Below are 57,671 nucleotides of genomic sequence, written 5' to 3'. Positions count from 1 at the left end.
GTTCCTGCTCAGCAACGGCTTGTTTGATATGTTCGGCGATACCGGTGCGATAGTTATTCGCATCCAGGTTACCTTTTTTGAACTCCAGGCGCAGGCCACGGATTTCCGTGGTTTGTGGGAATGAACCGATGGTCGTTGTCGGCCACGCTGGCAGATTAAAGCGCTGACGCTGTGCCACGGCGCGAACGGTATAGTCATTCTGGCGCTGGCTGTCTTGCGCCGTAATGGTCGCCAGACGTTTGCCAACCGCCGCATTATGGACGCGCTGTGAATGGCGACGAGCCTGAATTGGCGCACTCCATTCAGCCAGTTTTTCAGTGTTGCCACTTTTCAGGGCTTCGGTCAGCAAAGACAGTTCGGCACATTTTTGCAGCGCGAAGGCAAACCAGCTCTTAACTTCAGCATCAAGACGGGTTTCAACGCTCAGGTCGATTGGGCTGTGCAGCAGAGAACAGGAAGAAGCGACCCACAGATCACGTTTACCGACGATCGCCTGCAATTGTTGATATTTTTCGCTCAAATCAGCACGCCAGACGTTACGGCCATTAATCACACCGGCCGATAACAGCCAGTTGGCTGGAAGTTGCTGATGCAGCGCGTTGATATCGTCTTTACCATGGACGAAATCGACGTGCAGACCCTGAACCGGCAGCGCCGTAATGGTGTTCAGGTTTGGCGTCACGCCTTCAAAATAAGTGGTCAGCAACAGTTTAACGTTACCAGCCAGCGCGTCGTAAGCCGGTTTGAACGCATCGAGCCATTCTTGCGGTAACTCCAGCACCAGAGCAGGCTCGTCGATCTGCACCCACTCAATGCCACGCTTTGCCAGTTCCGCCAGCACCTGCTGGTAAACCGGCAGAATATCTTGCAGCAGGCTCAGGCGGTCAAACGGCTCACCTTTCACTTTGCCAAGCCACAGGTAAGTCACTGGCCCAAGCAGCACAGGTTTCACGTTGTGGCCAAGCGCCAGTGCTTCATCTACTTCATCCAGCAGTTGTGTCCAGGTCAGTTTGAACTGCTGGCCTTTAGTGAACTCCGGCACCATGTAGTGGTAATTAGTGTTGAACCATTTGGTCATTTCAGCGGCTGCGGCTGGCTCACCAGTGGGTGCCCGGCCACGGCCCAGGCGGAATAAGGTGTCGATATCGACGCTGCCGTCCGCGTTCTGATGACGAGCCGGCACGTTGCCAAGTAGCAAGCTTGTTGTCAGAACGTGGTCGTACCAGGCGAAATCGCCCACGGGCAGCAATTCGACGCCAGCCTGTTTTTGTTGGTCCCAGTGGCGGGTACGCAGTTCGCGGCCTACCGCCAGTAATTCTTCCTGGGTGGAGCTGCCCGCCCAGTAACTTTCTTGTGCTTTTTTCAGTTCGCGACGCAGGCCGACACGAGGGAAGCCGAGGGTGTGATTTTTTATCGTCATGTTCTTTCCTCAATATTCATTATTCGACGCATTTAGCCGTCCAGATGTTTACACATCTATAATCAACAGGTACTGTATATTCCTCAAGCGCAATTTGCTCATGCCGAATTGAAGGACTTTCATGATCGAGATTAAACATCTGCGGACGCTACAGGCGTTACGAAATTGCGGCTCTTTAGCCGCTGCGGCTGCCGCGTTGCATCAAACCCAATCGGCCCTCTCCCATCAATTCAGCGATCTGGAGCAGCGCCTGGGTTTCCGCCTGTTTGTCCGTAAAAGTCAGCCACTGCGGTTTACGCCTCAGGGCGAGGTGCTATTGCAACTGGCTGAACAAGTGTTGCCGCAGATTAGCCGTGCGCTGCAGGCTTGCAACGAACCGCACCAGACCCAGCTTCGCATCGCCATCGAATGCCATAGCTGTATTCAGTGGCTGACGCCCGCGCTGGAAAACTTCCACAAAACCTGGCCGCAGGTGGATCTGGATTTCAAATCTGGCGTGACGTTCGACCCGCAGCCTGCACTGCAACAGAGTGAGCTGGATATCGTATTAACGTCTGACATCCTGCCGCGCAGCGGTCTGCATTATTCGCCAATGTTTGATTATGAAGTGCGCCTGGTGCTGGCAACGGATCACCCGCTGGCAAGCAAAACGCGTATTGAACCGGAAGATTTGAGCAGCGAAACGTTGTTGATTTACCCGGTGCAGCGCCAACGACTCGATATCTGGCGCCATTTCCTGCAACCCGCAGGCGTCAGCCCATCGCTGAAAAGTGTCGATAACACGCTGCTGCTGATTCAGATGGTGTCAGCCCGCATGGGGATTGCTGCGCTGCCACATTGGGTAGTGGAAAATGTTGAGCGCCAGGGTCTGGTCATAACCAAAACCCTGGGCGAAGGACTGTGGAGCCGGTTGTACGCCGCCGTGCGCGATGGCGAACAGCGCCAACCGGTGACGGATGCGTTTATTCGCTCGACGCGTTCACACGCTTGCGAGCATCTGCCGTTTGTGAAGAACGCGGAGCGACCCAATGGCGATGCACCCATAGCGAGGCCATTATCACCGTCCCACCAATAATAAAACTCGGCCAGTGCGGCTGTTCTTGCCAGATGGCAAGGTTAACCAGCAGCCCCGCCGGAACATGCACGTTGTTCATGATACCAAGCGTGCCCGCATCCACCTGCGTGGCGCCATAGTTCCACATAAAGTAGCCCAACCCGGAAGCCACCACACCAAGCCACACCAGAATGCCCCATTGCAGATGCGTGGTCGGCAGTTTGTGCGGATTCCCCAGCGCAAACCAGGCTGTTACAGCCACGACTGCCGCCCCGAGGTAGAACCACGAAAATGCGCAACGTTGCGGCATCGGACGCGTTTCCATCAGCCGTTTGTAGCCCACCATACCGATGGCGAAGCAGATGTTTGCCGCCTGGACCAGCATCAGACCAATCCAGAAGTGATCGCTCACTTTGTCGTAGCGAATAATCGCCGCACCAATCACCGCAAGCCCGGCACTCAATGCGTAGCCCCAACGTAGCTTGTTGCCGCTGATCAAGTCATAAATCAGCGTAACGTAAAGCGGCGTCATTACCGTAAACAGCAGGAATTCTGAAACGGTGAGGTAGAGATACGCCTGGAAGCTAAACAGGTACATCACGCCGAGTTGCAGTGCGCCCACCAGCATATACAGCAGCAATGTTTTCGCGCTGTATCCTTTAAAGCGCAGGAATGGCAGGAACACTATCGCCGCCAGCCCGACGCGCATCAGTACTGAAAAGTAGCTGTCGACATGCCCGGCAAGGTACTCGCCAATCAGGCTAAAAGAGAAGGCCCACAGAATAGTGGTGATGATCAGTAACGGCACGATGAAGTCTCTACTACGGGAGATTAATGCTTCATTGTAGCGAAGGGAATGTGCAGAAGTTGAACTATTTGGTTGACGAGTGGTGATTAGTTCACCACTCGTTTATCACGAATCAGTCTTTGCCGAGGAACATCTTGCGCAGGTAATGCGGAACCGCGTTATCACCGTTGGTGCCGATGACTTCAAGCTCTGGCAGTAAGTCTTTCAGGCGCTGGTGAGCGTTGCCCATGATGCAGCCTTTACCCGCCATGCTCAGCATTTCCGCGTCATTCATGCCGTCACCAAAGGAAATGCAGTCTTTCAGGCCGTAGCCCATCGCTTTGGATACCGCTTCCAGCGCGTGACCTTTCGACACGCCACCCGCCATCACTTCCAGGCAAGTCAGCGTCGAGAAACTCACATTCACGCGGTCGCCCCAGCGAGCGAGCAACGCTTGCTCAAGCGGCAGGAGTTTTTCATGTGAATCACAGGTGAAGAACACTTTGCTGACGCCATCGGCTTCCAGCAAACCTGGTTCAAACAGGGTGTAATTGAACACCGCTTCTTTGAAATATTTCATCTCTTCCGGGCGGTGACGGTTCATAAACCACTGGTCGCCACGGTAGACGTTGGTCACGATATCTTGATTGGTATGCACCACACCAAACAGATCCTGGGCGATGTCATGGTCGAGATCGTGGCTGAACACCAGGTTACCGTCAGTATCATGCACACGCGCACCGTTTGAGGTGATCATGTAGGCTTTGATTTCGAGGTTATCGCGGATTTGCCCCACGTCGATATGGTGGCGACCCGTTGCGAAGACGAAATGAACACCTTCAGCGGTGAGCAATTTCAGCGTTTCTTTAGCATACGGGGAGAGAGTGTGATCAGGGGACAGCAACGTGCCATCTAAGTCAGACGCAACGACATGGTACATAGGATTTGGAACCTCTGGTGTTAAATTCAGATTAATTGTGCCTGTCAAAAAACGCGATGACGGCATTCAGCGCTTCGGTTCGCATATCGTCCTTTTCGAACAGGATCTCATGATACGCACCGTTTATGACGTAAGGTGTTTCCCCCTCACAAGGGTGGCCCGCCGCGGCGCGAATCTCACAGAATTGGTCATGCGCTCGGTTATCTACGACGCGCTCCTCTTCTGCCTGCAGGATAAAAATCGGCGTGGTGATAGCAGTGGCTCCTGCTAAAACCTGTTCTCCTGCGAGTATCCCTTCTCTTACCCAGTGATTCGTTGGCCCACCCAATCGCAATGCTGGCTCATCAGCATAAAAACGCAGGTTGCGGCGGTAACGTTCACGGCTATGGGTCAGGACATTAACGCTAAATGGTAATGCACGCCAGCGGCCTGTTCCGATTGCATAACCCTCACGAATACGCTGATGGCCTTCCGCCCAATCAAGAATATGGCGCACCATCCAGTCAGGCCAGCGCAAGGCAATACCAAACATCGGTGCACACAGCGCAACTGCATCAAAGCATTGTGAGTTTTTCTCAAGCCACAGCGTAATTATCGCGCCGCCCATGGAATGCGCTAACGCATAGCGTTTTCTCCAGGGGCCGTTGGCGACTTCGTGCTGATAAAAGCGGTCAAAGTCGTCGACATAGTCGCTAAATTTCGCCACATGGCCGCGATGTGAGTCCGAAAGCATGCGCCCCGAACGCCCTTGCCCGCGGTGGTCGATGATTAAAATATCGAACCCGCAATGGAAAAGGTCATAAGCCAGTTCAGCATATTTGACGTAGCTTTCGATGCGCCCTGGGCAAACGACAATGACCCTGTCGTGATCCTGCGCGCGAAAGCGTACGTAGCGTACCGGCACTTCGTCGACGCCTGAAAATTCACACTCTTCGCGCTGCCGCCAGAAGTCCATCAGAGGACCGGTGGTGAAAGCCGCAAAGGCGTTTTCCCTGTTTGACCATCCATTTTTATGCTGAGTCATATCGCTTTTTTGTGATTCGTAGCACGCTCATCAACAATAGCGTATTGTGGCATAAAAGTGTTCGATCAGGGAATTTCACATGAGTGTTGAGTGGTGGTTAACCTATCTCGTAACCACAATAATTCTGAGTCTGTCACCCGGTTCCGGGGCAATTAATACCATGACCACCGCCATTAGCCACAGCTATCGGGGAGCTGCCGCGTCGATTGCCGGGCTGCAAACGGGGCTTGCGATTCATATCGTGCTGGTTGGGATTGGCCTGGGTGCGCTGTTCTCACACTCATTACTGGCTTTTGAAATTTTGAAATGGGCGGGTGCCGCTTATCTTGTCTGGCTTGGTATTCAGCAATGGCGTGCCGCGGGTGCGCTGGACTTAAATACCCTGGCGACCACCCAACCACGCAGCCGTCTGTTTAAGCGCGCGATTTTTGTGAACCTGACGAACCCAAAAAGCATCGTCTTTCTCGCTGCACTTTTCCCGCAATTTATCTCACCGCACCAGCCACAGGCGGTGCAGTATTTAGTGCTCGGTGTAACCACCGTAGTGGTCGATATTATTGTGATGATTGGCTATGCGACGCTAGCAACACGTATTGCAGGCTGGATTAAAGGGCCAAAGCAGATGAAAGCGTTGAACCGCGTATTTGGTTCGCTGTTTATGTTGGTTGGCGCGCTGCTTGCTACAGCACGCCAGGCTTGATTAGCGGGAGATGATCAGGTGGATGCCGAATCCGGTAAACAAAGCGCCGGCAACACCATCAATCCATTTCGCAAGGCGCTGGTAACCCCGGCGCATTTGCGGCAATGCGAACAGGCTGGCAACCACGGTAAACCAGACGAAGGTTTCCAGAGCAATCATGACGAATAATCCCCAACGTTCGGCGCTGCCAACATCATTACTGACAAACAGTGAAAACACGCTGCCGAAATAAATGATAGCTTTTGGATTCGAGAGATTGGTCAACAGGCCCTTCAGGAAGCTGCGTCCGCTGCGAGCCAGCTCAACACTGACCTCTTCAGTCGGCTTAACCGTTTCTTTTTTCAATGCACTGCGCAGCATCTGATAACCCATCCAGCACAGATACAAGCCACCGCCGACCATAATAATGCTGTGTAGCCACGCCATTTTTTCGAGGATCAGGTTAAGGCCGAGCAGCGCCACGCCAGACCAGACCATCACGCCGCCGGTAATACCCAGCACGCCCATCATGGCTTCTTTTCGGGAACGGCTAACGGCGGTCTGCGAAACGAAGAAGAAGTCAGGGCCGGGAGTAACCAACGCAACGATATGCAATACCGCTACGGTCAGAAAAAGCGTCAACATAGGAAATAACTCGCTGGATAATTAATTAGAGAATAACTATACCCTAAATAATTCGAGTTGCAGGTAGGCGGCCAGGGAACTTATCCCCAGGAGCTTACTTGAGTAAGTGACTGGGGTAAGTGAGTGCAGCCAACACCCCTGCAGCTTGAAGAATGACGGGTACTGGCTACTACTCATCTTCGCCATCGACATGGCTGCGAATAAGTGCCATAAACTCGCGCCCAAAGCGTTCCAGCTTACGCGTACCCACACCGTTAACCCCTAGCATTTCACTCGGCGTAATCGGCATTTGTTCGGCCATTTCGATAAGCGTCGCATCGTTAAACACCACATACGGCGGGATATTCTCTTCGTCGGCAATGGCTTTACGCAGTTTGCGCAATTTGGCGAACAGCTTGCGGTCGTAGTTTCCGACGAATACTTTCGGGCTGGATTTTGATTTGATTGCCACAATTCGCGGCACGGCGAGCATGAGCGGCTCTTCACCACGCAAGAACGGGCGAGCGGCTTCGGTGAGTTGCAATGCAGAGTGCTGAGCAATATTTTGTGTCACCACGCCGAGGTGAATCAACTGGCGGATAACGCTCACCCAGTGCTCGTGGGTCTGGTCACGGCCAATGCCATAAACCGGTAATTTGTCGTGCTGTAATTCGCGGATACGCTGGTTATTGGCACCACGCAGCACTTCCACGACATAGCCCATACCAAAGCGTTGGTTGACGCGATAAATACACGACAGCGCTTTTTGCGCATCCACCAGCCCGTCGTAGCGGCGCGGTGGATCGAGGCACACATCGCAGTTGCCACAAGATTGCTGGCGACCTTCACCGAAGTAATTCAACAACACCAGGCGGCGACAGGTCTGCGCTTCGGCAAACGCGCCCATTGCATTGAGTTTATGGCGCTCAATATCCTGTAATTGCCCGACCGGTTTTTCCTCGAGGCATTTACGCAACCACGCCATATCGGCCGGATCGTAAAATAGCATCGCTTCCGCAGGCAGGCCATCACGCCCGGCACGGCCCGTTTCCTGGTAATAGGATTCGATATTGCGCGGGATGTCGAAGTGCGCGACAAAACGAACGTTGGGTTTGTTGATGCCCATACCGAACGCGACAGTCGCCACGACGATTTGCAGGTCATCACGCTGGAATTTTTCCTGCACTTCACCGCGAACCTGGTGCTCAAGCCCGGCGTGATATGCACCCGCGCTGATACCTTTACTTTGCAGACGAGCAGCAGTGTCTTCAACTTTCGCGCGGCTGTTGCAGTAAATAATGCCGGATTTGCCGCGTTGCTCTTGCACGTAGCGCATCAGCTGATCGAGAGGTTTAAACTTCTCCATCAGCATGTAGCGGATATTCGGGCGGTCAAAACTGCTGATTTGAATCAGCGGGTCGTGCAGACCAAGCAGACGAACAATGTCTGCACGCGTGGTGTCATCAGCCGTAGCCGTCAGAGCGATGAACGGCACCGTCGGCAGGCGTTGGCGCAGTTGGCCTAATGCGGCATATTCCGGGCGGAAATCGTGGCCCCACTGAGAAATACAGTGCGCCTCATCAACCGCGATCATCGACAAATGCCACTGGCTGATTTGGTCGATGAAGTTATCCATCATCAGCCGTTCCGGCGCGATGTATAACAGGCGAATCTGCCCGGTACGGCAGCCCGCCATCACTTCTTGTTGCTGTTCGCGATTTTGGGTGGAGTTAAGGCTCGCGGCGGCAACGCCGTTTGCCAGCAACTGATCGACCTGGTCTTTCATCAGGGAAATCAGCGGGGAAACCACGACAGTCAGCCCGCCAAACACCAGCGCCGGGATTTGATAGCACAGTGATTTGCCACCGCCTGTCGGCATGACAACCAGGCAATCGCGCCCTTCCAGCACCGTTTCGATGATGGTTTCCTGACCTGGGCGGAACTGTTGATAGCCAAAGGTATCTTGCAAAACCTGTCTGGCCAGCACTGCCTGATTAATTACTTCCGCCTGTGTCACGCTTTCCCCACCACAAAAACCGCCAATTTCTTAGAACAGATCGTTAAGCATAACGCCGACACCGAAGCGTGTCTGGTTAAAGTTGTAATCAATTAATGACTCACCGTAACCGCTGTAAAGCTGGGTATAAAGACGCACGTGCTTAGTGACCGGATAACTAAAGCCTAATTCGCCGCCGCCGTAACCGGTATTCCAGTTGTACTGCCCTTTCATACTCAGAATCGCATCGCCAAACTGGTAGCCAACACGCAGCTGATAGTAGCCCAGGTATTTGGTGATATCCGGGTTATCGTCGGTATCACCAATTACATACCACGGCTTCACTTCAACCAACCAGTTGCCTTGCTCTGCCATCAGACGCGTGTATAAACGGTTCCAGCTGCGAGACGTTGGGTCTGAACGACCATTGGAATCGTGGTTATAACCCACCTCAACGTCGCGTAATGTCCAGCCAGCAAACGATTCATCGGTAGCAAAGCCCAGAAACACTTGTGGCTCGTAGTTTGTTTCACGGAAAGGTGAAGATTCGCCACTATTAGACAGCTGCCACCAGGATTTCTGAGTATACGAAGCACCCAAGACTGAGTTTGGCCCCAGAATGCCGCGCCAGATAGGGAACGCGAGGCTAAGCTGGAATTTTACTTCGTCTTTGCGGGCATTATCAGACCAGTTATAACTGCGAATCGCTTCTTTGTTCAGGTCATCCGTCACCGTATAAATCAGGTAGTTGGTTTCATACGGGTAAAGTGTGAATGGATTGTCATGTTCCAGAAGCATATTCGCAATGATGCTGCCACGCACAGCCGGTTTATCATGCACTTGCTTTATGGTCGCTTCAGCTGCGTTAGCCATAGAAGGAAGCAGGCATGCCGCCATCAGCCATCCTAGATACTTGCGCATCAATGGTGTTCTCCTGAAAGAAAAGGTTTCAAATTATTATCAGGGACACATTCTACATAGTTCTTAATCTGGACGCTCGGTCTACAGTTCTTAAAGTAGCAATCAACGATTGTGAAGCATAAAATACACAATTAATTAACATTGTGATTTTATTTTGGTCGAGGAACGATCCATGTCTACCCCATTTTTGACCCCGGAAGCCGCTTTACAACTGGTCGGTGAAATTTTTGTCTATCACATGCCATTTAACCGTGCGCTGGGGCTGGAGCTTATCCGTTACGAGAAAGATTACGCCGAGCTTTGTTTTAATAACCAGCCGATGATGGTGGGGAACTGGGCGCAGAGTATTTTGCATGGCGGTGTCATCGCCTCATCGCTGGATGTGGCGGCAGGCCTGGTTTGTGTGGGCAGTACGCTCACCCGCCACGATAGCATTAGCGAAGAAGAACTGCGCCAACGTCTCTCGAAAATGGGAACTATCGATTTACGCGTCGATTACCTGCGCCCAGGGCGTGGCCAACGTTTCACTGCCAGCAGCACTCTTCTGCGTGCAGGCCGCAAAGTGGCTGTAGCACGCGTGGAATTACACAACGAAGATCAATTGCATATCGCCAGTGCGACCGCCACCTACATGGTGGGGTGATGTAATTATTGCTGATACAATTAGGACACTATTCATCAACGAGTTCTTTTCATGGATGCGAAACAAACCCGCCAGGGCGTATTACTAGCACTGGCGGCGTACTTTATGTGGGGCATCGCGCCTGCTTACTTCAAATTAATCCACTATGTTCCGGCTGATGAAATCCTGACGCATCGCGTGATTTGGTCGTTCTTCTTTATGTTGGTGTTAATTAGCCTTAGTCGCCAGTGGCCTCAGGTGAAGAAATCCTGTCAGAACCGCAAAAAGGTATTCGCCATGGCGCTCTCCGCAGTGCTCATCGGCGGTAACTGGCTGCTCTTCATCTGGGCGGTGAATAATAATCACATGCTGGAGGCAAGCCTCGGCTACTTCATCAACCCGCTGGTTAACGTGCTTTTGGGGATGATTTTCCTCGGTGAGCGCTTCCGCACAATGCAGTGGGTAGCCGTGGGCCTCGCCGCTTGTGGTGTTCTGGTTCAGCTTTGGACATTCGGTTCGCTGCCAATCATCGCTCTTGGCCTTGCATTTAGCTTTGCGTTTTACGGGCTGGTGCGTAAGAAAATCGCCGTTGATGCACAAACCGGCATGCTGGTTGAAACGCTGTGGCTATTGCCAATTGCGGCTATCTATTTGTTTGGCATCGCGGACAGTTCAACCAGTCATATGGGGCAAAACTCGATATCGCTGAATTTACTGCTGATTGCGGCGGGCGTGGTCACAACGATTCCATTACTGTGTTTCACCGCAGCAGCAACGCGCCTGCGCCTCTCAACGCTGGGTTTCTTCCAATACATTGGCCCGACGTTGATGTTCCTGCTAGCAGTGACGTTCTACGGTGAAGTGATCGGTAAAGATAAGTTGCTGACGTTTGGCTTTATCTGGGCAGCGCTGGCATTGTTTATTCTGGATGCGGTTTATACGCAGCGGAACTCACGGATTGCGGCGCGCGCGGTCGCGCAGAAGTAAAAAGGGAGCCAATCGGCTCCCTTCTCATTTTCATCTTACAACCAGTTTTTGCGCTTGAAGTAGAGATACGGCGCCAGGCCCGCGAGGATCATGACGATAATCGCTGCCGGGTAACCAAAGCTCAGTTTCAACTCTGGCATAAACTCAAAGTTCATCCCGTAGCTGGATGCCACAAGCGTTGGCGGCAGGAACACCACCGATACCACCGAGAAGATCTTGATGATGCGGTTCTGCTCGATGTTGATAAAGCCCATCGCCGCTTGCATCAGGAAGTTGACCTTCTGGAACAACGATTCGTTGTGCGGCAACAGGGATTCGATATCGCGCAGGATCTCACGCGCCTGCTCAAGCTGACCGCTCGGCAAACGCGCTTTACGCACCAGGAAGTTCAGGGCGCGTTGGGTATCCATCAAACACAAACGGACTTTCCAGCCGATATCTTCCAGCTCAGCGAGTGTGGAAAGTGCGGCGTCATATTCATCGCCCTGATGTCCTTCCATAATGACACGGCTGAGTTTTTCGAGATCGCTATAGATGTTTTCGATTTCATCTGCCAGCTGTTCGATTTTAGTTTCAAACAGGTCGAGCAGTAATTCGTACGCATTGCCGTCCACCATGTTCTGGCTGCGGGCACGCATGCGATAAAGGCGAAATGCAGGTAATTCACGCTCACGCAGCGTAAACAGGCGGCCTTCACGTATGGTAAATGCCACGGTGCTGTTGCCCGCGTGATCGTCAGCATCTTCGTAAAAGAAGAATGAGTGGATGTGCAAACCGTCTTCGTCTTCAAAGAAACGCGCGGATGCTTCGATGTCTTCCAGTTCCGGGCGGGTTGCCAGACTTTGACCAAGTTCCGTTTGCACGCGCTGACGCTCGCTCTCTTCAGGCTCGACCAAATCAACCCAAACAGAATTGCTCAGGTTATCGGTCTCATCTAATTCAAGACGGGACAGACGATTGTTTTCCAGTTGAAATGCGCTCAGCATGACCGGTACTCCCAATGCAAAAAATATCAGGGACAGTTCGGTTGGCACACAGACAGAAACTAACTAGGTTTCAGACCATTAAAAAGTCTGACTCATTGCGACGGGATATACGAGATATGAGGTCGCCGACAACCACTAAGGCTATCAGCATTCGAGGATAGCCTTAGAAGTTGTACCTGGATGACAGGTAATTGAGCCAGTATTTACTGGGTGTGTCCAAGGCGAGTGTCCTCTTAGCGTAATCGTGCGCGCATGTTACGCCACCATAAATATGGCGTCAACACGCAACGGGAAACCATGGACTAATAAACCAGGGTGGTATTTATAAGGTAGCAAAAGCGTGAAAAACGATGAGTTGTTTCGCTAACTTACACCGTTTCCAGCCGCGCATAAGCCGCGACTAACCACTTAATTCCTTGTCCAGGGAATGCCACCTGAACCCGGCTATGTTCACCGCTTCCTTCCAGATTAACGACCGTACCTTCGCCAAATTTTTCATGGCGCACTCGCTGCCCGAGGGTAAAGCCAGAATCATTCTCAGAAATGGGTGTGCCCATACGTTTATGGCTGACCGGGCGGCTGATGCTGGCGCGCAGACGAACCTCTTCCACACAGTTTTCAGGCAGTTCGCCAATAAAGCGCGATGGACGGTGGTAAACCTCTTTGCCATACAGACGGCGTGTTTCAGCGTAGGTCAGTGTGAGTTTTTGCATCGCACGCGTTACTCCAACGTACGCCAGGCGGCGTTCTTCTTCCAGGCGGCCACCTTCATCGAGCGACATCTGGCTTGGGAACATGCCCTCTTCCATGCCAACGATAAACACTTGTGGGAACTCCAGACCTTTCGCCGAGTGCAGCGTCATCAATTGCACCGCATCTTGCCAGGTATCGGCCTGCCCCTCACCGGCTTCAAGCGCCGCATGAGACAAGAATGCCTGCAGCGGCATCAGGTCTTCGTCTTCATCCTGATAGCTGAACTGGCGCGTTGCCGTGACCAGTTCTTCTAAGTTTTCAATACGCGTCTGGCCCTTCTCGCCCTTTTCCTGCTCGTACATCATCATCAGACCTGAATCTTTGATAACCCGGTCAGTTTGTACGTACAGCGGCATGTCGATGGTTTCATGTGCCAGTGCGTCGATAAGTTCCATAAAGCGTTGCAGCGCAGAAGCGGCGCGGCCTGCTAACGCTTTTTCCTGAAGCAACAAGCGGCAGGCTTGCCACATTGTCAGTTGCTGGTCACGCGATGTCTGGCGCACCACATCTAATGTGCGATCGCCGATACCCCGCGTTGGTGTGTTAACCACGCGCTCAAATGCCGCGTCGTCATTACGGTTGGCAATCAGGCGCAGATACGAGAGTGCATCTTTGATTTCCTGGCGTTCGAAGAAGCGCATGCCGCCGTAAATGCGGTATGGCATACCAACCTGCAATAAGGCTTCTTCCAGCACGCGTGATTGGGCGTTGCTGCGATAGAGAATCGCGCATTGCTCAAGCGCACCGCCATTTTCCTGCCAGGTTTTGATGCGGTTTACCACGAAACGCGCTTCGTCTAATTCGTTAAAGGCGCAATACAGTGAAATAGGCTCGCCATCGCTGCCGTCGGTCCATAACTCTTTACCCAGACGGCCTGAGTTGTTAGCAATCAGGGCGTTGGCGGCATTCAGAATGTTGTTGGTCGAACGGTAGTTTTGCTCAAGGCGAATGGTTTGTGCGCCTGGGAAATCGGTCAGGAAGCGTTGGATATTCTCAACTTGCGCACCGCGCCAGCCATAGATTGACTGGTCATCATCGCCAACAATCATCACTTTACCGGTATCGCCCGCTAGCATGCGAATCCACGCGTACTGGATGCTGTTGGTATCCTGGAATTCGTCCACCAGAATGTTGGTAAAACGTTCACGATAGTGATTAAGAATGTGTGGTTTGTTCAGCCACAACTCGTGAGCACGCAGCAGCAGTTCGGCAAAATCCAGCAGCCCGGCGCGATCGCAGGCTTCCTGATACGCCTGATACACTTTCTGCCAGGTTTGCTCGACCGGGTTGCCATAGCTTTCAATGTGATGCGGGCGTAAGCCTTCATCTTTCTTGCCGTTGATAAACCACATTGCCTGGCGGGCAGGCCACTGTTTATCATCGAGATTCATGGCTTTAATCAGGCGTTTTAACAAGCGCAGCTGATCTTCACTGTCCAGTATCTGGAAATCCTGCGGCAAGTTAGCGTCCATGTGATGCGCGCGCAGCAAGCGGTGTGCAAGGCCGTGGAACGTGCCGACCCACATCCCACCCTGGCTGGTGCCCATCAACTGGCCGATACGGTGGCGCATTTCTGCCGCCGCTTTGTTGGTAAACGTCACTGCCATAATGGAGTACGGCGAGCAGTTTTCTACGCTAATCAACCACGCAATGCGGTGCACCAATACGCGCGTCTTACCACTGCCAGCCCCTGCCAGTACCAGCATATTGCTGCGCGTGGCCGCGACGGCTTCGCGCTGTTTATCGTTGAGGCTGTCGAGCAGGTAAGAAACGTCCATTGGCACCGCCGTTGAGGAGATAAATATACTGGAATTTTATACAGAGTTCTGACGATTATATCAGCGCGGTGAGGGATGCCAACTGCGAAATTTCCAGATGGGGTAATAAACGGCTGTCATCAATTTGCATCAGGTCGCCATCACGCAGGTTTATCCAGCACGCCTGCATTCCGCTGCGAATAGCTCCGGCAACGTCAGTGGTCAGATCATCGCCTACATGCAGAATCTGGCTAAGTGGCACATCGAGCTTTTCGGCAGCCAGCAGATACATGTCGTTGAATGGCTTGGAACGCCCATGTGGACCGGCACGCAGCACAAATTTAAAGTACTGATCGAGGCCGAAAAGATGTGGCTCGGCGTTGCCGTTAGTAATCGCCACCAGCGGCCATTTTTCGGCGAGTTTCGCTAATGTGTCGTGCGTTTCTTGCGGCACGTCGATTTGGCTGCGCCAGTGGGCAAAATTCGCCATCGAAGCCTCCGCGCCAGCGGCAGCTTCTTGCGCTGACAAGCCCACATCTAACATGGCTTGTTCAACGGCACGACGACGCCATTCGGTGACATCGTGGTAAATATCCGGTTCTGCGAGGCGCAACGCATGGCGAATGAGCAAAAAATCGGGGCGTTGCAGGTGGTTGAGTTTCGGATGGTAATTCTGCACAAAACTCATTGATTCGCGTTCGGTGCGCGTAATCACTTCGCGGTTGTCGTACAGGGTGTCGTCAAGATCGAAAGTGAGCGCGGCAATAGGCCCAAGTGGACGGTAAAAATGCATTACGATTTCCCTCGTTTAGCGCGTGGATGCGCAGCATCATACACTGAGGCTAAGTGTTGGAAGTCGAGATGGGTATAGATTTGCGTCGTCGAAAGGTTGGCGTGGCCGAGTAATTCCTGCACACCGCGCAAATCCCCGCTGGACTCCAGCATATGCGTGGCAAATGAATGGCGCAGTTTATGAGGGTGCACATGACTATTCAGCCCCTGTTTTATCCCCCACTCGCTAAAACGCTTTTGAACGTTGCGCGCCGATATTCGTTTCCCCTGTTTTGAGAGAAACAGTGCGTCGTCGTCCGGGCCAAAAAGCTCGCGCAAGTCCAGCCAATGCTCAACCCAGAGGACCGCAGATTTCCCCACCGGCACGCGGCGTTCTTTGCTACCTTTACCCATCACCCAGACTTCACCGGTTGTCAGGTCGATGTGGCGACAATCCATATTAACCAGTTCGGAAAGACGCAACCCCGCACCGTACATCACTTCCAGCATCGCGCGATCACGCACGGCAAGTGGATCATTGATATCGATATCCAACAGGCGATTAACGTCATCAACGTCGATATTTTTCGGCAGGTGGCGGCCAGCTTTTGGGGTGGTGATGCCTTTTGCGGGATTCGCTTTGAGTTCGCCCTGGCTGACACACCAGTCGAAGAAACTACGGAGCGCGGAAAGACGCAATGCCAGGCTCGATGGCCCAAGACCCGCCTTGCGGCTGCGAACCGTGATTGAACGAACGGATGCAGCGTCACACTGCTGCCAGGTCGCCATTTTCATCTCGCCCGCCAGGTCGATTATTGCGCTCAACTGACGGCCATAATTGAGCAACGTCAGCGGGCTTAACTGGCGCTCAACTTTCAGGTAGCGCAGGAAGCCATCTACCGAAGATTGCAGCGGGGAGGTCGTCATACGCGTTCGACCCAACGCTCCAGAAGGTCGGGAAGCATCAGTGCCAGCTCGTGCAGTAATTGTGTGCCTTGCTCTTCCTGGTAATGTTGCGGGTCGCGGCTACTGAATACCAGCACACCTAAATCGGCATCACTGCCCATCAAAGAAACGGCTACTGAACCAATCGCTTTCGCTTGCGGTAAAACGACAAGCAATTCAGGCCCGTTTAGCGGCCCCAAATAATGTTGCCTGTCACCCAGACGTTGAATGCGCAACGGCTCGAAAGCCTGTCGATTCAATGCCAGGTGGGTAAAATCTGAAGGTGCGCCAATGCGCCAGCGATCGGCAAAAAGACGCACATTCGCGCCAGCAAGGCCCATTTCGCGTGCCCAACGGTGCAGGCGGTTTAGCATTTCCTGCAAACTGGTGGCTGAAGCCAGGCGGCCTTGCAGCTTCAATAAACGATAGAACAGCCCTTCGTTGGCACTCGCCTGCTCCATCAGCAGAGACATGTTTTCTTCAAGAAAATTGATGTGGTTACGGCTACGTGCCATATGCCATTCAACCAACGACACCGTACCGCGCACCGGGTGTGGCACCTGCATCTGTTCCACATGCTGGGCATTTCTAATAAAGAAATCGGGGTGGCGTAGCAGATACTCCGCCACCATACGGTCATCCAGTTCCAGTACGGCTTCTTGCTGTTCCTCGGCGTTCTTCATAGATGTATAAATCCATCATAGACATGGGCCGCCGGGCCGGTCATAAACAACGGCGTTCCCGGCCCTTTCCAGGCGATATCAAGGCGGCCACCCGGTAGCTCAACGCGAACCTGTTCCGCCAGTATTCCCTGCAAGATACCTACGGCAACTGCGCCACAAGCGCCACTGCCACAAGCTTGAGTTTCTCCGGCTCCACGCTCAAAAACGCGCAGACGGATGTGTTCTTTGGTCATGACCTGCATAAAGCCGATATTCGCGCGCTCAGGGAAACGCTCATGGTTTTCCATGACTGGACCCAGCGTTTCCACCGCGGCGGTCGCCACATCATCAACCTGAATAACGCAATGCGGGTTACCCATCGACACGACGCCACACATAATGGTTTGTTCAGCGGCACGCATAATATAGGTCTTTTCCGCTTTGTTTGCGCGGAACGGCACGGCAGAGGGCTCGAAATTCGGCTCACCCATATTCACGCACACCAGCTCATCTTCCGTTACGCTGAGCACCATGCGGCCATTGGCTGTGCTGACGCGGATATCACGTTTGTTCGTCAGCCCTTTCAGGCGCACAAAACGGGCAAAACAGCGTGCGCCATTGCCACATTGTGAGACTTCGCTGCCATCAGCATTGAAAATACGGTAATGGAAGTCGAGGTCAGGATCGTATGGTGGTTCAACCACCAGCAATTGATCAAAACCCACACCCAGATGCCTGTCGGCCAGGCGGCGGATAAGTTCAGGTGAGAAATAAACGTTTTGAGTCACCGCGTCGACGACCATAAAGTCATTGCCAAGGCCATGCATCTTCGAAAACTGCATCTTCTGCTCCATATACGCGGCTACTTATTGATAATTTGCTAGTAGACAACCTGAGTCGGTGCGTTATCAGTACCACGATTATTACGATCAGGCGTGGTTGATTGCGGCTGTTTCGCAGGGGTTACCTGGGACGCAGGTTTGGTTTTACCGTCAGCAGGAGGGAAATACAGAGGCCCTTTAAGGCCGCAACCAGAAAGGCTAAAAAGTGCCAGCATGAGAGCTAATGGGCAGAAAATTTTCTTCATTATTGAGATGCCTGTAATCCAATATTCTGCCTTCTATCATCGCAGGTGATCCCCGAAAAGCAATACTCTTTTCTATCCACGACTATTGGTATACTGCTCTTAAGACGAACAATTAGGAAAAAGACATGAACGACAGTGAATTTCATCGCTTAGCTGACGGCCTGTGGTCAACAATCGAAGAACGCCTGGATGACTGGGATGGTGATAGCGATATTGACTGCGAAATTAATGGTGGCGTACTGACCCTTAGTTTTGAGAACCGCAGCAAGATTATTATCAATCGCCAGGAGCCTCTCCATCAGGTATGGCTGGCCACCAAAAGTGGCGGTTACCATTTTAACCTGAAAGACGACAAGTGGGTTTGCGACCGCAGCGGTGCCGAGTTCTGGGCATTACTGGAAGAAGCCTGCACGCAGCAAGCGGGTGAACCGGTTAGCTTTAGCTAGCTGTTGCTGTACTGCTGAAGCAGCGGTGTTGAACTATCGTCATGGTTAGCCGATGTCGCTGCTGTAATAGTCTGGGTGCGGAACGGAATCACCTGCGAGCGCCCATCGACTTTCACAATCTGGTAGAACTGCGGCAAGTTGAAGTTGATGAAACTTGAGCCGTAGGTGAAACGGTCGTGCGAAGACGAGTAGAAACGGCTGACATCACGCACTAAATCTTCTTTGCTGCCTTCGCAGTGGTGGTACACCTCTGCGCGGTTAGTCTCATCAAGAATATAGATATTGAAACCGTGGTCTTCACTCGCTTCTTCAAAGAAGAACTGAATGATCCCTTCACTGGCAAAACCATCTACCACTGGCGGCAACTGAACCTGCTGGTTAGTTTCAACCTGCACCGACAAACCATGCAGTTTGTTATGCGAAATCGCCCCGTAGAACTCAACCGCATTCTCCAGTTTTTGCACTGAAACGCTCAGGCGTTCGAAGAACAGCCCCCACGTCTGGCCAGAAATTCGCAGCGCTTTAAAGCGACCAGGTTCCTGACGCGTGCTCGACAAGCGGAAGTCGATACATTCAGAAACCAGTTGCTGAACGCGCGTGCGGATAAGCCCACGCAGATGCTGGCTGTAACAGAACACTTCCACGCTATCAGGCGGTGCGGCATCCTGGTGCATTTTGCCCAGAATGGTTTTCAGCGCCTCAATCATCGATTGTTCGCCGTTGAAATGTAGGGTACGCACTTCATTCCAGGAGTTGCGATAAAGCAGATCAACGCTTCCCACCAGACACTGCTGTTGCTGCCCGAAACTGAATACATCCAGCTTACGGAAATCGAAATGAACGACCTGATTGCGGAATGCAGCAGTCGGGTCATATTCAAGGTTAACGATGATAGCCAGATGGCGAATTTCACATGGGCTATACAACGCTTTCGCGGTTGGCGCAGGCAAACGCAGCGGGAAGTGGTGCGAAACGTCAGCCACCATCTCCTGCAATTTTGGCAAATCACAAATCCCGTTGCCCTTAATAAACAGGCGGGTGCGCGAGGTCAGCAGGCCGTTGAAGTAGGCCCATGCCACCAGCTTATTAAGATAACGGTTATATTCCAGCGGTTGATGGCTGACAATAGATTCCATGTTTGGCGCACGGTTGTAGAGATACCAGCCTGAACGGTTGGCACGGCCCGGCGGCACATGAATGAAGGTCAGATTGGGTTCTGATAAATCAGGGGAAATCTGCGGGTTAACCAGTGTGACTTTACCCGGCAGTGCTTCAAATGCGGCATACAATTTACGGGTCAACACACCGATATCTTGCGGGCTTGCACTGACACTCAGGTTGTTGCGGCGAGCGAAGCGAATCAGGTTGCGATAGCTTTGCATCATCGCATCAAGGAGTTCGTTGTGCGCGTCGCGAACCTGGTCGATTTTCCAGTTAGCTCGGTTATCAAGCATCGCCAGACGTGGCTCGTCCCAGCCCCAGTCTTTGACCAGCTGGCTTAAGACTTCACGACGCCAGCCTACGCAAGCACGCTCACGGGAAAGTTTTTCGCACACTTTGAGATAGAAGCAGCGGCGCACTAAATCCAGGCGCGCAGTGTCTTCGATTTGCGTGAGATAGTGCGTCACACGCTCGAGCATCATGCAGTACGGATCAAGCCCAAAAGAGACTATCTCGCCATCATGCAAGCGCTGCTTAATGTCTTTTGCCAGTAAACGGGTATTCGGGTATTCCCAGGAATAGGCTTCCAGCAGCAGCGTTTTCAGCACAGCTTTATAAGGCGAATCGATACTCTTATAGAGCTGCCATAGGCTGGCGCCAAAATACTCTTCTGCCGACAGGGTACTTAAACCACCGAGATCCAGCCATTCGTTTGGCGTGAGCACACCCTGCGAGTAGAGGCTCATCACGTAATCGTCGTAATGATCTTCTTCGTCACCCGGCACCATACTCCACAGAATACGTTTACCGGCCAGGCGCACTGCGGTGCGGTAGAATTCGTCGAGCAACAAGATGTGTTGTGTTGAACCACAGTCTTCGCCACCCAGACTGCCACTTTCGTTGTGACGGAAGCGGTTTTCGTCAATCAGGAAGAAGCTGACTTCAACACCTAAAGAGGCGGCCCAGCTTTCCAGCACGCTACATTTACGTTGCAGCAACTGGCGCTCGTCATTATCGAGCCATGACTGGTGACAAACCCAAATATCCAGATCGGATGAACAACTCTGCCCAACGGACGATGTGCTGCCCATGGTATAGAGGCCCGTGATAGGCAATTCACCGGATTCTGTTTTCTGCGGCGGCATGCCGCGCATCAATTCGAGTTCGTTAAGGTAGTGGCGTTGGGTTTCATCAGGCGTGTAGATGCAAATGCCATGTGGAACGTTACCCTCAAGGTAACCTGGCATCAGCGGGTGATGATAATGTAACAATGTTGGCAGAAGACTGTAGACCTGTTGAAAAGCAGGGCCCATTGCAGCAAGTGCGCGATCTACACGCAGTTGGTTGATGGCATCCAGTCTCTGTTTAAGAGTCTCAATATAGAGGTACAAGACATATCGCCTGATGGTTTCAGTATTACGAAAAAACCCGTTTCCCGGTTGTTGCCTCTATTATAAACGACAAGGCAAAGAATTGCTGGAAACGTGATCAATTTAACACCTTGCTGGTTGACCGTAAAGAAAGATGCGCTACTCGCCAACTTCCGCTACGCCTACCAGCTTTATCTTCCATAATACGAAACATGTCCTTCTTTTCCGCAAAACCGTTGAAACTGACAGCCTTCCGTGAAGAGTGGTAGGATGGTCAGGGACGATAAATACGGTAACAAGCAATGTTAGACAATGTATTAAGAATTGCCACTCGTCAAAGTCCATTAGCACTTTGGCAAGCACATTATGTCAAACAACGCCTGGAGGCGTGCCATCCCCAGCTCACGGTTGAACTGGTGCCGATGGTTACGCGTGGCGACATCATTCTTGATACACCGCTGGCGAAAGTCGGTGGCAAGGGATTGTTTGTCAAAGAGTTAGAACTTGCACTTCTCGAAGGGCGGGCGGATATCGCAGTCCATTCAATGAAAGATGTGCCAGTAGAATTTCCTGAAGGCTTAGGGTTGGTGACAATTTGCGAACGTGATGATCCGCGTGACGCATTTGTTTCCAATCATTTCGCCGGTCTTGATGATTTGCCCGCAGGCAGCGTAGTAGGCACTTCGAGCCTCCGCCGTCAGTGTCAGATTGCTGAGCGCCGCCCGGACCTGGTCATTCGCTCATTGCGCGGTAACGTTGGCACCCGGTTGGGTAAACTCGACAATGGTGATTACGACGCGATTATTCTGGCGGTAGCCGGACTTAATCGCCTTGGTTTGCAATCACGCATTCGCTACGCATTACCGGCAGAAATCTCTCTGCCCGCGGTAGGCCAGGGCGCGGTGGGAATCGAATGTCGTCTTGATGACGAACACACTCAAGCATTGCTCGCGTCACTTAATCATGAAGAGACTGCGATTCGAGTCCGTGCTGAACGCGCCATGAACATGCGTCTTGAAGGCGGATGCCAGGTGCCGATTGGCAGTTATGCCGAGCTTAATAATGGTGAGTTATGGCTGCGCGCATTAGTGGGCGCACCTGATGGTTCGGTTCTGGTTCGTGGTGAACGCCGCGGCAACCCGCAAGATGCCGAAGAAATGGGCATATCCCTTGCGGAAGAACTTCTCGATAAAGGGGCGCGCGAAATTCTGGCCGCTGTTTATGACGGAGATGCTCCGGCATGACAATACTGGTCACCCGCCCTTCCCCCGCTGGGGACGAATTAGTGAGCAGACTGCGCGCTCTGGGGCAGGTGGCGTATAGCTTCCCACTGATCGAGTTTTCCCCAGGCCGGCAATTGGACAAGCTGCCGGGCATGCTGGCAAGCCTGAACGAAGGCGACTTGGTGTTCGTGTTATCGCAGCACGTCATACATTATACCCATCCACACTTAAGCCAAAACCGCATCACCTGGCCTGCCAATCTTTCCTGGTTTGCCATTGGGCGTACGACTGCATTAGCGTTTCACACTGTCAGCCATTTGCCGATTCGTTATCCACAAGATCGGGAAACGACTGAAGTCTTGCTACAATTACCTGAATTACAAAATGTTGCCGGAAAACGGGCGCTTATTTTGCGTGGGAACGGTGGGCGTGAACTGTTAGCTGAAACACTGACGGAACGCGGTGCAGAAGTCACATTCTGCGAATGCTACCAAAGAAGTGCCAGGATTTATGACGGAGCGGAAGAAGCCTTTCGTTGGCGCGAACGTGGTGTTTCAACGCTGGTCGTGACAAGCGGTGAAATGCTCCAACAACTTTATGCGCTCATTCCGGAATGGTATCGCAAAAACTGGTTACTACACTGCCGACTGTTAGTTGTCAGTGAGCGTCTGGCGATCCTTGCCCGGGATTTGGGCTGGCAGGATATTCGGGTCGCCGATAACGCAGACAATGATGCGCTGCTTCGCGCATTACAATAAACCTAAAATATTATAATGGGACGCCACAATGACGGAACAACATAATACCTCCGCCATGGTTGAAGAAACCAAACCGGCGGTGGAAAGCACGCCACTTCCAGAACAACCACCGCAAAAAAATCGTAGTGGGATTGCCGGAATTGCGCTGGGTGCTATCGCCATTGCTATTGCACTTGCGTTAGGTGGCGGTCTTTACAGTTATGGTAAGCATCAGGCAGCGGCGCAAAATGCCAACACTGATGCCCTGGCAACGCAGCTCACCGCCTTACAAAAGCAACAAGAACAGCAGCAATCTTCTCTGGAAACGACCATTAAGCAGCAAGCAACTGCACTTCAGGAGTCAGATCGCCAGCAGGCAAACCTGGCTCGCGAGCTTGATGAAGTGCAGCAAAAAGTCGCCACGATTTCCGGCAGCGATGCAAAAACCTGGTTGTTAGCACAATCCGACTTCCTGGTGAAACTGGCCGGGCGGAAATTGTGGAGCGATCAGGATGTCACCACAGCGGCTGCACTGTTGAAAAGTGCCGATGCCAGCCTTGCGGATATGAATGACCCGAGCTTACTCGCGGTACGCCGTGCGCTGACAGACGATATTTCCGCACTATCGGCAATTACTCAGGTCGACTACGACGGGATTATCCTCAAACTTAATCAGCTTTCTAATCAAGTCGATAACCTGCGTCTGGCGGATAACAATTCTGACGATACACCAATGGACTCCGACGGTAACGAATTGTCCGGCACGGTGACTGAATGGCGTCAAAACCTGGCTAAAAGCTGGCATAGCTTTATGGATAGTTTCATTACTATCCGCCGTCGTGATGAAACTGCCGTTCCGCTTCTGGCACCAAACCAGGATGTTTACCTGCGTGAAAATATCCGCTCGCGTTTGTTAGTTGCGGCACAAGCGGTGCCTCGCCACCAGGACGAAACCTATAAGCAGTCGCTGGAGAATGTTTCCACATGGGTTCGTGCTTATTACGACACCAACGACAGCGTGACAAAATCCTTCCTTGATGAGCTGGATTCTCTCAGCCAGCAAAGCATCAACATGGATGTGCCGCAGACGCTGGAAAGCCAGCCTCTACTGGAAAAGCTGATGCAGACCCGGGTGCGTAATTTGCTTGCCCAGCCTGCCGCGAGCGCAACTGCTCCTGCCGAACAACCTGCCGCGCCTGAACAAGCGCCTGCGCCAACTCAAGGAGAATAAGCATGATTAAAGTCTTATTGCTCTTTCTGTTGTTGATCGCCGGGATCGTGCTTGGGCCAATGCTTGCCGGGCATCAGGGCTATGTGTTGATCCAGACCGATAATTACAACGTGGAAACCAGCGTCACTGGCCTGGTGATCATTTTGATCCTGACCATGGTCGTGTTGTTTGCCATCGAATGGGTTCTGCGCCGCGTATTCCGTACTGGCGCTCGTACTCGTGGCTGGTTTGTCGGGCGCAAAAGCAGCCGTGCGCGTAAGCAAACCAAAGCGGCATTGCTGAAACTTGCTGAAGGTGATTATCAGCAAGTTGAGAAGCTGATGCTGAAAAATGCCGATCATGCCGAACAGCCAGTCGTAAACTATTTACTGGCAGCAGAAGCCGCACAACAGCGTGGCGATGAAATTCGTGCCAATCAGCATCTGGAACGCGCAGCCGAACTGGCAGATAACGACCAACTGCCGGTTGAGATTACCCGTGTGCGTCTGCAATTGACTCGCAATGAAAACCACGCGGCACGTCATGGCGTAGATAAGCTGCTGGAGATTTCTCCGCGCCACCCGGAAGTACTGCGTCTTGCGGAAATGGCCTATGTGCGCACCGGAGCATGGGGATCGCTACTCGATATTTTGCCCGCCATGGACAAAGCCCAGATTGGCGATGAAGCCCACCGCCTGGCACTTCAACAGCAGGCCTGGATTGGCTTGATGGATCAAGCAATGGCGGAACAAGGTAACGATGGGCTGAAAACCTGGTGGAAGAACCAAAGTCGTAAGACTCGTCATGAAACCGTGCTACAGGTTGCGATGGCGGAGCATCTTATTGAATGCGACGATCATGATGCCGCTCAGGAAATCATTCTTGATGGCCTGAAACGCCAGTATGACGAACGCTTGATATTACTGATGCCGCGCCTGAAATCAGGAAACCCGGAACAGCTGGAGAAAGCTCTCCGTCAGCAGATTAAGACGCAAGGCGATCGCCCGTTGCTCTACAGCACGCTGGGCCAGTTGCTGATGAAACATGGCGAATGGCAACAAGCGTGTGAGGCTTTCCGCGAGGCTATCAAACAGCGCCCTGATGCTTTTGATTATGCATGGCTGGCAGATTGCCTGGACAAACTACATAACCCGGAAGAAGCGGCTCTGATGCGCCGTGATGGTTTGTTACTCACCCTGCAAAACAATCCTAATTCGTAATACCCCAGGGCGATGACATTCGCCCTTTTCCCCTCCCCCGAGACAAAAAAAAACACCTGCCAATCGGCAGGTGTCAAAACAGGTCTTTAAGACAACTAAGTGGTGCTTCACTCAACGTTATGTCCATGGTGTTGGATGAGGTCTGAAAGACGACATCTGTCGGTGGACGATAAGCACCGTAATCGGCTCTGCGTCATTCCTGGGTTTATGAAGCCTGAGCAAACATAAGAAGTGGAATGAGCATCTACAGATATATTATTGCACGATGCATGCCAGGTTTGAATTCATAAATACCATCAACCTGGAATCATTTTATATTCATGATGTTATCTCAGAAGACATGCACACCACGTTGGCTATTCCAGTCCCTGCAAAACCCGACAAGAGCGTCTCCTTTTAGAGACACTTAAACCGGGAATTATCGTTATTCATTTATATCAATAAGTTAAGAGTCACCAAACGGCGACAATAAATATCGTGATGTCGTGATTTAGAGACTGGGGATTGGGATTCGGGGTTGTGCGATGCGGATTTTCCAGGCGAGCCAGGCACAGCACCATCCTTTCCTACAACCCCATAAACTACAGACGTAAAAAAGCCCAACCTTGCGGTTGGGCTTTCTTGAAATTGGTCGGCGAGAGAGGATTCGAACCTCCGACCCACTGGTCCCAAACCAGTTGCGCTACCAAGCTGCGCTACTCGCCGAAATACTGCATTCACATCTTACTGCTTAACTTAGAGATGGTGCGAAGAGAGGGACTTGAACCCTCACGTCCGTAAGAACACTAACACCTGAAGCTAGCGCGTCTACCAATTCCGCCACCTTCGCAATATCACTAAATTAAATGGGGTGGCTAATGGGACTCGAACCCACGACAACTGGAATCACAATCCAGGGCTCTACCAACTGAGCTATAGCCACCACTGTAAATCTTTTCGCGCGGACTATCTTCTTGCGAAGAGTACCGCCGCAGCTCCAGCGCCATTCAACTAATGGTGCGCCCGACAGGATTCGAACCTGAGACCTCTGCCTCCGGAGGGCAGCGCTCTATCCAGCTGAGCTACGGGCGCATAGCGCCGTTGCGGGGTCGGATATTACGGCCTTCATGCTCACCTGTCTAGTGCTTATTTAAATAAAATGCGCATTTGGTTATGCTTTGCACATTCTGATGATTATCCAGCCAAATTAAGCCCTGAAACTCACTTTACCGCTGCAGTTAGTGACGTTTTACAATCGCCCGGTGTAGTGCCAGGCCAGATAACGCAGCAACTTTATTTGGCGTGTAATGCGGCTCGGTTGCGACAATAAGCGATATAACCACTCAAGACCCAGGTTTTGCCATACCTTTGGTGCGCGTTTCACGTGCCCAGTAAAGACATCGTACGTCCCGCCCACGCCCATATACAGCGCATCAGGGTAAACCTTGCGGCAATCGCGCATAAACAGCTCCTGACGCGGTGAACCCATTGCTACCGTGACAATTGCCGCACCGCTTTCACCAATACGCTCAAACAACGCATGCTGCTGCTCAGACTTGAAGTATCCATCCTGGCTGCCAACAATATTGACGTTCCACTGCTTTCGCAGTTTGGCTTCGGTCTGTGCCAGTATTTCGGGTTTCCCACCAATCAGGAAAACAGGTGTACCCTCTTTACCTGCACGTTCCATCAGGGCTTCCCAGAGATCAGCGCCAGGAACTCGCGACACAACCGCACCAGGAAACTTTTTCCGAATCGAACGCACCACGCTAATGCCATCGGCATATTTGTATTCCGCATTCTCAATGAGCGTGCGAACTTCCTGGTCGCGTTCTGCCGTCAGGATTTTCTCGGCATTAATCGCCACCAGCGTGCCGCTACGCAGCGAACCCTCGGCATAGAGGTAATCCAGAGCATGCTGCATATCGCGCCAACCAAGGAGGCTCAGACCGCGAATAGCATAGGATGGGGCGGTAGTGAGTGGAGTCATGATATTCCTTGTGACGTGTTTTGAGTGGCTGGCACAACACGCGGCGATGGCCGTAAGCGTTGATGTACCAACCCTGCACTATCAAATAACCAATAAAGTAGTTTCGCAAACAGCAAGCAGGCGCCAAACACCACAATGAAAAACACCACGCGGGACACAAACGAATCCAGTCCCTCACGCGCCAGCACAATCATGTTAAAGATCGCCCCAAAACAGAAGCTATGCAAAATGGCGGCTTTATATTTGTTGGTTTCCCGATTGCCGAGGTCGTATAACCAGTCGAACCATTTAATGATTAGCCCAACCACAACCGCGCCGAGCGGAATAAACCACACGCCACCCATCACCACCAGCGATCCGATTAAGGTCGGTGAAATCGCCAGCCCGGAATGATTGTTGAGGATTTCCCAGGTAAAGTAGTTCGCACTGTTAAGCACGATGCCCGGTCGCGTTGGCCATAACCAGGTTGGAATAAAGACATAAAAATCACGCACAATGGGCGCCAGGCCCTGGAACTCGATTTTGTCGTAATTTTGTAGCAGCAACCCAAGATTTTCCCACGGGGAGAAGGTATCGCGCGTCAGGTAGAGGAAGGTATAAAACGCCTCTTCGCCATTGACATTCAGCCCGTAGCGTTTCAACGCCAGCCAGAACATACCTACGATGCCAAACACACCCGCCACCGCCAGCATCCACAGTGAAATCCAGCCGCGGATAATGCCGATGAACAAGAAGATGGCGAAGGCGATAATAATGTTGGCGCGAGTCCCCCCCACAATCATGTAGGTCAGCAAACCAAACGCAATGGTACTGACCAGGAAAAACATCCAGGCGCGGCCATCTTGCTTAAGGAAATAGACCACCAGCATCGCGGGAATGAAGAAGTAGAAGAAGCGTTTTAACGCAACGCCTGATACTTCGCTGGAGAAAATCTGGCTGTAAGAGTGCAGCTTAAACAGCAAAAAGCCGTTATGCATAAAGAAGATGCTGACGCTCACCAGTGCTACAACCGCCAGCATTACCCACGTCAAATGCGTTTCAACACGGTTCATGGTGAAGAGTGGCCGCCGGACCGCTGACTCTCGCTTCTCACGCAGCCGCGTTTTATAGGCAACGTAATAAATGCCATAGAAACACGCAGCAGCGAGCTGTGCTTGCAATAACACATCTGCAGGAACCACCGAGACTCCGAAGCGGAACACCAGGGTACAGGTAAACGGGAAGCCAAAGAAAAATGTCAGCAGATAAAGCAGTGAGAAGAACACGTTAAAATTGAAACGTACCCGACGAAATTCCTGGTACGTTAAGGTTCCAATGAACATCACTGATAAGAACCAGACCACAAACAAACCGCCAAATTGCAGCATACTCATGCGGTTTCTCCTGATGCAATATCCAGCGCGCGTTTCCAGCCATCAATGTAATTTGGGCTAAAGAAAGCGATCTGTTGCTTATCCAGTAAGCGTAGTTGACGCTGCGCTTCGCGAACGATCTGCTCGTTTAGCGTATCGCCGGCAAAAAGCACCGGGATATGCTGTTCAGTCATATCCTGCCAGAACGGATTTTTCCGGCTCAACACGCAAGGAATACCCGCCTGAATCAGCAAGCACAGCGTGCCGATCCCCTGCTGACGGTCAAAAATGAAATAGCCGAGATCACACTGGCGTAAAAGCGCGAGGTAATCATCGAAGTCTATTTTCTCCGTCAGGATTTGCAGGTTATCTTTACTGAATAGCGCACTACCCGCCTGCTGCACTTCATTGATATACGCGTCGTTGTTAGCTGGATACCCCATTGGCACCACCACTCGAACCCGATCACCAAACTGATCATGAATCGCTTTTAGCGCAGCAATGTGTTGATTACTGTTGTCACCGGAGTTGCCCACCAGCAGCGTCAGTTTGCCAGCCGTTTTCTCCTCACAGACCATGCTATTGAGCGCAGGGTCCATTCTCGTTGGGAAATAAATCAGCTCCCCAGGCACGCGTGGGTGGCGTTCGTGGAAGTAGCTCAAGTCGCCACGCGTGGCAAAGACTTTCCCCACTCGCCCCTGCGCAATGCGGCGCAGCAGGTAAAACGCGCGAAACTTGAGGCTGTTAGACGCTTCATAAAGGTCAGCGCCCCAGATATGCCAGTTCATCTGGCGAGGCTTCAAACCACCCGTCAGCAACGCAATCCACAACGCGCTATTAAACTGCCCATGGAAGAAAAAGTTTTGCTGCCGGTTGGCTCGTGCTTTTTCCACAACGGCTTTCGCCAGCGCTTTTTTGGTTAGATAGCGTGTAATAGTGAGCGCGGGGAAAGCGGACAACAATGAGTCGTCCTTTGAAACCACCATAAACTGGCGGGCGTGAGGATTTGCGGCCGCCAGCGCGTCATTGAAGAAGCGCAGCACCGTTTGGTTATGATGCGGGATATCCGATCCCAAAACGTGAATCAGTGTCGTCATGCTCGTCTACGATAAATGAGAAAAACGCTGCAACAGAGCGTGAAATAAATGATGTACGTTGCCATATAAGCCTGCGCGGCTCCCAAAGCGCCGTGAGCAGGTATAAGCCAATGTGAAAAACCGGTCAACAAAGCGAACTGGCTAATTTCAGTCAAAATATAGAAGCGTAGCGACGCCTTTGCTATCACCAGATAGCCAAACACGTATGAGCCCACTTTCAGTACATCCCCAACCAACTGCCAGGCGAAAAGATCGCGCATCGCTATAAATTTATGCGAGAAAAGCAGCCAGATGGCAAAGTCACGTAACAGCCAGACGGTAAAACTCGCCAGAGCAACCGCAGGCAACACGAACTTCAGGGAACGAACAATTTCACGGCTGATATCGTGTTTGTTGGTTAGGCGCGAAAGCGTTGGCAGCAGATAAACGCTAAACGAGGCGGTAATAAATTGCAGGTAAGCATCTGAAATACTGCTCACACCCTGCCATATCCCCACGTCATCCCAGCTGTAATGGGCCGCCAGAAGGTTTCGCATCATCACGTAAGCCACCGGTAATGTCACCGAGGTGATTAACGCCATGATGGTAAATTTGCCAAGGCTGCTGGCGTAGACTTTATCCCACTGCGGTTTCAGATAGCTTAACGGCACGTGTTCGCGGCGAACCAGCATGATGCCCGCTGGAATGAGTACCAGCGCAGGCACTAATGCCAACCCTAACAACGCACCTTGATAGCCGCCGAGGCGATAACAAAGGTAATAGGCAATCACGCCAATAATACTGCCGCCAATCAGCGCCAGTGCATTACCGGCCGCATCACGGAACCCTTTCATGATAGCCAGCGATAAGTTCGCCCAGGCGATGCCCATTTGTACCAGCGCGACCAGACGCACTAAATCCTGGTAATCTTCATGCCCAAATAACCCAAGGCTGATGGGTTTTGCCGCGACGACAAAGATGATGGCTAAAAGGGTAGAGAAGCCCAGAACCATCGCCGAGGATGTGCCGATGACTTTGCGGAGTTGTTCAGGTTGATCGTGATACTGCGCGACGTATTTTGTCACGCCGTTGAAAATCCCCGCTCCAGCGAGCACACCTAATACGGTGACCATCTGGCGGAAGTTCCCTGCCTGCCCGACCCCACTCGGCCCATATGCGACCGCAAGCAACTTCACCACCAGTAAACCGGCAGCAATTTTTACCAGTGTGGACCCTGCGGTCCACACTGAGGCTTTTGCGAGTGACATATCAGGAGAAGAAGCTTAACAGCGTATTGATAACTGTTCGCTGGTTTGCCGGAGACAAGTTATAGAACAGTGGCAAGCGCAACAGGCGTTCGCTCTCTTGAGTGGTGAAACGATCTTCGCCGTGGAAATAGCCAAACTTTTCCCCTGCCGGGCAAGCATGCAATGGGATGTAGTGGAAAACCGCCAGAATCTCGGCTTCTTTCAGGTACGCGATCAGCGCGCTGCGGTCTTCGATATCACGCAATTTGATATAAAACATATGCGCATTCTGCACACAGTCTTTTGGAACCGATGGCAGTTCAATACGCCCGGCCTTCGCCAACGGAGCCAGCGCATCGTGATAGGTATGCCACAGCTTCAGACGCTGCTGGTTAATCTTTTCTGCCGCTTCCAGTTGCGCCCAAAGATAAGCGGCCTGGAGGTCAGCCATCAGATAGCTCGAACCAATATCACGCCAGGTGTATTTGTCCACCTGACCGCGGAAGAACTGGCTACGATTGGTGCCTTTCTCGCGAATGATTTCCGCACGTTCGATAAGCGATGCGTCGTTAATCAGTGTTGCACCGCCTTCACCACCCGCGGTGTAGTTTTTGGTTTCATGGAAGCTGAAGCAACCGATGTGGCCAATGGTCCCTAATGCGCGACCTTTGTAGGTCGACATCACACCCTGCGCGGCATCTTCTACCACAAACAGATTATGCTTGTTCGCAATCGCCATGATGGTGTCCATTTCACAGGCAACACCTGCGTAATGAACCGGAACAATCGCCCGCGTTTTCTCGGTGATGGCGGCTTCAATCAGCTTCTCGTCGATATTCATCGTGTCCGGGCGAATATCAACAAAGACAACTTTTGCACCACGCAGAACAAAGGCATTCGCTGTCGAAACAAAAGTATAGCTTGGCATGATCACTTCATCGCCAGGCTGAATATTTAGCAGCAGCGCCGCCATTTCCAACGATGCGGTACAGGACGGTGTTAACAGGACTTTCTTGCTGCCAAAACGGTGCTCCATCCACTGTTGGCAACGACGCGTGAAGCCGCCGTCACCACAGAGTTTGCCGCTGCCCATTGCAGCCTGCATGTATTCGATTTCCGTGCCTACAACTGGCGGAGCATTAAATGGAATCATTTTTTCACCTGTATAACCAGAAGGCGGTGCTTTCTATAGTGGCACCGCTTTGAATATAACGTCGCAAAGCTGCGGTATTGCTGATTTGTGTTGCCACGCGGAGTATTTGTAGCCCACGCAGTTGACACCAAAAACGCGCGGCGTCCATGAGCTGAGCACCAACGCCTCGTCCCGCCAGTAAGCCAATCCGCGCTTCACGTTCATTAAGTTGGCGCATGCTCACAAAGCCTTGTATCACCCCTGCGTCTTTTAACAACAGACACTCGTGATCAAAACTACCTAGCACCGCATTCTCAACCCATTGGGCGTAAAAACGGCCACTGTCGCCAGGTTGATACCAGGGGGTTCGAAACCGGCTTTGTGTAAAAATTTTAGCGGCTAAATCCCGTAAAACAGGGATATCCACACTTGTTGCCAACTGTACAGAAGGTGCAGCATTTTGCATGCCAACTGTCATCGCAAGATCGACTTCCCCTTCAACCAACTTAAAGCCGAACAGCTGTAAGCCATCGAGCAAGGCGGTTTGTTGGGTGGGGATTTTCGCCTGAATGCGGGAGTAAGGATCGAGATGTTGCTCGGCCAGCAAGGGAGCGCCGTCGTCGAAACGCAGGATTCCACTGTTCACGGCAAAGAATTGATTCTCCCAGTTAAGAGATTCAATTCTTGCGTGAACAGGAATAGAGCAAATTGTCATCGGCTTCACCAACCCCGGGTAGAACCTAGCGCCAGACCCCTTTGGTATCCACAATCCAGCTTTGTTGGACTTGTGAACCTGGAATGGCTTTGAAGGCATGGTGGTCAACCAACATTACCAATACATCAGCCTGTTGAAGAGCGTCATCGATGGTGGCTAACTCACAGCTGCCGACCAGTTTTTTCGGCAACTGGTGAATGTTTGGCTCAACAGCCAACGTTTTGCCGCTATGCCAGGTGCTGAGAAGCTCAGCGATTTCCATGGCAGGGCTTTCACGCAGGTCGTCAATATTGGGTTTAAACGCAAGGCCAAAGCAAGCAATCGTAATGTCACTGGCACGTTTGCCGGTTTCTGCGAGGCAATCGGCAACAGCAGCCTTCACCTGGTTAACGACCCAGTGCGGTTTGCCATCGTTAACTTCGCGCGCCGTACGAATCAGCTGTGCCTGTTCAGGGTTTTGAGCAACGATGAACCACGGATCAACAGCGATACAATGCCCACCCACGCCCGGTCCTGGCTGCAAGATATTGACGCGCGGGTGGCGATTAGCCAGACGAATCAATTCCCAGACGTTGATCTCTTGATCGGCACAAATCAGGGATAGCTCATTTGCGAAGGCAATATTCACATCGCGGAAGCTATTTTCCGTCAGCTTGCACATTTCAGCGGTGCGGGAGTTGGTCACCACACATTCGCCTTCAAGGAAAATTTTGTAGAGTTCGCTGGCACGCGCCGAGCAAACTGGCGTCATACCACCAATGACACGATCGTTTTTGATAAGCTCAACCATCACCTGGCCCGGCAGTACGCGTTCCGGGCAGTAGGCGACATTAATATCTGCCGCTTCACCAGCCTGCTGTGGGAATGTCAGGTCAGGACGAAGCTCTGCTAACCAACCCGCCATTTGCTCGGTAGAACCGACTGGCGAGGTGGACTCAAGAATCACCATCGCACCTTTCTTAAGTACCGGAGCGATGGATTCCGCCGCTGCTTTGACAAAAACCATGTCGGGTTGGTGATCGCCTTTGAAGGGCGTTGGTACTGCAATTAAATAAGCATCTGCTTCAACCGGTTGGGTGCTAGCGCGCAAGAACCCGCCTTCCACTGCCGCTTTAACCACCTTATCCAGATCTGGCTCAACAATGTGAATCGCACCACGATTAATGGTGTCTACCGCATGCTGGTTGATATCAATACCGACGACATTTTGCTGTTTAGACGCAAATGCTGCCGCGGTTGGCAATCCGATATAACCCAGACCAATCACAGAGATGGTTGCAAAACTCATTGTTGTGTCACCTGATTTTTCTTCAATGCAGCCAAAATTTGCTCACAAGCCTTCCCGCCACCATAAGGGTTATGGGCACGACTCATGACTTGATATTCATCTTCGTCTTTCAACAGACGAGTCACCTGGCGAACAATTTCTTGTGTATCCGTACCGACCAGACGAACGGTTCCTGCATCAACCGCTTCCGGGCGCTCTGTCGTATCACGCATCACCAGCACAGGTTTACCCAGTGATGGAGCTTCTTCCTGGATGCCACCAGAGTCGGTAAGAATCAGGTATGCATGATTCATCAAATAGACAAACGGTAAGTATTCTTGCGGGTCTATCAGCACCACATTTTTGACATCCCCCAGAATGCGCGTCACAGGTTCGCTGACATTCGGGTTCAGGTGCACAGGATAAACAATCTGGACATCACTGTTTTCTTTGGCAATCTGCGCCAGTGCATGGCAAATGCGCTCAAAGCCATTACCAAAACTTTCACGGCGGTGCCCCGTAACCAGGATCAGTTTCTTACTGCTGTCCAGGAATGGATGACATTCGGCCAGAGAACGACGCAAGCTGTCATCAGCAAATACACGGTCACGGACAGAAATCAGCGCATCAATCACGGTGTTGCCGGTGACGAATATTTTATTGTCGCTGATATTTTCGCGTAATAAGTTTTGTCGGGAGTTTTCTGTCGGCGCAAAGTGATACATCGCCAGATGACCGGTGAGGGTTCTGTTTGCTTCTTCAGGCCACGGAGAATAGAGATCCCCGGTACGCAAACCCGCTTCAACATGGCCGACAGGTATACGTTGATAAAATGCCGCAAGGCTTGTGGCAACTGTGGTCGTAGTATCACCGTGAACCAGCACAACATCAGGTTTAAAGGACTCAAGTATCGGCTTTAACCCCTCGAGGATGCGGCAGGTAATTTCCGTCAGTCCTTGCCCCGGTTTCATGATGTTTAAATCATAATCCGGCTCGATGGAAAATAAATTCAGCACCTGGTCCAACATCTCACGATGCTGTGCTGTCACGCATACTTTGGCGTCAAAAAACGCGTCTTTTGCCAATGCGTCAACCAGAGGAGCCATTTTAATAGCCTCCGGGCGCGTGCCAAATACAGTTAACACTTTCACGGTAATTCTCTTTTGTTAAAAAAGGTGAAGGCCGTCCATCGAGCCTTCACCGGGTAAGGGCGTTACAAAAATTTTGGACGGCGGGCTAATGCCACACCCGCACCAATCAGGGCCCCAACCATACCCCACATGATCAGCAAGAATACCCGGCGCGGACTATCACGCTTCACAGGCTCTTCAGGGGTACGTAAATATCGGTAGGTCTGGAAGCGAGCGTCAAGCGTTGGCCCGACATTCAGCGTCGACAACATGGCGCGATTCTGGTCGTAGTCGATGTCATAGTTTGGCCCTACGGCTTGCAGGCTTTCAAGGCGCGCTTGCAGCATAGGACGACCTAACATAAACATTTCAGAATCTGGCAACTCGTCGGCAGGAACTTCAGTTTCACTCTTAGCAATATTTTGCTGTTGAGCAATTTTCAGCGCTTGTTCAATGCTGTGCAATTTGCGGGAGAAGATAGCTTGTGCAACCGCTTCCTGACGTTTTACTTGCGCTTTCATCTGGATAGTTCGGGCCGCCCATGCGCCACTCAGCTCTTCATTGAGGTGACTTGCTGCGCGCTGGCTGGCAAAAGCAACGTACTGGCGCAGGAGGTTATTCGCATCTGCCGCCGTTTCTGCTATCAATTTCACGCTATCGCTGGTGTTACGCGTCACGTCGCCTGCGGTAAACTGAATATTATCAACCAGCTCATCTAACAGTGCGGCATCAACCTTACTGTTGCCGACCTGGCGTTGTTTGTAATAGTCAGTCTGTAGCCAAAAATCACGACGCGTGTCATAAGCAGACAGCTGCATGACGAATTCTTTGTAAGCTTCATCCATCACCGAAGGTTGATCCACCGGCTGCATATTGGCTTTGAAATCAAGGTTACGCAGGAACTGCTGCTGCGAATAATAGCCCCCCAACATGTTGACTGTCGGGCGATCGGTTATCGCGTTAGCACTCCACTCCTGCTTCGCAAAAAAGGTGTAGACCAGTGCGACGGCAGCAAACAAAACTGCCATCCCAATAATCCAGAACTTTCCTCGCCACAGTGTCCGGAACAAACCACGAATGTCCAACTCGTTGTCTACCATTCCCGGGTTATTTCCTGGCACGTTTTGTTTCATCACTTCCCCAATTACATTCAGAATTAAGAAATGCTGCTGTTGCGACGCTGACGGCGCTTATGGCGTCTTATAAAACGAGCCACTTTCCAGGCGCGTTTAATGCAATAATCATAGAGGACAAATGCAAGCAAGAATAATGCCAACATTACCCACTCAGGAATGAAATGTATGTATTCAGCTGCCACACCAATTGATGCGAGCAATGCCGCTGCTGTGGTAATGAGCACAAACGCCTGACGGGAAGTAAACCCGGCGCGCATGATCAAATGATGAATATGCTGACGGTCTGGGGAGAAAGGACTCATACCTTTGCGTAACCGGCGGTACATGATGGCAATCATGTCCATCAACGGAATAGCAATAATCCACAGTGCTGTGACGGGGCTAATAGGGTGAGTTTGACCTTGCGTAGTTTCCAGCAATACCCAGATAACAGTGAAACCAATCAGAGTACTTCCCGCATCCCCCATGAACACTTTATAGCGACGGCCAAGTATGCCGAGGTTTAAAAGGATATAAGGCAGGATGGCGGCAATCATTGCAAAACACCACATCGCCAGGCTCAGTTGCCCATCGAAATAGAGGATGATCCCCATTGCTGCGAAAGAGACACAGGAAAGCCCACCTAGCAGGCCATCAATACCATCAACCATATTGAAAGCATTGATTGCGGCCCAAACTGCAAACAGTGTTAAAAAATAACCAAATGGGCCGAGCACCATTTCCCAGGAACCAAAAATATACCCAAGGCTAAGCAGGTATAATTTCCCGACGAACATCATCACAATGCCGATAAGAGCCTGAATCGACGCCCTGATTTTTACACTGATATCAAAACGATCGTCCAGTGCACCGACAAACACCAGCACACCTGCACAGGACAAATAAAGCCATGCATGAGGGATATAATAATTGGCAATCAGGAAGGTAAAGCAGATCCCGGCATAAACAGAGATGCCTCCGACCAAAGGAATAAGCCCCTGGTGGCGTTTACGGAAGTTTGGCTTATCAACCAGGCCGATTCTTTTCGCTACCTTGCGCGCAAAAAAAAGAAAAACCGTCGTGAATATAAAAATACAAACCAGGTCAGTTCCAGCGGTGATTAAATTCACAATGCAAGCTCTCTGCAAAATAAAGGTCAGGGTAAACTGATTCGAAGTCTACGCCGTCCAATGGTTATATACATCTTATCCTTGAACAGACTGATTATTATTTAAACAGCGCAGTCCTCGCGCTGTGACTAATAACATCATAGCGTCATGGCATCCCTTACCGCGGTTAGTGTTTAACCGTGATAGTTGAATCTATATCGTATATACCAGTAAAGAAAAACGCCACGACTATGCGTGGCGTTCCCCGAGTTTTTTGTTGCTTACGAGCGCTTCATCATATCGAAGAAGTCTTCGTTGGTTTTCGTCATCGCTAACTTGTTGATGAGGAATTCCATTGCATCAATCTCACCCATTGGGTGGATGATTTTACGCAGGATCCACATTTTCTGCAGTTCTTCCTGGGTAGTAAGCAACTCTTCTTTACGTGTACCTGAACGGTTGTAGTCAATAGCAGGGAACACACGCTTCTCAGCGATTTTACGCGCCAGATGCAGTTCCATGTTGCCGGTACCTTTAAATTCTTCGTAGATAACTTCATCCATTTTAGAACCGGTATCAACCAGAGCCGTTGCGATGATAGTCAGGCTACCACCCTCTTCCACGTTACGTGCAGCACCGAAGAAGCGTTTCGGACGATGCAATGCGTTAGCATCCACACCACCTGTCAACACTTTACCGGATGCCGGTACAACGGTGTTGTAGGCACGCGCCAGACGAGTGATGGAGTCGAGCAGAATGATAACGTCTTTTTTATGCTCAACCAGACGCTTCGCCTTCTCGATAACCATTTCGGCAACCTGGACGTGTCGGGATGCAGGCTCATCAAAGGTTGAAGCAACAACTTCACCTTTAACCAGACGCTGCATCTCGGTCACTTCTTCCGGACGTTCGTCGATAAGAAGAACCATCAACACACAATCTGGGTGGTTGTAAGCAATGCTGGTTGCGATATTTTGCAGCAGCATAGTTTTACCCGCTTTCGGCGGAGCCACAATCAGGCCACGCTGGCCGCGACCGATTGGCGATGCCAGATCCAGTACACGTGCAGTTAAGTCTTCGGTAGAACCGTTACCACGTTCCATGCGTAAACGAGAGTTAGCATGCAGCGGGGTTAAGTTTTCAAACAGGATTTTGCTACGCGCGTTTTCCGGTTTGTCATAGTTGACTTCGTTAACTTTCAACAGTGCAAAGTAACGCTCACCTTCTTTCGGCGGGCGAATCTTACCGGAGATGGTATCCCCTGTGCGGAGGTTGAAACGGCGGATTTGGCTGGGAGAAACGTAGATATCATCAGGACCGGCGAGGTAGGAGCTGTCTGCAGAGCGGAGGAAACCAAATCCATCCTGCAATATCTCCAGTACACCGTCACCAAAGATATCTTCACCACTCTTAGCATGTTGCTTCAGGATGGAGAAAATAATGTCCTGCTTGCGCATACGGGCTTGGTTTTCCAGCCCCATATTTTCGCCGAGAGTAATCAGCTCAGAAACCGGCGTATTCTTTAATTCGGTAAGATTCATAATGGTGGGTTCTTAAACTCGGGGTAAATCTCGAACATGTATCGTGAATGGTATGGCAGGATCATCCATGCCTGTTTAATGGCCACCACCACATGTCTTATCGCTGCCTGGTCATAGGAAAAACGCAGAACTGAAACGACACGACGGAATGGGTGATACGCCCGAAATCGATTATGCGACCGTATGTTCACTGTAAAACAGCGTCTTAGTGAAGGGAAACTGGAAGCATTGGGTATTACAAAGATTCAAACTACAAGACAAGTTCTAAATGCAGTAAAAGTAACTTAGCATGACTGACGCCGGGCGTCCAGCAGCTCACAAAAAATTGCGAACTACGCACGCACCGGCTGAGATTCCATTATGCCAGATTAGCGTCGAGGAACTCTTTTAACTGGCCTTTGGACAGCGCGCCAACTTTGGTCGCAGCCACTTCACCGTTCTTGAACAGCAACAGAGTTGGGATACCACGGATACCATATTTTGGTGCAGTGCCCGGGTTCTGATCGATATTCAGTTTAGCAATGGTCAGATTGCCCTGATATTCATCAGCGATTTCATCAAGAATCGGGGCGATCATCTTGCATGGACCACACCACTCTGCCCAGAAATCAACCAGGATCAGCCCATCAGCTTTTAGCACGTCCGTGTCGAAACTGTCGTCAGTCAGGTGAATAATTTTATCGCTCATGTTCTACTCCGCAGGATTATGTCTACCTTGTTGGTGTAGCATTAACCAACTTAAGGTTGACTTTATTTCACCGGATACGCTTTCGTAAAGCAATAGTTAGCTGATATTCTACCACACTATGAGCAAAACACATTTGACCGAACAGAAGTTTTCCGACTTCGCACTGCACCCTAAGGTGATTGAAGCCCTTGAAAATAAAGGGTTCCATAACTGCACCCCTATTCAGGCACTGGCACTACCGCTGACACTGGCGAATCGTGACGTTGCAGGGCAGGCGCAAACCGGTACTGGCAAAACGATGGCGTTTTTAACGTCAACGTTCCATTATTTACTCTCTCACCCGGTTCCAGAGAATCGCCAGGTGAACCAGCCGCGTGCCTTAATTATGGCGCCGACTCGTGAACTGGCAGTCCAAATTCACTCTGATGCAGAGCCACTAGCACAATCGACCGGCCTTAAACTCGGCCTTGCGTACGGTGGCGACGGCTACGATAAACAGCTTAAAGTGCTGGAAAGCGGTGTTGATATTCTTATCGGCACAACTGGTCGTTTGATTGATTATGCCAAGCAAAACCACATTAACTTAGGCGCAATTCAGGTTGTGGTGCTGGATGAAGCCGATCGCATGTACGATCTGGGCTTTATTAAAGATATTCGCTGGTTGTTCCGCCGTATGCCGCCAGTCACTCAACGCCTGAACATGCTGTTCTCCGCCACACTTTCTTACCGTGTGCGTGAACTGGCATTCGAGCAAATGAACAATGCGGAATACGTGGAAGTCGAGCCGGAGCAAAAAACCGGTCACCGTATTCAGGAAGAGCTGTTCTACCCTTCTAACGAAGAGAAAATGCGTTTGCTGCAGACTCTCATCGAAGAAGAGTGGCCAGATCGCGCCATCATCTTTGCCAACACGAAACACCGTTGTGAAGATATCTGGGGTCACCTTGCAGCCGATGGGCACCGTGTTGGTTTGCTAACCGGCGATGTTGCTCAGAAAAAACGTCTGCGCATCCTTGAAGAATTCACCCGTGGCGATCTGGATATTCTGGTTGCAACCGATGTTGCCGCTCGCGGTCTGCATATCCCGTTAGTGACACACGTTTTCAACTACGATCTCCCGGATGACTGTGAAGATTACGTTCACCGTATTGGCCGTACCGGCCGTGCTGGCGAAAGTGGTCATTCCATTAGTCTTGCGTGTGAAGACTATGCGTTGAACCTGTCTGCAATTGAAACTTATATTGGTCACTCAATTCCGGTCAGCAAGTACAAAACTGAAGCACTGTTAAGCGAACTTCCTCCACCGAAGCGTCTGACTCGAGCCCGTCCGGGTAACGGTCCTCGTCGTAATGGTGGCGCTCCCCGTGGTAATCGCCGTCGCACAGGTTAAAAATTTATGCTCAGCTCCACCTCACTGTATGCTGCAATAGATTTAGGCTCTAATAGCTTTCATATGTTGGTTGTACGTGAGGTGGCAGGGAGCATACAAACCCTTGCACGGATTAAGCGAAAAGTACGCCTTGCTGCAGGTTTAAGCAGTGATAACACGCTTTCACGTGATGCGATGGAGCGCGGGTGGCAATGCCTGCGCTTATTCGCTGAACGCCTTCAGGATATCCCTCAGACCCAAATTCGTGTTGTCGCAACTGCGACACTCCGCCTTGCCACCAATGCCAGTGAATTCATCCAGCAGGCTGAAAAAATCCTTGGCTGTCCGGTGCAAATTATCCATGGTGAAGAAGAAGCACGCCTGATTTATCAGGGTGTTGCCCATACCACGGGTGGAGCCGACCAACGCCTTGTCGTTGATATCGGTGGCGCCAGCACGGAACTGGTTACCGGCTCAGGGGCACAAACCACCGCACTCTTTAGCTTATCAATGGGTTGCGTGACCTGGCTTGAGCGTTTTTTCAGCGACAGGAATCTTGCCAAAGAAAACTTTGATGCCGCTGAAACCGCAGCCAAAGACGTTCTCAGACCGATTTGCGACCCGTTAAAACACCACGGTTGGAAAGTATGCGTCGGCGCATCAGGGACCGTGCAAGCACTGCAAGAAATCATGATGGCGCAAGGCATGGATGAACGCATTACGCTCGCAAAACTTCAACAACTGAAGCAACGAGCCATTCAATGTGGGCGTCTTGAAGAACTGGAAATTGAAGGTCTAACCTTAGAAAGAGCGCTGGTATTTCCAAGCGGGCTCGCCATTTTGATTGCGATATTCGAAGAGTTATCAATTGACTGCATGACTCTTGCCGGCGGAGCTTTGCGTGAAGGACTGGTTTACGGAATGCTGCATTTGTCCGTTAATCAAGAGATAAGAAGCCGCACAGTACGTAACATCCAGCGTCGTTTTATGGTGGATATCGGCCAGGCGGATCGCGTGCAGCAATTAGCTCAGGCCTTCACCACTCAGGTGAAAGATGAGTGGAACTTGACGCCACTCAGCATAGAAATGCTCAACAGCGCGGCGTTACTTCATGAAGTGGGGCTGAGTGTTGATTTCAAACAGGCGCCACAGCATGCTGCCTATCTGGTGAAGAATCTTGATCTTCCTGGGTACACGCCCGCACAGAAAAAACTGCTGGCGACGTTAATGCTCAACCAGACAAACCCAGTCGATCTCTCTTCGCTCCACCAGCAAAATGCCGTACCACCGCGTATTGCAGAACATCTTTGCCGCTTATTAAGGTTGGCGATTATTTTTGCCAGCCGTCGTCGGGATGACATCCTGCCGGAAATTGCGCTGAACGTTGAAGGTGAGACACTGAGTCTTGAACTGCCGGAAAAGTGGCTTGAGTGCCACCCTCTCGGCGCAGAATTGCTGGAACAAGAAAGCCTCTGGCAAAGTTATGTTCACTGGCCTTTAATCATTAAGTAATTTAACTTTTACGCGCTTTTGCCAGCATTTCGCGGATGTTGGCGACATTACTCTGCCCTTTTGTCATCCGTTCTTCCGCAGAAACCACTTTGCGTTCAGTCTCCCATTGCAAGTCATCCTGCGGTAACTCAAGCAAGAAACGGCTCGGTTCCGGGCGAATCAGTTCGCCATACTGACGGCGTTCTTTGCAAAGCGTAAAGGTCAGCTCTTTCTGCGCACGGGTAATCCCGACATACGCCAGCCGGCGCTCTTCATCGATATTATCTTCATCAATGCTGCTCTGATGCGGAAGCAGGCCTTCCTCCATTCCCACTAAAAACACGTACGGGAATTCCAACCCTTTCGAGGCGTGCAGAGTCATCAACTGTACCTGGTCAGTATCTTCATCGCTCTCGCCGCGCTCCATCATATCGCGCAAAGTGAAGCGAGTGACAACCTGAGTCAGCGTCATCGGCTCTTCCATTTCTGAGCCTTCAAGCATTTCCGTCATCCAACTAAAAAGCAGGTTAACGTTCTTCATGCGCATTTCAGCAGCTTTTTGGCTGGGCGATGTTTCATACAGCCAGCTTTCATAGTCAATGCCATGAATCAAATCACGCACCGCAGCAATCGGTTCACGTTCCGCAAGCGTTGCCACATCGCGTAACCAATGAGTAAAGCGTTGTAGCGACTCAAGGCCACGACCATTCAACGTCTGACTCAGACCCATATCAAAGCTTGCATTGAACAGACCTTTATTACGCTGCATCGCCCATGCACCGAGCTTTTGCAACGTCACTGGGCCGATTTCACGTTTTGGTGTATTCACGACTCGCATGAATGCGCTGTCATCATCCGGGTTGGTCAGAACGCGCAGATAAGCCAGTAGATCTTTGATTTCCGGGCGTGAGAAGAACGACGTGCCACCGGAAATACGGTATGGAATCCGGTTCTGCATCAGCATTTTTTCAAACACCCGCGACTGGAAATTGCCGCGATACAGAATGGCGTAATCTTTGTAGTTGGTCTTATTAATAAAGTGATGAGCGATGAGCTCACCGGTCACACGTTCGGCTTCATGATCTTCACTATTCGCCGTCACGACTTTTAATTCCGTACCGTAACCCAGTTCAGAAAAAAGTCGCTTTTCGAACACGTGCGGGTTATTGGCAATCAAAATGTTTGCCGCTTTCAAAATGCGCCCGGAAGAACGGTAATTCTGCTCGAGCTTAATGACCTGTAGCGCCGGGAAATCCTGGCTTAGCAAAACGAGGTTTTGTGGTCTTGCACCACGCCAGGAATAGATTGACTGATCATCGTCACCCACCACGGTAAAACGTGCTCGCGCCCCCACCAGCAGCTTAACCAGTTCATACTGGCTGGTATTGGTGTCCTGGTATTCATCCACCAGCAAATAGCGGATGCGGTTTTGCCAACGTTCGCGCACTTCTTCATTGCGCTGTAAAAGCAGCGTTGGCAGCAAAATCAGATCGTCAAAATCCAGCACGTTGCAGGATTTCAGGTGCGTATCGTAAAGCTCATAGCAATGAGCAAAGATTCGGTCACGTTCACCTTTTGCCTGAGCCGCTGCCTGCGACGGCGTCATCAGATCGTTTTTCCAGTTTGAGATCGTTGAGATCAATTGCTGCAACAACGTTTTATCGTCTTCGAGCAAACCTTCCGTCAGTTCTTTCAGCAACGCGGTCTGGTCAGTGTCATCAAATAGCGAAAAGTTAGACTTCATGCCAAGTGCAGCAAACTCACGTTTGATTATCTCAAGCCCTAACGTGTGGAACGTGGAGATCAGCAGACCGCGTGATTCTTTGCGCCCGAGCGTTTGCGCCACACGTTCTTTCATCTCACGCGCCGCTTTATTGGTAAAGGTCACGGCAGCGATATGGCGAGCCTGATAACCGCATTCGCGGATCAGATACGCCATTTTATTGGTGATAACACGCGTTTTGCCGGAACCCGCGCCCGCCAGGACCAGGCAAGGTCCTGTGACAAATTCGACGGCTTGTTGTTGGCCAGGGTTTAAACGCATAAAGGTCACTCAATGAAGTCAGGATAAAAACGAAGGTATCCCCGCAGTAACTGGAGGTACGAAGGGGAAAAACAGCGTGGTAGTATAGCGAGCGTAATCAATTTCACTCAAGGCACTATCATGGCAAAAACCGCGGCAGCATTGCATATCCTTGTTAAGGAAGAAAAACTGGCTCAGGAAATTTTGGCGCAGCTTCAAGCTGGCGGCGACTTTGAGAAACTGGCTAAAAAGCATTCCACCTGCCCATCAGGCAAAAAAGGTGGTCACTTAGGTGAATTCCGTCAGGGCCAGATGGTTCCTGCGTTCGATAAAGTGGTGTTTTCCTGCCCGCTGCTGGAGCCATATGGCCCGCTGCACACGCAGTTCGGATACCACATCATCAAAGTGTTATATCGCAACTAAAAAAAGCCCGGTAGCGTTAAGCTTACCGGGCCTGTATCAATGCTATACCCCTATGGATTTCGATTTGCAGCAAGGCGGCAAGTGAGTACAGCCCCGGGAGCATAGACAACTATGTGACTGGGGTGTACGAGCGCCGCCAACACAGCGGCGAATCGAAAGACGACGGGGTATTAACCTGCTACTGCAATACGCTTCATATCTTTCATGTAGCCACGCAGTTTCTTGCCTACGGTTTCGATTTCGTGGTTACGAATCGCTTCGTTAACATCACGCAGTTGCGCGTTATCAACCGCACCGGCTGGGATTTCTTTACCCAGATCCCCTGTCTGCAGCGTGGTCATGAACTCTTTGAGCAATGGCACTGCTGCGTAAGAGAACAGGTAGTTGCCGTATTCAGCTGTGTCAGAGATAACCACGTTCATTTCGTACAAGCGCTTACGAGCGATGGTGTTCGCAATCAGCGGCAGTTCGTGCAGAGATTCGTAGTAAGCAGACTCTTCGATGATACCCGCATCAACCATGGTTTCGAATGCCAGCTCAACGCCTGCTTTCACCATCGCGATCATCAGAACGCCTTTATCGAAGTATTCCTGCTCGGAAATTTTACCGTCAAACTGCACCGCGGTTTCGAAGGCAGTTTTGCCGGTCTCTTCACGCCAGGTCAGCAGGTTCTTATCGTCATTTGCCCAGTCAGCCATCATGCCGGATGAGAACTCGCCGGAGATGATGTCGTCCATGTGTTTCTGGAACAATGGAGCCATGATGGTTTTCAGTTGTTCAGACAGCGCATAAGCACGGACTTTCGCCGGGTTAGACAAGCGGTCCATCATCAACGTGATGCCACCTTGTTTCAGCGCTTCGGTGATGGTTTCCCAGCCGAACTGAATCAGTTTTTCTGCATATGTAGGGTCAGTGCCTTCTTCCACCAGCTTATCGAAGCACAGCAGAGAACCGGCCTGCAACATGCCACACAGAATGGTTTGCTCACCCATCAGGTCAGATTTAACTTCTGCCACGAAGGAAGACTCCAGAACGCCCGCACGGTGGCCGCCAGTTGCCGCAGCCCAGGCTTTAGCGATGGCCATGCCTTCGCCTTTTGGATCGTTTTCCGGGTGAACCGCAATCAGAGTCGGTACACCGAAACCACGTTTGTATTCTTCACGAACTTCAGTACCCGGGCATTTTGGCGCAACCATCACCACGGTGATGTCCTTACGGATTTGCTCGCCCACTTCAACCACGTTAAAACCGTGGGAGTAACCCAATGCTGCACCGTCTTTCATCATTGGCTGAACAGCCTTAACAACCGCAGAGTGCTGTTTGTCTGGCGTCAGGTTAACAACCAGATCCGCTTGTGGGATCAGTTCTTCGTAAGTGCCAACTTTAAAACCGTTTTCGGTCGCTTTACGCCATGAAGCGCGTTTTTCAGCAATAGCTTCAGCACGCAGAGCATAAGCAACATCCAGACCAGAGTCGCGCATGTTCAGACCCTGGTTCAGGCCTTGTGCGCCACAACCGACGATGACGACTTTTTTGCCTTTGAGGTAGCTTGCTTCATCAGCGAATTCTGCACGCGCCATGAAACGACATTTACCCAGTTGCGCCAACTGCTGACGCAGGTTCAAAGTGTTGAAATAATTAGCCATCGTGGTGGTACTCCGTAGTCGTTGTGTTGTGCTTTTATAAGGTTCGCCAGCCGTGTCTTGCTTGCGATAATGAACTCACTATATGACAGGAAATGCGTTGCTTAAATTGATATATTAACAACGTGACGTTGCAATTTATGCAACGTAGGAACAAGGGCTGATGACCATGGATTTACGCGACCTGAAAATATTTATCCACCTTGCTGAAAGTCGCCATTTCGGCAGGAGCGCACGCGCGATGCACGTCAGCCCGTCGACGCTTTCGCGCCAGATCCAGCGCCTCGAAGAGGATTTAGGTCAACCCTTGTTTTTACGCGATAACCGCACCGTTACACTGACCGAGGCCGGAGAGCAACTTAAACAGTTCGCCCAGCACACGCTTTTGCAGTATCAGCAAATGCGCCACACCATCGGCCAGGAAGGGCCATCGCTTTCCGGCGAGCTACATCTTTTTTGCTCCGTCACCGCCGCGTATAGTCATTTACCACCCATTCTCGATAGATTCCGTGCGGAACATCCAAATGTGGAGATCAAACTGACCACAGGCGATGCCGCCGATGCGGTAGAGAAAGTGGATTCCGACGAAGCCGATCTTGCGATTGCCGGTAAGCCGGAAACATTGCCACCAGGCGTCGCATTCTCGATTCTGGACCATTTATCGGTTGCACTGATCGCACCAGCACTGCCCTGCCCAGTTCGTGCGCAGGTGAATCAACCAGACCCGGACTGGGCAAAAGTGCCATTTATTCTGCCAGATCAGGGGCCAGTGCGCCGCCGCATTGAGTTGTGGTTCCGCCGTCAAAAGATCAGTAACCCGTTTATTTATGCGACGGTTGCAGGCCATGAGGCGATGGTTTCGATGGTGGCGCTCGGCTGCGGCGTAGCATTGATACCTGAAATCGTGTTGGAAAATAGCCCGGAACCGGTGCGCAACCGCGTGCAGGTGCTGGAACGAAACGATGAAGCCGAGCCGTTTGAGCTGGGCGTTTGCGTACAAAAAAAGCGGCTCAATGAGCCGCTTGTGCATGCGTTCTGGAAATTACTGCCCGGCAACCACTAACCCGCAAGGAAGAAGCGGAACGCCGGATTACTGGTTTCATCGTGGCAATCGTAGCCCAGCTCATTGAGTCGGGTTTCAAAATCCGGCTCATTGTCGCCCAGCTCGAACGCCGCCAGTACGCGACCATAATCCGTGCCGTGGCTGCGATAATGGAACAACGAAATATTCCAGTGCGTGCCGAGCGTTTGCAGGAATTTCAGCAAAGCGCCCGGTGACTCCGGAAATTCGAAGCTATAAAGCCGTTCACGCAGTGGTTTAGACGGGCGCCCGCCCACCATGTAGCGCACGTGCAGTTTCGCCATTTCGTCATCAGACAAATCGACAACACCGTAACCACCTTCGTTAAGTAGCTCGATGATTTCGCGGCGTTCTTCCAAACCACGAGTCAAACGGACACCGACGAAGATACAGGCTTCCGCCGAGCTGGAATAACGGTAATTAAACTCAGTGACCGAACGCCCACCGAGTACCTGGCAAAATTTCAGGAAGCTGCCTTGCTGCTCAGGAATGGTGACCGCCAGCAGTGCTTCACGTTGTTCGCCCAGTTCGCAGCGCTCAGAAACGTAGCGCAGGCCGTGGAAGTTAACGTTCGCACCAGAAAGAACATGTGCAAGGCGCTCACCACGAATCTGGTGCTGCTGGATATATTTTTTCATCCCCGCAAGCGCCAGAGCGCCAGACGGTTCAGCGACCGCGCGAACATCTTCGAATAAATCTTTCATCGCAGCACAGATAGCATCGCTATCAACCGTGATGATGTCGTCGAGATATTCCTGACACAAACGGAATGTTTCATCGCCGATACGCTTAACCGCAACACCTTCAGCAAACAAACCGACGCGCGCCAAATCAACCGGCTTGCCCGCATCGAGTGCCGCTTTCAAACAGGCAGAATCTTCCGCTTCAACGGCGATCACTTTGATTTGCGGCATCAGCTGTTTGATAAGCACCGCCACACCCGCTGCCAGACCACCGCCACCGACCGGAACAAAAATGCGGTCGATATGCGCATCTTGCTGCAGCAGTTCCAGCGCCAGCGTGCCCTGCCCGGCAATGACTGCCGGGTGGTCGAACGGAGGCACATAGGTGAACCCCTGTTGCTGCGAAAGCTCGATGGCACGACCTTTCGCCTCATCAAAGTTCGCGCCGTACAGCAATACTTCACCACCAAACGCGCGGACCGCATCCACTTTGATATCCGCCGTAGTCACGGGCATGACAATCAGAGACTTGATGCCTAAACGTGTTGAGGAAAGCGCAACACCCTGAGCATGGTTTCCCGCAGAAGCGGTAATCACACCACTGGCTTTTTGTTCGCTGTTCAGCCCGGCAATCATCGCGTATGCGCCACGCAGTTTGAAACTGTGCACGGGCTGGCGGTCTTCACGTTTCACCAGAATGACGTTATCCAGACGTGACGACAGTTTTTCCATCTTCTGCAATGGGGTAACTTGCGCGACTTCGTAAACCGGAGCGCGCAGAACGGCTCTCAGATATTCCGCCCCACAAGGGGCGTCAGGTAGCGGTTGTGACTCGGCCATCATTAGCCTCCAAGCTTACTTTTATCGCGCACCGCGCCCTTATCGGCACTGGTGGCAAGCATTGCGTAAGCGCGCAGAGCGAAGGAGACCTGGCGTTCACGCGCACGTGGCGTCCAGGCTTTGTCACCGCGAGCTTCTTGCGCTTCACGACGAGCGGCCATTTCCTGATCGCTCAGTTGCAGTTGGATCCCACGGTTCGGGATATCAATCGCAATCATGTCGCCATCTTCAATCAGCGCGATATTGCCACCGCTTGCTGCTTCCGGAGAAACGTGGCCGATAGAAAGACCGGAAGTACCGCCGGAGAAGCGCCCATCGGTAACCAGGGCACACGCTTTGCCCAGCCCCATAGATTTCAGGAAGGTTGTTGGGTAAAGCATTTCCTGCATGCCCGGCCCGCCTTTTGGCCCTTCGTAACGAATAACAACGACGTCGCCCGCTACCACTTTGCCACCAAGGATTGCCTCAACCGCATCATCCTGGCTTTCGTAAACTTTTGCAGGCCCGCGGAACACGAGACTTTCATCGTCTACACCAGCCGTTTTCACGATACAGCCGTTTTCGGCGAAGTTACCGTACAGAACAGCTAAACCACCTTCCTGGCTGTATGCATGTTCCTTCGAGCGGATACAACCGTTTTGACGGTCAACATCCAGAGAATCCCAGCGGCAAGATTGCGAGAATGCTTTCGTGGTACGAATACCGGCCGGGCCCGCGGAGAACATGCTTTTCACGCTTTCGTCTTTGGTCAGCATGACATCGTACTGTTCCAGCGTTTGCGTCAGGTTCAGACCCAGAACGTTTTTCACATTGCGATGCAGTAAACCACCGCGATCCAGCTCGCCCAAAATACCGATTACACCACCCGCACGGTGCACATCTTCCATATGGTATTTCTGGGTACTCGGTGCGACTTTACACAGCTGTGGGACTTTACGAGACAACTGGTCGATATCGGTCATGGTGAAATCAAGTTCTGCTTCCTGAGCCGCTGCCAGTAAGTGCAGAACTGTGTTTGTTGAACCGCCCATCGCGACATCCAGCGTCATGGCGTTCTCAAACGCTTCTTTGCTGGCGATGCTACGTGGCAGAGCACTTTCGTCATCCTGCTCGTAATAACGTTTGGTCAGGGCGACGATGCGTTTACCGGCATTCAGAAACAGCTCTTTACGATCGGAGTGCGTTGCCAGCAGAGAACCGTTACCCGGCTGGGATAAGCCCAGCGCTTCGGTCAGGCAGTTCATGGAGTTAGCCGTGAACATACCGGAGCAGGAGCCGCAAGTTGGGCAAGCGGAACGTTCTACCTGCTCGCTTTGCTCGTCACTCACTTTCGGGTCAGCGCCCTGAATCATCGCATCAACCAGGTCGAGTTTGATGATTTGGTCTGAGAGTTTGGTTTTCCCGGCTTCCATCGGGCCACCGGAAACAAAAATAACCGGAATGTTCAGGCGCAAAGAGGCCATCAACATCCCTGGGGTGATTTTGTCGCAGTTGGAGATACAAACCATCGCGTCGGCGCAGTGCGCGTTCACCATGTATTCAACGGAGTCAGCGATAAGCTCGCGTGACGGCAGAGAATAAAGCATGCCGCCGTGGCCCATGGCGATACCATCATCCACCGCGATGGTGTTGAACTCTTTCGCCACACCGCCAGATGCTTCGATTTGTTCGGCAACCAGTTTACCCAAATCGCGCAGGTGAACGTGGCCTGGCACGAACTGAGTAAAGGAGTTAACTACCGCAATAATTGGCTTGCCGAAATCATCATCGGTCATCCCGGTTGCGCGCCACAATGCGCGGGCACCCGCCATATTACGGCCATGGGTGGTAGTGGCTGAACGGTACTTAGGCATGCTTATTTACTCCAGTCTGTCTGTCGAGGGGACGGTCATCACCATCCACCTGGTTATTTTTTTACTTAGGGTTGACCTGATCTAACCAGCCCCATTTGTCTTCGGTTTCGCCAGTGAACAGGCCAAAGAATGCCTGTTGAATGCGTTTGGTGATCGGGCCACAGCGGCCTTCGCCTACCTGAATGCGGTCTACGCTACGAACTGGTGTGATTTCGGCGGCGGTACCCGACATAAATACTTCGTCCGCCAGGTAGAGCGATTCGCGAGACAACACTTGCTCACGCACTTCGATACCCAGGTCTTTAGCCAGAGTGATAATGGCATCACGGGTAATGCCCGGCAGCGCGGAAGAGGTAAACGGAGGGGTAAACAGAATGCCATCTTTCACTTCAAAGAGGTTTTCGCCCGCACCTTCTGACAAGTAACCGTTCACATCCAGCGCGATACCTTCCTGATAACCGTGGCGACGCGCTTCGCTGCCAACCAGCAAAGAAGAAAGGTAGTTACCACCGGCTTTCGCTGCAGTTGGAATGGTATTTGGTGCCACACGGTTCCATGAGGAAACCATTGCGTCGATCCCTTGATCCAGCGCTTCTGCGCCGAGGTATGCACCCCATGGGAAGGCTGCGATGATCACATCAGTGGTGTAACCGTCTGGCGGATTCACGCCCATACCGACGTCACCCACAAATACCAGCGGGCGGATATATGCGCTGGTCAGGTTGTTTTTACGGATAACAGAACGGCAAGCTTCCATCAGCTCATCAACACTTTGTGATACAGGGAAACGATAGATTTTTGCTGAATCACGCAAACGCTGCATGTGTTCACGATGGCGGAACACCACTGGACCAATGTGAGATTCATAGCAACGGATGCCTTCGAATACCGATGTGCCGTAATGCAGCGCATGGGACATTACATGGACCTTTGCTTCGCCCCACGGCGTCATCTCACCATTGAACCAGATGTAATCAGCTTTCTTCGTTGTCATTGTTCTCTTCCTTCTGCGCTCAGGCGCGGATTTGTTGTGTTGTTTGTTGCTGGATTTCGACGCGACCAACGTCAACCAGTTTGCTTAATTGACTAAACAGTAATTCGACTGGGCGCAGGCTGGCAACGGTCAATTCAATATTAATATCGTCGGTATTCCCCAGCGTGACCATGTTCATAGAACACACCTGAAAACCGCGATGGCGAACGACGCGTAACACGCGCTCCAGTGTCTCAGGGCGAAAACGGGCCGTTACTGCCAGCTGATGTTGCATCATGATAATTTCTCCAGCATTTGTGAGTTACTGGCACCAGGTGGCACCAACGGCCAGACGTTTTCGTACTCATCTATCGAGACGTGAAGCATGTATGGGCCATCGCTATTGAGCATCGTGTCGATGGCGGCTTCTACCTGGTCTTTACGAGTGATGTGTTGGCCTGGGATACCGAAGGCACTGGCCAGCATGAGGAAATCGGGATTATCGGAGAGGTTGGTTTCGCTATAACGTTCTGAGAAAAACATCTGCTGCCACTGGCGTACCATTCCTAAACGTTGGTTATCCAGTAAAACGATTTTGAGCGGCAGCTGTTTTCGTTTTACGGTGCCCAACTCCTGAACGTTCATCATGAATGAGCCGTCACCCGAAATACAGATAACCGTATCGTTCGGCCTGGCTACCTGTGCGCCTACGGCTGCGGGCAGACCAAAGCCCATCGTTCCCAGGCCACTGGAAGTGATAAAATTTTCCGGGCGGGTAAATGACATATGCTGGGCTGTCCACATCTGATGCTGGCCGACATCGGTAGTCACCACACATTCCTGCGGCTTACGGTCAGAGATTTGTTTCAGCAATAACGGGGCAAAAATGGCTTCGCCGGGATGATCATAGCGCCATGGGTTTGCTGCCCGTAAAGTGGCAACTTCTTGCTGCCATTCAGCAATATCCAGCGGTTGTTGCAGCGCCTGTAATAATTGGGCTAAATCCCCCTGCAACCCAACATGGGCCTGACGCAATTTACCCAGCTCTGCCGGGTCGATATCCATATGGATCACTTTCGCGTGTGGGGCAAAGGTATTCAGCTTGCCGGTAACACGGTCGTCAAAGCGTGCACCGACGGCAATCAGCAAGTCGCACTCTTGCACCGCAAGGTTAGCCGCTTTTGTGCCGTGCATTCCCAACATGCCGGTATAAAACGGGTTTTCCGCCGGAACAGCGCCCAGGCCCTTCAGCGTGACAGTAGAAGGCATATTGGTGACAGCGATAAACTCACGCAATGCCGGAACCGCCTGAGCCATGCCCACTCCGCCACCGACATACAACATCGGTTTGCGGGCATTCGCTATCATTTCGCGTGCCTGCTGCAGCTCGGCGTGCGGCATTTCAAAATCATCTTCAACAGTCGATAACCACGGCTCCAGATCGCCTTGTGCTAATTGAATATCCTTAGGGATATCCACCAACACGGGACCCGGACGGCCAGAGTTTGCAATTTCAAACGCTTCTGCAAGGACGCGAGGTAAATCATCGAATGATTCAACAAGGAAACTGTGCTTGGTACATGCGAGGGACAAACCTAAAACATCCACTTCCTGGAATGCGTCAGTGCCAATCAGCGGAGCGGCTACCTGGCCTGTGATTGCAACAACGGGAACGGAATCTAACAGCGCATCGGCAAGGCCTGTTATCAAGTTGGTTGCACCCGGCCCGGAAGTCGCGATGCAAACGCCTGTTTTTCCCGTAGAACGAGCATAACCAATGGCTGCCATTGCTGCGCCTTGCTCATGGCGGCAGAGCAAATGTTCGACCCCACCGTCATACAATGCATCGTAGACTGGCATGATTGCGCCGCCCGGATAGCCGAAAACTGTCTCTACACCCTGCGCTCGCAACGCATGTACCACCCACTGTGCACCATTCATAGTTAGTTCCCCGTCGCATTATCGGAGAAACAGCATTTTATTCTGTAACGCATCATCTGTTTCTCTCCGAGTTTCTTTGCCCAACAAAAAACCCCCGGACCTTTCGGTGCGGGGGTTCTTTTCGATTCAGGCTTGATTTTTAAGCCTTTCTTTCTCCAAGTGCAGCCCCGCACGGTGGGATAATAATCACCACCACGCTAATCACGACCAGGCTAATCACTCGTAGAAGGGCTTTCATGTTTGTTTATTCTGTCTACTTGTTCGAAGTAATACCTACAGAGTTATCACAGAGTCAGTTAAAAGCACAAGAATTTTTTATATTGAAACAGAGGCTGAAAAATTGGCTGGGGGAAAAAGTATTTGTTTTCAGTAAATAACGAGATAGTGAAAATATTTCATATAGAGCGATTTCTTATCTCTATTGCCAAAAACTCTTCCAGAAATAAATCTTTTGCGAAGCTCATCGCAGAATTATTTTCAAAAAAGAAATCTCACCCAAAAGTCTGGAAGGCATTACGAGGAACATTATTTCTCCTCTTTATGCAGCATTAGCAAGCTGACAGGATAAAAGTTCACCCAAGAGGAAAGAGCGATGTCACTGGCAGTTGTTAATACAAGGGCAGCATTAGGCATTACAGCCCCATTGGTCACCGTAGAGGTTCATATCAGCCAGGGGTTACCAGGTTTAACCCTTGTGGGTTTACCCGAAACCACTGTCCGTGAAGCTCGGGACAGAGTGCGTAGTGCCATCATCAACAGTGGTTACACTTTCCCGGCTCGTAAAATTACGATAAATCTCGCCCCAGCGGATCTTCCTAAAGATGGAGGCAGATATGACTTACCCATCGCTCTTGCGTTACTGGCCGCCTCTGAGCAACTTTCAATGGATAAGTTGGATCAATATGAGTTTGTAGGTGAACTTGCACTTACTGGGGCATTACGTGGCGTACCAGGTGCTATATCCTCCGCGATGGAAGCCTTGAAGTCGGGGAAGCAGATCATTATTGCAGATGAAAACGCCGCCGAGCTTGGGTTAATCGAGCAAGCCGGTTGCCTTATCGCAAATCATCTCACTGAAGTATGTGCATTTCTGGAAGGCCTAGGGGAATTACAGTCCCCGGAAAAGCTGCAGCAAGAGCAGGTGGAATATAGTCAGGATCTCAATGAAATATTTGGCCAGGCACAAGGTAAACGAGCATTAGAGATCACAGCAGCAGGTGGTCATAACCTCTTGTTGATAGGACCACCTGGCACAGGTAAAACTATGTTGGTCAGCCGTTTGAATACGTTACTCCCCTCGTTAAGCGACGCGGAAGCTCTGGAGAGTGCTGCCATCAGGAGCCTGGTCAATCCACATTCGCTACAGCAAGAGTGGCGTCAGCGTCCATTCAGAGCGCCTCATCATAGTGCATCATTGAGTGCTATGGTTGGCGGAGGTTCAATTCCCAGGCCAGGAGAGATTTCACTGGCACACAATGGTGTGCTTTTTCTTGATGAGCTTCCTGAATTTGAACGCCGGGTATTGGATGCATTACGTGAACCCATCGAATCGGGTGAAATTCATATATCCCGTACTCGCGCCAAAATTAGCTACCCAGCAAAATTTCAACTTTTGGCAGCCATGAACCCTAGCCCAACAGGGCACTACCAGGGTAAGCATAATCGCTGCACCCCGGAACAGACTTTACGTTATCTCAGTCGGCTCTCAGGGCCCTTTCTTGATCGCTTTGATTTGTCTGTAGAGATCCCCTTACCGCCAGCCGGTATGCTAAGCAACCCTGCTGCCAGTAGTGAAAGTAGTGCTGAGGTAAGAGCACGGGTAATCACCACCCAGGAGCGCCAGTGGAATCGCCAGAACAAGCTCAATGCGAGGCTCGAAAATCATGAAATCAAAAAATTTTGTGCCATCGAACAAAATGATGCCGTCTGGCTTGAAGAGACGCTGATTAAATTGGGTTTGTCGATACGCGCGTGGCACCGTTTACTGAAGGTCGCACGGACCATTGCAGATATTCAGGGATTTGAACAGATAAAGCGGGAACATCTTCTGGAGGCACTGAGCTACCGTGCAATTGATCGTTTGTTAGCTCACTTACAGCAGTTAACAGGATAAAAAAATGGGGCTTTCGCCCCATTCTTATTAATCATCACTCTCGGTGTAATCTTCAACAGCATCTGCTTGTGGCTTGCCACCGGACAGGGTGTGGAAACGTTTAGGACGCTTGATTCGCGTCATATACTTACTCCACACACGCTCTGCATCTGTAACGGGCTCACGCTCGCCACGGCACACAGCTACAAACAGAACTTCTTCTTCGGTACCAGGTTCGCGCTTGCCGAGATCCAGCTCATTGAACGCATAACCATGACGTTCTAACAACTGGGCTTCTTTGATGGTGAAATCACCATGGCGAGCGAACCCGCGAGGATAATGTTTATTGTCGAAAAACCGATTAGTCGTCGTAAAGCTTTCCGCCATCCTGCACGCTCCTAATTCTCTTGGTCGAGCTATTTATGGCGCGGAGTATTAGTTACGCTTGACAGAGCGTCAAACAAAACATTTAAATCATAACGACAAAAAAATTTTGGGAGAGAGCCGTGGATACTGAATTACTAAAAACGTTCCTCGAAGTGAGCCGAACGCGACATTTTGGGCGGGCTGCTGAGGCTCTTTATCTAACGCAATCAGCCGTTAGCTTCCGAATTCGCCAATTAGAGAATCAGCTGGGTGTAAATCTTTTTACTCGTCACCGAAATAATATTCGTCTGACGACCGCTGGAGAACGTTTGCTGCCCTACGCAGAGAACCTCATGAGTATCTGGCTGGCAGCCAAAAAAGAGGTTTCACACACTTCACAGCACAACGAGTTAACCATTGGAGCCAGCTCATCGCTCTGGGAATGCATGCTTTCAGACTGGCTAATTTCGCTTTATCAGCAGCATAAAGATATGCAATTTGAAGCACGTATTTCACAACGTAAGTCGTTAGTTAAACAGTTACATGAGCGACAACTTGATCTCCTGATCACGACCGAATCGCCAAAAATGGACGAATTTTCAAGCCAGTTACTGGGAAATTTTAACCTTGCGTTATTTTCAAGTAATCCACAAAGCGCAAAAACAGGGTTAACTTATTTACGCTTAGACTGGGGTCCTGATTTTCAGCAGCATGAAGTCGGCCTTATCAGTCATGATGACATCCCTATTCTGACCACGAGTTCAGCTCAAATAGCTTATAAATTGTTGCAACAGCTCAGTGGATGTTCATTTTTGCCCGTTGAATGGGCGAAAGAAAGAGAGGGAATTTATCAGGTACCCGATACAAATATGCTTTCACGTCCTTTGTATGCGATCTGGCTACAAAACAGTGATAAACAAAGCACAATCAAAGAGTTATTGAAGACACCACTCATAGCGCAGTAATGCGCTTTTGTAGTCTGGAGGGGAGATTTTGAGGAATTTCAGGCAAAAAAAATCCTTTGCCGAAGCAAAGGATCATTATATGGCAGGGGCGGAGAGACTCGAACTCGCGACACCCGGTTTTGGAGACCGGTGCTCTACCAACTGAGCTACGCCCCTAAAGAACGCTTATTATTAAGCCCGCTAATTAAGCAGGCATAATTTTTTT

At 51.3% G+C, this 57,671-nt stretch carries 52 protein-coding genes and 5 tRNA genes (1 of these 57 running past the window's edge); 15 read left to right on the top strand and 42 right to left on the bottom strand.

What is annotated here, in order from left to right:
* Positions 1-1,420 carry the 5' portion of a 5-methyltetrahydropteroyltriglutamate--homocysteine S-methyltransferase gene (metE, locus tag M975_RS19960; RefSeq protein ID WP_064561637.1) on the bottom strand. 842 nt of this gene lie to the left of the window's left edge, so only the first 1,420 of its 2,262 coding nucleotides appear in the window; it begins with the start codon at positions 1,418-1,420; the stop codon falls past the left edge of the window.
* 121 nt (positions 1,421-1,541) lie between these two features.
* Between metE and metR the strand changes: the two genes are divergently transcribed.
* Positions 1,542-2,495: an HTH-type transcriptional regulator MetR gene (metR, locus tag M975_RS19955; RefSeq protein ID WP_064561636.1), complete on the top strand. Its 954-nt coding sequence runs from the start codon at positions 1,542-1,544 to the stop codon at positions 2,493-2,495.
* On the opposite strand, the gene M975_RS19950 is transcribed toward metR, so the two are convergent.
* From M975_RS19950 to pldB, 3 genes are all read right to left on the bottom strand, one after another.
* Positions 2,383-3,282 (bottom strand): carboxylate/amino acid/amine transporter, encoded by a 900-nt coding sequence (locus M975_RS19950; protein WP_064561635.1) that lies wholly within the window; start codon positions 3,280-3,282, stop codon positions 2,383-2,385. The two genes, metR and M975_RS19950, sit on opposite strands and share 113 nt — an antisense overlap.
* Before the next feature lie 112 nt (positions 3,283-3,394).
* A complete protein-coding gene (gene yigL / locus M975_RS19945; protein ID WP_064515217.1) occupies positions 3,395-4,201 on the bottom strand; it encodes a sugar/pyridoxal phosphate phosphatase YigL in 807 nt (268 codons plus the stop codon).
* Positions 4,202-4,232: 31 nt separating this feature from the next.
* Complete coding sequence (gene pldB / locus M975_RS19940) at positions 4,233-5,225, bottom strand: lysophospholipase L2 (protein ID WP_064561634.1); 993 nt, start codon at positions 5,223-5,225, stop codon at positions 4,233-4,235.
* Between the two features lie 79 nt (positions 5,226-5,304).
* Between pldB and rhtB the strand changes: the two genes are divergently transcribed.
* Positions 5,305-5,925 carry a homoserine/homoserine lactone efflux protein gene (gene rhtB, locus M975_RS19935; protein WP_064561633.1) on the top strand — a complete coding sequence of 207 codons (621 nt, stop codon included), beginning with the start codon at positions 5,305-5,307 and terminating at the stop codon, positions 5,923-5,925.
* On the opposite strand, the gene rhtC is transcribed toward rhtB, so the two are convergent.
* From rhtC to pldA, 3 genes are all read right to left on the bottom strand, one after another.
* Positions 5,926-6,549, bottom strand: a complete 624-nt coding sequence (rhtC, locus tag M975_RS19930; RefSeq protein ID WP_064561632.1) for a threonine export protein RhtC — start codon at positions 6,547-6,549, stop codon at positions 5,926-5,928.
* A gap of 169 nt (positions 6,550-6,718) precedes the next feature.
* The gene (recQ, locus tag M975_RS19925; RefSeq protein WP_064561631.1) at positions 6,719-8,545 is read right to left on the bottom strand and encodes an ATP-dependent DNA helicase RecQ; all 1,827 of its coding nucleotides are present in this window, start codon (positions 8,543-8,545) and stop codon (positions 6,719-6,721) included.
* 30 nt (positions 8,546-8,575) lie between these two features.
* Positions 8,576-9,445 (bottom strand): phospholipase A, encoded by an 870-nt coding sequence (gene pldA / locus M975_RS19920; RefSeq protein ID WP_064561630.1) that lies wholly within the window; start codon positions 9,443-9,445, stop codon positions 8,576-8,578.
* Positions 9,446-9,617: 172 nt separating this feature from the next.
* On the opposite strand from pldA, the gene M975_RS19915 reads away from it, so the two are divergent.
* Positions 9,618-10,088 (top strand): thioesterase family protein, encoded by a 471-nt coding sequence (locus M975_RS19915; protein WP_064515204.1) that lies wholly within the window; start codon positions 9,618-9,620, stop codon positions 10,086-10,088.
* 51 nt (positions 10,089-10,139) lie between these two features.
* Positions 10,140-11,054: an EamA family transporter RarD gene (rarD, locus tag M975_RS19910; RefSeq protein ID WP_064561629.1), complete on the top strand. Its 915-nt coding sequence runs from the start codon at positions 10,140-10,142 to the stop codon at positions 11,052-11,054.
* 35 nt (positions 11,055-11,089) lie between these two features.
* Here rarD and corA read toward each other — a convergent pair whose 3' ends face one another.
* The 8 genes from corA to lptM all read right to left on the bottom strand — a co-directional run bounded on the left by corA (position 11,090) and on the right by lptM (position 18,015).
* Positions 11,090-12,040 (bottom strand): magnesium/cobalt transporter CorA, encoded by a 951-nt coding sequence (gene corA / locus M975_RS19905; protein WP_034461684.1) that lies wholly within the window; start codon positions 12,038-12,040, stop codon positions 11,090-11,092.
* 163 nt (positions 12,041-12,203) lie between these two features.
* Positions 12,204-12,260 carry a YsgD/CorL family protein gene (gene ysgD, locus M975_RS23615; RefSeq protein WP_370451543.1) on the bottom strand — a complete coding sequence of 19 codons (57 nt, stop codon included), beginning with the start codon at positions 12,258-12,260 and terminating at the stop codon, positions 12,204-12,206.
* 148 nt (positions 12,261-12,408) lie between these two features.
* Entirely contained in the window at positions 12,409-14,571 is a 2,163-nt protein-coding gene (uvrD, locus tag M975_RS19900; protein WP_064561628.1) for a DNA helicase II, read from the bottom strand.
* Positions 14,572-14,626: 55 nt separating this feature from the next.
* A complete protein-coding gene (gene yigB, locus M975_RS19895) occupies positions 14,627-15,343 on the bottom strand; it encodes a 5-amino-6-(5-phospho-D-ribitylamino)uracil phosphatase YigB (protein WP_064561627.1) in 717 nt (238 codons plus the stop codon).
* The gene (gene xerC, locus M975_RS19890; protein ID WP_064561625.1) at positions 15,343-16,248 is read right to left on the bottom strand and encodes a tyrosine recombinase XerC; all 906 of its coding nucleotides are present in this window, start codon (positions 16,246-16,248) and stop codon (positions 15,343-15,345) included. Before xerC ends, yigB begins: the two co-directional genes overlap by 1 nt.
* Complete coding sequence (locus M975_RS19885) at positions 16,245-16,949, bottom strand: DUF484 domain-containing protein (RefSeq protein WP_064561622.1); 705 nt, start codon at positions 16,947-16,949, stop codon at positions 16,245-16,247. Before M975_RS19885 ends, xerC begins: the two co-directional genes overlap by 4 nt.
* Positions 16,946-17,770 (bottom strand): diaminopimelate epimerase, encoded by an 825-nt coding sequence (gene dapF / locus M975_RS19880; protein ID WP_064561620.1) that lies wholly within the window; start codon positions 17,768-17,770, stop codon positions 16,946-16,948. The genes M975_RS19885 and dapF overlap by 4 nt, the downstream gene beginning before the upstream one ends.
* A 38-nt stretch (positions 17,771-17,808) precedes the next feature.
* Positions 17,809-18,015: an LPS translocon maturation chaperone LptM gene (gene lptM, locus M975_RS19875; RefSeq protein WP_064561617.1), complete on the bottom strand. Its 207-nt coding sequence runs from the start codon at positions 18,013-18,015 to the stop codon at positions 17,809-17,811.
* Between the two features lie 125 nt (positions 18,016-18,140).
* On the opposite strand from lptM, the gene cyaY reads away from it, so the two are divergent.
* The gene (cyaY, locus tag M975_RS19870; RefSeq protein WP_064515189.1) at positions 18,141-18,461 is read left to right on the top strand and encodes an iron donor protein CyaY; all 321 of its coding nucleotides are present in this window, start codon (positions 18,141-18,143) and stop codon (positions 18,459-18,461) included.
* On the opposite strand, the gene cyaA is transcribed toward cyaY, so the two are convergent.
* A complete protein-coding gene (gene cyaA / locus M975_RS19865; RefSeq protein WP_064561615.1) occupies positions 18,458-21,013 on the bottom strand; it encodes a class I adenylate cyclase in 2,556 nt (851 codons plus the stop codon). The two genes, cyaY and cyaA, sit on opposite strands and share 4 nt — an antisense overlap.
* A gap of 281 nt (positions 21,014-21,294) precedes the next feature.
* Between cyaA and hemC the strand changes: the two genes are divergently transcribed.
* The 4 genes from hemC to hemY are packed head-to-tail and all read left to right on the top strand — an operon-like array spanning position 21,295 to position 25,382.
* Positions 21,295-22,236, top strand: coding sequence for a hydroxymethylbilane synthase (gene hemC / locus M975_RS19860; RefSeq protein WP_064561613.1), 942 nt, complete (start codon positions 21,295-21,297; stop codon positions 22,234-22,236).
* Entirely contained in the window at positions 22,233-22,973 is a 741-nt protein-coding gene (hemD, locus tag M975_RS19855; RefSeq protein WP_064561611.1) for a uroporphyrinogen-III synthase, read from the top strand. The genes hemC and hemD overlap by 4 nt, the downstream gene beginning before the upstream one ends.
* 28 nt (positions 22,974-23,001) lie before the next feature.
* On the top strand, positions 23,002-24,183 hold the full coding sequence (gene hemX, locus M975_RS19850) for a uroporphyrinogen-III C-methyltransferase (RefSeq protein WP_064561609.1): 1,182 nt from the start codon (positions 23,002-23,004) through the stop codon (positions 24,181-24,183).
* A 2-nt stretch (positions 24,184-24,185) separates the two neighbouring features.
* A complete protein-coding gene (gene hemY / locus M975_RS19845) occupies positions 24,186-25,382 on the top strand; it encodes a protoheme IX biogenesis protein HemY (RefSeq protein ID WP_064561607.1) in 1,197 nt (398 codons plus the stop codon).
* Positions 25,383-26,010: 628 nt separating this feature from the next.
* Here the strand turns inward: hemY and M975_RS19840 are convergent.
* The 16 genes from M975_RS19840 to trxA form a co-directional block, all read right to left on the bottom strand.
* Positions 26,011-26,087 (bottom strand) — tRNA-Pro (locus M975_RS19840).
* Between the two features lie 37 nt (positions 26,088-26,124).
* Positions 26,125-26,211: transfer RNA gene (locus M975_RS19835), tRNA-Leu, on the bottom strand.
* Positions 26,212-26,228: 17 nt separating this feature from the next.
* Positions 26,229-26,304: transfer RNA gene (locus tag M975_RS19830), tRNA-His, on the bottom strand.
* Between the two features lie 72 nt (positions 26,305-26,376).
* A tRNA-Arg gene (locus M975_RS19825) sits at positions 26,377-26,453 on the bottom strand.
* 157 nt (positions 26,454-26,610) lie between these two features.
* Positions 26,611-27,351 (bottom strand): lipopolysaccharide N-acetylmannosaminouronosyltransferase, encoded by a 741-nt coding sequence (gene wecG / locus M975_RS19820; RefSeq protein ID WP_064561605.1) that lies wholly within the window; start codon positions 27,349-27,351, stop codon positions 26,611-26,613.
* Positions 27,348-28,724: an ECA oligosaccharide polymerase gene (gene wzyE / locus M975_RS19815; protein ID WP_064561603.1), complete on the bottom strand. Its 1,377-nt coding sequence runs from the start codon at positions 28,722-28,724 to the stop codon at positions 27,348-27,350. Before wzyE ends, wecG begins: the two co-directional genes overlap by 4 nt.
* On the bottom strand, positions 28,721-29,800 hold the full coding sequence (locus tag M975_RS19810; RefSeq protein ID WP_064561601.1) for a TDP-N-acetylfucosamine:lipid II N-acetylfucosaminyltransferase: 1,080 nt from the start codon (positions 29,798-29,800) through the stop codon (positions 28,721-28,723). The genes wzyE and M975_RS19810 overlap by 4 nt, the downstream gene beginning before the upstream one ends.
* Positions 29,797-31,047, bottom strand: coding sequence for a lipid III flippase WzxE (gene wzxE / locus M975_RS19805; protein ID WP_064561600.1), 1,251 nt, complete (start codon positions 31,045-31,047; stop codon positions 29,797-29,799). Before wzxE ends, M975_RS19810 begins: the two co-directional genes overlap by 4 nt.
* Position 31,048: 1 nt before the next feature.
* Positions 31,049-32,179: a dTDP-4-amino-4,6-dideoxygalactose transaminase gene (gene rffA / locus M975_RS19800; protein ID WP_064561599.1), complete on the bottom strand. Its 1,131-nt coding sequence runs from the start codon at positions 32,177-32,179 to the stop codon at positions 31,049-31,051.
* A gap of 4 nt (positions 32,180-32,183) precedes the next feature.
* A complete protein-coding gene (gene rffC / locus M975_RS19795; RefSeq protein WP_064561659.1) occupies positions 32,184-32,858 on the bottom strand; it encodes a dTDP-4-amino-4,6-dideoxy-D-galactose acyltransferase in 675 nt (224 codons plus the stop codon).
* A gap of 40 nt (positions 32,859-32,898) precedes the next feature.
* The gene (gene wecC / locus M975_RS19790) at positions 32,899-34,161 is read right to left on the bottom strand and encodes a UDP-N-acetyl-D-mannosamine dehydrogenase (protein ID WP_064561598.1); all 1,263 of its coding nucleotides are present in this window, start codon (positions 34,159-34,161) and stop codon (positions 32,899-32,901) included.
* Positions 34,158-35,291 carry a non-hydrolyzing UDP-N-acetylglucosamine 2-epimerase gene (wecB, locus tag M975_RS19785; protein ID WP_064561597.1) on the bottom strand — a complete coding sequence of 378 codons (1,134 nt, stop codon included), beginning with the start codon at positions 35,289-35,291 and terminating at the stop codon, positions 34,158-34,160. Before wecB ends, wecC begins: the two co-directional genes overlap by 4 nt.
* A gap of 62 nt (positions 35,292-35,353) precedes the next feature.
* A complete protein-coding gene (gene wzzE / locus M975_RS19780; RefSeq protein WP_064561596.1) occupies positions 35,354-36,403 on the bottom strand; it encodes an ECA polysaccharide chain length modulation protein in 1,050 nt (349 codons plus the stop codon).
* Positions 36,404-36,426: 23 nt separating this feature from the next.
* Positions 36,427-37,515 (bottom strand): UDP-N-acetylglucosamine--undecaprenyl-phosphate N-acetylglucosaminephosphotransferase, encoded by a 1,089-nt coding sequence (wecA, locus tag M975_RS19775; protein WP_064561595.1) that lies wholly within the window; start codon positions 37,513-37,515, stop codon positions 36,427-36,429.
* Between the two features lie 260 nt (positions 37,516-37,775).
* Entirely contained in the window at positions 37,776-39,035 is a 1,260-nt protein-coding gene (gene rho / locus M975_RS19770; protein ID WP_064561593.1) for a transcription termination factor Rho, read from the bottom strand.
* 358 nt (positions 39,036-39,393) lie between these two features.
* Positions 39,394-39,723, bottom strand: a complete 330-nt coding sequence (trxA, locus tag M975_RS19765) for a thioredoxin TrxA (RefSeq protein WP_064561591.1) — start codon at positions 39,721-39,723, stop codon at positions 39,394-39,396.
* Between the two features lie 118 nt (positions 39,724-39,841).
* Between trxA and rhlB the strand changes: the two genes are divergently transcribed.
* Both rhlB and gppA read left to right on the top strand, forming a co-directional pair.
* Positions 39,842-41,113 carry an ATP-dependent RNA helicase RhlB gene (gene rhlB, locus M975_RS19760; protein WP_034461719.1) on the top strand — a complete coding sequence of 424 codons (1,272 nt, stop codon included), beginning with the start codon at positions 39,842-39,844 and terminating at the stop codon, positions 41,111-41,113.
* Positions 41,114-41,119: 6 nt separating this feature from the next.
* The gene (gene gppA / locus M975_RS19755; RefSeq protein WP_064561588.1) at positions 41,120-42,604 is read left to right on the top strand and encodes a guanosine-5'-triphosphate,3'-diphosphate diphosphatase; all 1,485 of its coding nucleotides are present in this window, start codon (positions 41,120-41,122) and stop codon (positions 42,602-42,604) included.
* 1 nt (position 42,605) lies between these two features.
* On the opposite strand, the gene rep is transcribed toward gppA, so the two are convergent.
* A complete protein-coding gene (gene rep / locus M975_RS19750; protein WP_064561586.1) occupies positions 42,606-44,627 on the bottom strand; it encodes a DNA helicase Rep in 2,022 nt (673 codons plus the stop codon).
* Between the two features lie 120 nt (positions 44,628-44,747).
* Between rep and ppiC the strand changes: the two genes are divergently transcribed.
* Positions 44,748-45,029 carry a peptidylprolyl isomerase PpiC gene (ppiC, locus tag M975_RS19745; protein ID WP_064515151.1) on the top strand — a complete coding sequence of 94 codons (282 nt, stop codon included), beginning with the start codon at positions 44,748-44,750 and terminating at the stop codon, positions 45,027-45,029.
* A gap of 170 nt (positions 45,030-45,199) precedes the next feature.
* Here ppiC and ilvC read toward each other — a convergent pair whose 3' ends face one another.
* The gene (gene ilvC / locus M975_RS19740; protein WP_064561584.1) at positions 45,200-46,675 is read right to left on the bottom strand and encodes a ketol-acid reductoisomerase; all 1,476 of its coding nucleotides are present in this window, start codon (positions 46,673-46,675) and stop codon (positions 45,200-45,202) included.
* A gap of 166 nt (positions 46,676-46,841) precedes the next feature.
* On the opposite strand from ilvC, the gene ilvY reads away from it, so the two are divergent.
* A complete protein-coding gene (gene ilvY / locus M975_RS19735; RefSeq protein ID WP_064561658.1) occupies positions 46,842-47,735 on the top strand; it encodes an HTH-type transcriptional activator IlvY in 894 nt (297 codons plus the stop codon).
* Here the strand turns inward: ilvY and ilvA are convergent.
* The 6 genes from ilvA to ilvL all read right to left on the bottom strand — a co-directional run bounded on the left by ilvA (position 47,732) and on the right by ilvL (position 54,281).
* Positions 47,732-49,276 carry a threonine ammonia-lyase, biosynthetic gene (gene ilvA, locus M975_RS19730; protein WP_157092069.1) on the bottom strand — a complete coding sequence of 515 codons (1,545 nt, stop codon included), beginning with the start codon at positions 49,274-49,276 and terminating at the stop codon, positions 47,732-47,734. The two genes, ilvY and ilvA, sit on opposite strands and share 4 nt — an antisense overlap.
* Before the next feature lie 2 nt (positions 49,277-49,278).
* Positions 49,279-51,129, bottom strand: coding sequence for a dihydroxy-acid dehydratase (gene ilvD / locus M975_RS19725; protein ID WP_064561582.1), 1,851 nt, complete (start codon positions 51,127-51,129; stop codon positions 49,279-49,281).
* Between the two features lie 61 nt (positions 51,130-51,190).
* A complete protein-coding gene (locus M975_RS19720) occupies positions 51,191-52,123 on the bottom strand; it encodes a branched-chain amino acid transaminase (RefSeq protein WP_064515144.1) in 933 nt (310 codons plus the stop codon).
* A 19-nt stretch (positions 52,124-52,142) separates the two neighbouring features.
* Positions 52,143-52,400, bottom strand: coding sequence for an acetolactate synthase 2 small subunit (ilvM, locus tag M975_RS19715; RefSeq protein WP_034492255.1), 258 nt, complete (start codon positions 52,398-52,400; stop codon positions 52,143-52,145).
* Positions 52,397-54,043 (bottom strand): acetolactate synthase 2 catalytic subunit, encoded by a 1,647-nt coding sequence (gene ilvG, locus M975_RS19710; protein WP_064561581.1) that lies wholly within the window; start codon positions 54,041-54,043, stop codon positions 52,397-52,399. The genes ilvM and ilvG overlap by 4 nt, the downstream gene beginning before the upstream one ends.
* 139 nt (positions 54,044-54,182) lie before the next feature.
* Positions 54,183-54,281, bottom strand: a complete 99-nt coding sequence (gene ilvL, locus M975_RS22590) for an ilv operon leader peptide (RefSeq protein ID WP_072279198.1) — start codon at positions 54,279-54,281, stop codon at positions 54,183-54,185.
* Between the two features lie 354 nt (positions 54,282-54,635).
* Between ilvL and M975_RS19705 the strand changes: the two genes are divergently transcribed.
* Positions 54,636-56,156, top strand: coding sequence for a YifB family Mg chelatase-like AAA ATPase (locus M975_RS19705; RefSeq protein ID WP_064561580.1), 1,521 nt, complete (start codon positions 54,636-54,638; stop codon positions 56,154-56,156).
* Between the two features lie 27 nt (positions 56,157-56,183).
* On the opposite strand, the gene M975_RS19700 is transcribed toward M975_RS19705, so the two are convergent.
* On the bottom strand, positions 56,184-56,522 hold the full coding sequence (locus tag M975_RS19700) for a MaoP family protein (protein WP_034492261.1): 339 nt from the start codon (positions 56,520-56,522) through the stop codon (positions 56,184-56,186).
* A 119-nt stretch (positions 56,523-56,641) separates the two neighbouring features.
* On the opposite strand from M975_RS19700, the gene hdfR reads away from it, so the two are divergent.
* Positions 56,642-57,466, top strand: coding sequence for an HTH-type transcriptional regulator HdfR (hdfR, locus tag M975_RS19695; protein WP_064561579.1), 825 nt, complete (start codon positions 56,642-56,644; stop codon positions 57,464-57,466).
* Positions 57,467-57,546: 80 nt separating this feature from the next.
* Here hdfR and M975_RS19690 read toward each other — a convergent pair.
* A tRNA-Trp gene (locus M975_RS19690) sits at positions 57,547-57,622 on the bottom strand.
* Between the last annotated feature and the right edge of the window lie 49 nt (positions 57,623-57,671).

It is taken from the genome of Buttiauxella brennerae ATCC 51605 (genome assembly GCF_001654925.1).
GTDB classification, from domain to species: Bacteria; Pseudomonadota; Gammaproteobacteria; order Enterobacterales; family Enterobacteriaceae; genus Buttiauxella; species Buttiauxella brennerae.
Note: the sequence above shows the minus strand (reverse complement) of the source record. Positions and strands in the feature narration are given on the sequence as shown.

Bases quoted from the DNA above. Each gene is read 5' to 3' on its own strand.
- rep (WP_064561586.1), bottom strand. From the start codon at position 44,627: ATGCGTTTAAACCCTGGCCAACAACAAGCCGTCGAATTTGTCACAGGA.
- ppiC (WP_064515151.1), top strand. From the start codon at position 44,748: ATGGCAAAAACCGCGGCAGCATTGCATATCCTTGTTAAGGAAGAAAAA.
- M975_RS19810 (WP_064561601.1), bottom strand. From the start codon at position 29,800: ATGACGACACTGATTCACGTTTTGGGATCGGATATCCCGCATCATAAC.
- gppA (WP_064561588.1), top strand. From the start codon at position 41,120: ATGCTCAGCTCCACCTCACTGTATGCTGCAATAGATTTAGGCTCTAAT.
- rho (WP_064561593.1), bottom strand. From the start codon at position 39,035: ATGAATCTTACCGAATTAAAGAATACGCCGGTTTCTGAGCTGATTACT.
- rhtB (WP_064561633.1), top strand. From the start codon at position 5,305: ATGAGTGTTGAGTGGTGGTTAACCTATCTCGTAACCACAATAATTCTG.
- pldA (WP_064561630.1), bottom strand. From the start codon at position 9,445: ATGCGCAAGTATCTAGGATGGCTGATGGCGGCATGCCTGCTTCCTTCT.
- rffA (WP_064561599.1), bottom strand. From the start codon at position 32,179: ATGATTCCATTTAATGCTCCGCCAGTTGTAGGCACGGAAATCGAATAC.
- yigL (WP_064515217.1), bottom strand. From the start codon at position 4,201: ATGTACCATGTCGTTGCGTCTGACTTAGATGGCACGTTGCTGTCCCCT.
- yigB (WP_064561627.1), bottom strand. From the start codon at position 15,343: ATGCATTTTTACCGTCCACTTGGGCCTATTGCCGCGCTCACTTTCGAT.
- hemC (WP_064561613.1), top strand. From the start codon at position 21,295: ATGTTAGACAATGTATTAAGAATTGCCACTCGTCAAAGTCCATTAGCA.
- lptM (WP_064561617.1), bottom strand. From the start codon at position 18,015: ATGAAGAAAATTTTCTGCCCATTAGCTCTCATGCTGGCACTTTTTAGC.
- metR (WP_064561636.1), top strand. From the start codon at position 1,542: ATGATCGAGATTAAACATCTGCGGACGCTACAGGCGTTACGAAATTGC.
- wzxE (WP_064561600.1), bottom strand. From the start codon at position 31,047: ATGTCACTCGCAAAAGCCTCAGTGTGGACCGCAGGGTCCACACTGGTA.
- M975_RS19705 (WP_064561580.1), top strand. From the start codon at position 54,636: ATGTCACTGGCAGTTGTTAATACAAGGGCAGCATTAGGCATTACAGCC.
- ilvA (WP_157092069.1), bottom strand. From the start codon at position 49,276: ATGGCCGAGTCACAACCGCTACCTGACGCCCCTTGTGGGGCGGAATAT.
- wecC (WP_064561598.1), bottom strand. From the start codon at position 34,161: ATGAGTTTTGCAACCATCTCTGTGATTGGTCTGGGTTATATCGGATTG.
- rhlB (WP_034461719.1), top strand. From the start codon at position 39,842: ATGAGCAAAACACATTTGACCGAACAGAAGTTTTCCGACTTCGCACTG.
- uvrD (WP_064561628.1), bottom strand. From the start codon at position 14,571: ATGGACGTTTCTTACCTGCTCGACAGCCTCAACGATAAACAGCGCGAA.
- rarD (WP_064561629.1), top strand. From the start codon at position 10,140: ATGGATGCGAAACAAACCCGCCAGGGCGTATTACTAGCACTGGCGGCG.
- hemX (WP_064561609.1), top strand. From the start codon at position 23,002: ATGACGGAACAACATAATACCTCCGCCATGGTTGAAGAAACCAAACCG.
- ilvM (WP_034492255.1), bottom strand. From the start codon at position 52,400: ATGATGCAACATCAGCTGGCAGTAACGGCCCGTTTTCGCCCTGAGACA.
- ilvY (WP_064561658.1), top strand. From the start codon at position 46,842: ATGGATTTACGCGACCTGAAAATATTTATCCACCTTGCTGAAAGTCGC.
- ilvL (WP_072279198.1), bottom strand. From the start codon at position 54,281: ATGAAAGCCCTTCTACGAGTGATTAGCCTGGTCGTGATTAGCGTGGTG.
- M975_RS19700 (WP_034492261.1), bottom strand. From the start codon at position 56,522: ATGGCGGAAAGCTTTACGACGACTAATCGGTTTTTCGACAATAAACAT.
- hemD (WP_064561611.1), top strand. From the start codon at position 22,233: ATGACAATACTGGTCACCCGCCCTTCCCCCGCTGGGGACGAATTAGTG.
- trxA (WP_064561591.1), bottom strand. From the start codon at position 39,723: ATGAGCGATAAAATTATTCACCTGACTGACGACAGTTTCGACACGGAC.
- hemY (WP_064561607.1), top strand. From the start codon at position 24,186: ATGATTAAAGTCTTATTGCTCTTTCTGTTGTTGATCGCCGGGATCGTG.
- cyaY (WP_064515189.1), top strand. From the start codon at position 18,141: ATGAACGACAGTGAATTTCATCGCTTAGCTGACGGCCTGTGGTCAACA.
- ilvC (WP_064561584.1), bottom strand. From the start codon at position 46,675: ATGGCTAATTATTTCAACACTTTGAACCTGCGTCAGCAGTTGGCGCAA.
- xerC (WP_064561625.1), bottom strand. From the start codon at position 16,248: ATGACGACCTCCCCGCTGCAATCTTCGGTAGATGGCTTCCTGCGCTAC.
- rhtC (WP_064561632.1), bottom strand. From the start codon at position 6,549: ATGTTGACGCTTTTTCTGACCGTAGCGGTATTGCATATCGTTGCGTTG.
- ilvG (WP_064561581.1), bottom strand. From the start codon at position 54,043: ATGAATGGTGCACAGTGGGTGGTACATGCGTTGCGAGCGCAGGGTGTA.
- M975_RS19720 (WP_064515144.1), bottom strand. From the start codon at position 52,123: ATGACAACGAAGAAAGCTGATTACATCTGGTTCAATGGTGAGATGACG.
- corA (WP_034461684.1), bottom strand. From the start codon at position 12,040: ATGCTGAGCGCATTTCAACTGGAAAACAATCGTCTGTCCCGTCTTGAA.
- M975_RS19885 (WP_064561622.1), bottom strand. From the start codon at position 16,949: ATGAAGAACGCCGAGGAACAGCAAGAAGCCGTACTGGAACTGGATGAC.
- wzyE (WP_064561603.1), bottom strand. From the start codon at position 28,724: ATGAGTATGCTGCAATTTGGCGGTTTGTTTGTGGTCTGGTTCTTATCA.
- dapF (WP_064561620.1), bottom strand. From the start codon at position 17,770: ATGCAGTTTTCGAAGATGCATGGCCTTGGCAATGACTTTATGGTCGTC.
- ilvD (WP_064561582.1), bottom strand. From the start codon at position 51,129: ATGCCTAAGTACCGTTCAGCCACTACCACCCATGGCCGTAATATGGCG.
- wzzE (WP_064561596.1), bottom strand. From the start codon at position 36,403: ATGAAACAAAACGTGCCAGGAAATAACCCGGGAATGGTAGACAACGAG.
- wecG (WP_064561605.1), bottom strand. From the start codon at position 27,351: ATGACTCCACTCACTACCGCCCCATCCTATGCTATTCGCGGTCTGAGC.
- M975_RS19915 (WP_064515204.1), top strand. From the start codon at position 9,618: ATGTCTACCCCATTTTTGACCCCGGAAGCCGCTTTACAACTGGTCGGT.
- pldB (WP_064561634.1), bottom strand. From the start codon at position 5,225: ATGACTCAGCATAAAAATGGATGGTCAAACAGGGAAAACGCCTTTGCG.